The organism is Pseudomonas sp. NPDC089758 (assembly GCF_044748705.1).
In the GTDB taxonomy this organism is placed as follows: domain Bacteria; phylum Pseudomonadota; class Gammaproteobacteria; order Pseudomonadales; family Pseudomonadaceae; genus Aquipseudomonas; species Aquipseudomonas putida_X.
Genome location: NZ_JBIVGN010000009.1, coordinates 166,534 through 212,703, shown reverse-complemented (window position 1 = coordinate 212,703; position 46,170 = coordinate 166,534). Strand labels below are relative to the sequence as shown.

The following is a 46,170-nucleotide window of genomic DNA, read 5'->3' as shown; positions in this document are numbered from 1 at the left end:
GCTCACGGCCCATCCATGGGCCGAAGCGCTTGACGGGCATCCATGCCCGTCACCTCCCTCCGCAAGACCTGCGCTCGGCCTCCTGAAGTCGCAATCTGCGGTGCCTGAACTACCGCGCGCTGAAAAGCAAAAGCAAAAGCAAAGGCAAGGGCAAGGGCAAGGGCAAGGGCAAGGGCAAGGGCAAGGGCAAGGGCAAGGGCAAGGGCAAGGGCACAGGCACAGGCACAGGCACAGGCACAGGCACAGGCACAGGCGAGGTCGCGGCGAAGGCGAGGGACATTGCGCTTGCAGCGCAGGGGCGGGTGGGTATTGGTGCGTGCCGCGCTATGCGCCACAATAGCGATCATTTGCGGAGCCACCCATGACAGACTTCACCCCCGACGCCATCCTCGATGCCACTGGCCTGAACTGCCCAGAACCGGTGATGATGCTGCACACCCACGTACGCAATCTGGCCGCCGGCGGCCTGCTCAAGGTCATCGCCACCGATCCCTCCACCCGCCGCGACATCCCCAAGTTCTGCAACTTCCTCGGCCACGAACTGCTCCAGCAGCAGGAAGAAGCCGGTACCTACCTGTACTGGATTCGCAAGAAAGCCGACTGATCCACGCTGGATCGTGCCGGGCATAGCACCTACACTGCGTTCCCCAGACAGGAGAGCGCCATGCTGATAGTTGCCGACGAGAATATCCCGCTGCTCGATGCATTTTTCCAAGGTTTCGGCGAGATCCGCCGTTTCCCCGGCAGAAGCATGGACGCCGCCAGCGTCAAAGAAGCCGACGTGCTGCTGGTGCGCTCGGTGACCAAAGTCGACCGGCAACTGCTCGAAGGCAGCAAGGTGCGCTTCGTCGGCACCTGCACCATCGGCACCGACCACCTGGACCTGGACTACTTCGCCGAAGCGGGCATCCACTGGAGCAGCGCGCCGGGCTGCAATGCCCGCGGTGTGGTCGACTACGTGCTCGGCAGCCTGCTGACCCTCGCCGACCTGGACGGCGCGGCGCTGCCCCAGCGCACCTATGGCGTGGTTGGCGCAGGGGAGGTCGGTGGCCGGCTGGTGCGCGTGTTGCACGGCATGGGCTGGAAGGTGCTGGTCTGCGACCCGCTGCGCCAGGCGGCTGAAGGCGGCGATTTCGTCAGCCTGCAAACAGTGCTTGAACAATGCGATGTGATCAGCCTGCATACCCCCTTGCAGCGTGACGGCGAGCACCCCACCTGGCACCTGCTGGGCCAAGCGCAGCTCGCGCAACTGCGCCCTGGCGCATGGCTGATCAACGCCAGCCGTGGGCCGGTGGTCGACAACCTTGCCCTGCGAGAGCTGCTATTGGACCGCGAAGACGTGCACGCCGTGCTCGATGTATGGGAGGGCGAACCCCAAGTCGACCTGCAACTGGCCGACCTCTGCACCCTGGCCACGCCGCACATCGCCGGCTACAGCCTCGATGGCCGCCAGCGCGGCACGGCGCAGATCTACCAGGCATTGTGCCGCTTCCTGGGTGAAGACGAGCGCGTGCAGTTGCAGGATCTGCTGCCCAAACCGCCACTGGCGCAGATCGAGTTCGATGGCGAAGCGGACCTGGGCTGGGCCTTGGCGACCTTGTGCCGGGCGGTGTACGACCCGCGCCGCGACGATGCCGATTTCCGTCGCAGCCTGAGCGACGACGCGGCCGAACAACGCGCGGCCTTCGACCTCTTGCGCAAACAGTACCCGCCACGCCGTGAAATCGAAGGGTTGGCGGTGCGGTTGCCAGGCGAGGCTGCGCAGTTGGTGCAGATGGCCAATGCCTTGGGTGCAGTGGTCGTTTGATGAGCAGGCAGAACATCACGGGCAAATAAAAACCCGGCGCCAGCGCCGGGTTTCAATCAATTCTTCACTCAGCCCTTTTGTACCTTCTTCACCCGGCTGGCTTCCAGGTCCTTGCAGGCCTGCTGGATCATTTGCTCGGTAATCGGTACTTCACGCCCCTGGGCATCGATGATCGAACCACAGACCTTCTGTTGCGGGGTGTTCTGGGGCTTCTGGGTGTCGCTGCCATGCTGCAAGCTCATCTAACGTCTCCTCATCAGGTCCAATATCAAGGTAAACCTGTGCCGTGACTGGCCTGTGACAGCGGCGCTTGGAGGCCACGGCAGTTACAGTCCACCAGAAAGTGCGGTAAACCTCCAGCGATGGCTTAGAACGATGGGCTATAGCCACTGCCAGGCGGGATGAATGGTAGGCTGCTGTTTCACTGTCATTGTGGTCCATCGCCATGCCCGAACCGGTATCTTCACGTCAGCGTCGCGCCTTGTTTCTCTGCTGGCAATTCATGCGCCCATACCGTGGCCAAGCGCTGTTGGCGCTGCTGGCTCTGGTAGTGACCGCCGGCATAACACTGTCCATAGGGCAGGGTATCCGCCTATTGGTGGACCAGGGATTCATGACCCGTTCGGTGCACCAGCTCAATCAGACCATCGGCCTGTTCATGCTTTTGGTGTTGGCGCTGGCGGTCGGTACATTCAGCCGCTTCTACCTGGTTTCCTGGATCGGTGAGCGGTGCGTGGCCGATATTCGCCGCGCCGTCTTCGATCACCTCATAGGCCTGCACCCTGGCTTTTTCGAAGACAACCGCAGCTCGGAGATCCAGTCCCGGCTGACCGCAGATACCACCTTGCTGCAGGCGGTTATCGGCTCATCGCTGTCGATGTTCCTACGCAACGCCCTCATGGTGATCGGCGGTGTCGTGCTGCTTTTCATCACCAACCCCAAGCTCACCGGCATCGTCGTGGTGGCCCTGCCGTTGGTACTGGCACCGATCCTGCTGTTTGGCAGGCGCGTGCGCAGCCTGTCGCGGCAGAGCCAGGACCGGGTGGCGGATGTGGGCAGCTATGTGGCCGAGACGCTGGGGCAGATCAAGACCGTGCAGGCGTACAACCACCAGGCGCTCGATCGCCAGCTCTTCGCCGATACGGTAGAGGCGGCTTTCGCCGTGGCGCGTCAGCGCATCGCGCAGCGGGCCTGGTTGATCACCCTGGTGATCGTGCTGGTGCTGGGCGCGGTGGGGGTGATGTTATGGGTCGGCGGCACGGATGTGATCGCCGGGCGCATCTCCGCAGGCGAACTGGCAGCCTTCGTGTTTTACAGCCTGATCGTCGGCAGTGCCTTCGGAACGCTGAGCGAAGTCATCGGCGAACTGCAGCGCGCTGCCGGTGCGGCCGAGCGTATCGCCGAACTGCTGGCGGCGCGCAGCAGCATCATCGAGCCCGAGCAGCCGTTGGCGCTGCGTCGGCAGGGCACTGGCGGGCATATCGAGCTGAAGAACCTGGTATTCGCTTACCCTTCCAGGCCATCGGTCGCCGCCATCGACAACCTGAGCCTGGTCATCGAGCCAGGCCAGACCGTGGCGCTGGTGGGGCCATCCGGCGCCGGCAAATCGACCCTGTTCGACTTGCTGCTGCGTTTTTACGACCCTCAGCAGGGCGCCATCCTTGTGGATGGCCAGCCAATCACCAGCCTGGCGCTGGGCGATCTACGCCGCCAGTTCGCGCTGGTAGCGCAGAACCCTTCACTGTTCCGCGCTACGGTCGAGGCCAATATCCGCTATGGGCGCCCCGAGGCCAGCCTGGCCGAGGTAGAGGCAGCGGCGCGTGGCGCGCATGCCGACGAGTTCATCCGGCAATTGCCGCAGGGTTACCAGACACCACTGGGCGAGGGCGGTATTGGCCTGTCGGGCGGGCAGCGGCAACGCCTGGCGATTGCCCGAGCGTTGCTGGTGGATGCGCCGATCCTGCTGCTCGACGAAGCCACCAGCGCCCTCGATGCGCAGAGCGAACACTTGATCCAGCAGGCCCTGCCGAGCCTGATGGCGGGCCGCACCACGCTGGTCATCGCCCACCGCCTGGCCACGGTGCAGCATGCTGACCGCATCGCAGTCATCGACAAGGGGCGCCTGGTGGCAGTGGGTACTCACCGTGAACTGCTCGAAAAAAGCCCTTTGTACGCCAGGCTCGCCTCACTGCAGTTCAACAACGCTTGACGCGCCCAAGGCTTGTAACATTTTTGTAGCAATTGCTTGAGAGTATCCCTTCAACTGTTGCGTAAGTGCTCGACCTGGCTGCTATCGATCGATGGCAGCTTTTTTTTGGCCTGCGAACGAGGACATGGACGTCTGTGGCGGCGCTGCCAGCGGCGCGCTGTTTCCTCAATCCTTGTTCCCGAGATCTGCGATGTTGCGAAAATCCCTCAGAGTACAAATTCTTGCCCTGCTCGGCGGCAGCTTGGTGGCGATGCTGCTGATTGCCTTGGTGTGCTTCCAGTTTCTGTCCTCCAGTGTGCGCAGCTATGCCACGCTGGTCGATGGACCACTGAAGGCCTCGCAATCGATCGACGAAGCCAACCTGCAGTTCAAGATCCAGGTGCAGGAGTGGAAGAACGTGCTGCTGCGCGGCCGTCAGCCGGCCGAACTGGAGAAGTACTGGCAGCAGTTCCAGGCCCGTGAGCAGCAGGTCCAGCAATTGCTTGGGCAGCTGATCGACAGCAGTGATCAGAAACTCAAGGAGCCTTTGCAGCAGCTGCGTGACAGCCATCGGCAATTGGGCGCGGCCTACGCGCAGGGGCGCCAGGCTTTTCTGGCGGCAGGGGGTGACCCGGCCGCTGGCGATCTGGCGGTCAAAGGTGTCGACCGTGCTGCCAGCGAGCAGATGAGCGCGTTGGTCGAGCAGTTGCGCGCCGACGCCCGTGAGCGGGCCGTCAGCATCAATGCCAGTGCCGAGCGCACGGTATGGCTGGGTATGCTGGTGATGCTCGGTTCGGCGCTGTTGGTGGGTTTGCTCAGCCTGTGGCGGGTCAACCGCAGCCTGATCGAGCCCATCAGTCAGTTGATCGAATACGTTGCCCAACTGAGCCAAGGCCACTTTGGGGCGCGGGTCGAAAGCCGTCGGGAGGATGAGCTGGGACGCCTTGCGCGTGCCGCCAATACCTTGCGTGATTTCCTTGCCGACACCGTTGGCCGCCTCAAGGACAATGCTCAAGAGCTCGAAGGCGCCAGTGGCCAGCTGCGCAGCATCGCCGGCGACATGGCGCGCGGTACCCATGACCAGTTCCAGCGTACCGATCAGGTGGCGACGGCGATGCACGAGATGTCCGCCACTGCCCAAGAGGTTGCCCGTCACGCCGCCGAAGCCGCGCGGGCGGCCGATGAAGCCGACCACAGTGCCCAGGCCGGCGAGCAGGTCATGCAGCAGACCATCGACATCATTGGCGTGGTCAACCAGGAGATCGCAGGGACTGCGGCGGTAATCCGCGATCTTGAGAATGACAGTTCGCGCATCGGCAAGGTGCTGGAAGTGATCCGTGGGATCGCCGAGCAGACCAACCTGCTGGCGCTCAATGCGGCCATCGAAGCGGCCCGTGCGGGTGAGGCCGGGCGCGGCTTTGCGGTGGTCGCCGACGAGGTGCGTAGCCTGGCTCAGCGCACGGCGGCGTCGATCGCAGAAATCCATCAGATCATCGAGGCGGTTCAGTCTGGTGCCGTGGAGGCGGTCAAGGCCATCGAAAGCGGGCAGCAGCGCAGCGAGGAGGGGGCCGAGCAGGTGCAGCAGGCAGGGCAGATGCTGCAGCGCATCACCGTCGCGGTCGAAGCCATCCGTGACATGAACCGGCAGATCGCCACGGCAGCTGAGGAACAGACCAGTGTGGCCGAGGATATTTCGCGCAACCTGATCGAGATTACCCGCATTGCCACTGCCAACCAGGAGGCAGTGCAGCACACCGAGCAGGCTGGCCAGCGCCTGCATGGGCTGTCGGGGCAGTTGGGTGAAGTCACTTCGCGTCTTACCGCGTAGTACTGATCGCGCACAGCAAAAAGCCCGCACGATGGCGGGCTTTTTGAAGGATCTGGTCGGAGAGACAGGATTCGAACCTGCGGCCTTCTCGTCCCGAACGAGACGCGCTACCTGGCTGCGCTACACTCCGATGAACAAAATCCTACTGCATGGTTTTTTCGAACGCAAGCCCTTGTTGTTAAAAGGCCTTAGGCCCGAAACAGGGCGTTCGATCAGAGCTCTTTGACGGTACGAACCTGGTCTTTGTTCAGGCGTGTACGCTTGCCATCGAGTTGCTCGAACTCATAGAAGCCAGAGTCCTCGTCGAAGGACGGAGTGTCCACAGCCTGGATCTCGCGGCCGTCGTTCAGGGTGATAACGGTCGGCGAGGCGCAGCCAGCGAGGGCGCCCAGGCCCAGGGCGAGCATGAAGGCGGGAAGGGTCCGTTTAATCATCGTGTTTCTCCAGTGCGATGGTGCTAGATGACGTTAAGACGCAAGGCGTCTGCGCAAGTTCCTTGCACAGTGCAGCATAGCGCCAAACCCAGGGTATTGACCTGGGTCTGTCGGAGTTGTCGCAGGGCAGGCTGTGATATAAATGCGCCATCCCTTTCTCCTGCGATGGACACTCATGAAAGCCAAGGCAGATACCCCCTTCGTGGCCCTGAACATTGCCGTGCTGACCGTCAGCGACACCCGGACCTTTGAAACCGACACCTCCGGGCAGACCTTCGTCGACCGCCTGACTGCGGCGGGCCACCAGCTGGCTGAGCGCAAGCTGCTCAAGGACGATCTCTACAAGATCCGCGCCCAGGTCGCCACCTGGATCGCCGATGACGGCGTGCAGGTCGTGCTGATTACCGGCGGCACCGGCTTTACGGGGCGCGACAGTACGCCTGAGGCTGTGGCCTGCCTGCTGGACAAGCAGGTAGAAGGCTTCGGCGAACTGTTCCGGCAGATCTCCGTCGCCGATATCGGCACGTCCACCGTTCAGTCGCGCGCCTTGGCCGGCCTGGCCAACGGCACGCTGGTATGCTGCCTGCCGGGCTCGACCAATGCTGTGCGCACCGGTTGGGACGGCATCCTCGCCGAGCAACTCGATGCCCGCCATCGTCCGTGCAATTTCGTTGCGCACCTGAAGCAGGTTGCGGCCTGTGAAAGCCGTGGCTGAGGCATCTCCGGCCCGGCCACTGATGGCGGTGGAGGAGGCGCTGGAGCGCCTGCTGGCCTTGGCCGAGGCCGCGCCGATCAGGGACATCGAAACCGTCTCGCTGGCAGAGGCCGAGGGCCGGGTGCTGGCGACCGACCTGGTGGCCTCGCTCGACCTGCCGCCCTGGCCCAACAGTGCCATGGATGGCTACGCACTGCGTCTGGCCGATTACCAAGGCCTGCCATTACCCGTCAGCCAGCGCATTTTCGCCGGGCACGCGCCCGAGCCTTTGCAGCCCGGCACGTGCGCACGGATCTTCACCGGTGCCCCGCTGCCGGCCGGTGCCGACTGCGTCGAGATGCAGGAAAACACCGAGGTGCTGGAGGATGGCCGGGTACGTTTTCTCGAGCGGATGAGGCTTGAGCAGAATGTCCGCCCCCAGGGCCAGGAAACACGCCAGGGTGAACAGGTGATGGTCGCAGGTACGCGCCTGGGCCCGATCGAACTGGGGTTGGCCGCAACGTTGGGGCATGCTCGGCTGCAGGTGGTGCGCCGGGTACGGGTGGCCGTGTTGTCCACCGGTGACGAGTTGGTCGAGCCAGGGTTGCCACTGGGCCCAGGGCAGATCTACAACAGCAACCGGCGCCTGCTGGTTAGCTGGTTGCAACGCCTGGGCTGTGAAGTGCAGGACATGGGCATCCTCCCTGATGACCTGGTGCTCACTCGCCAATGCCTGGCCAGCTTGGGTGATGTCGACCTGATCCTGTCCACCGGGGGTGTCTCGGTGGGCGAGGCCGATTACCTGGGCGCGGCGCTGCGTGAGGCGGGCCAGCTGGCCTTGTGGAAGCTGGCGATCAAACCTGGCAAGCCGCTGACATTCGGGCACTATCAAGGCGTGCCGGTGATCGGCCTGCCCGGCAATCCTGCGTCGACACTGGTGACCTTCGGCCTGCTTACGCGCCCGTACTTGCTTCGCCGCCAAGGGGTGGCGCAGGTCACTCCGCTACGTTTCGACGTCCCTGCAGGTTTCGACTGGCCCAAGGCCGGAACCCGGCGCGAATACCTGCGGGCGCGGATCGATAACGGCCGGGTGCACATCTACAAGAACCAGAGCTCTGGTGTGCTGCGCAGCGCCGCCTGGGCTGACGGCTTGGTGGAGGTGCGCGAAGGCAGCACGCCGCAGCAGGGTGACAGCGTCACGTTCATCCCACTGAGCGAGCTACTTGGCTGAACGCCCAAGCCACGGGTCTGAAGGTTGCGGGGCGGTGGCAGGCGCTGACTGGGTCAGGCGCATGTGCACGGTCTCCAGTTGCTGCGCCGCCACGCTCCAGTCATGGCGCTGCCGGGCGAACTGGCGGCCGGCCTGGCTCAGTTGGCTCATGCGCCAGGGTTGGTTGAGTAACTGGGTAATCAGCAGTGCCAGCTGGTCACCGTCATCGCTGCCCAGGTAATGCTCGCCGCTGTTCACGGCAAGGCCTGAAACGCCCTTGCTGGTGGTGATCACCGGCAGCCCGGCAGCCATGGCTTCGAGAATCTTGACCTTGGAGCCGCCGGCGTAGCGCAGGGGGGCGAAGAACAGCGCCGAGCGCCGCTGCAGTTCGCGAAGGTCAGGGCGATAACCTAACCACTCGATGCGGGGATCGTTCCAGTGCAACTTCCATGAGGCCGGCATGGCATGCCCGGCTATGGCCAGGCGCACAGCAGGGTTGCTCATCCATACCTGAGGCAGGATTTCTTCCAGCGCCCATTCGATGGCCTCAAGGTTCGCGCCGTATTCGAAGTTGCCAACGAACAGCAGGCGCTGGCTGTGCAGCGCGGGGCATACCTGTTGGTAATACGCGCAATCTACACCGTTGACCACGACGTTCACTGGGCGCCCGCTGATCTGGCTGATCAGGTCGACGTCATGGGCGCTCACCGCCACCACTTCGGTGGGTTGGCAGAGTACGCGTTGCTCCCAGCGACGATAGCGCCAGCGATCGAACGCGTTGAGTGGGCGTAGCCAAAGGGGCAAGCGGTCATGGCAGGCGGCGCCCATTACCGATTCGAGTGTGTGTTCGCTGAGCATGTAGGGCAGGCCGCGGGCCTGCAGGGCTTTTTCGAAGGGTTGGAAGGCATAGCTGTGTTCGATCTGGATGACGTCCCAGGGCTCGTCCAGCAATTGCTCGAAGCGGTGGCGCAGGCGAGGTGCCAAGCCATTGATGATTGCCCGCATGGGGTAGTCGATGATCGGTGAGGCCAGCAGATTGAGCGGGCTGTGCAAGGCTCGGCGGGGGAGTACGATCAGCCGTTCGACCAATGGCTCCAGCGCTGCGCGGGTGGCATCGTTGAGCGGGATTTTCGACTGCACCAGCAAGGTGATCCGATGCCCGTGCTGCGCCAGGGCGCGTAGCAGGTGGTATTGCCGGGTCTTGCTGCCACTGGTGGTGGGCCAAGGCAGGTAGGGCAGCGTCCAGAGTATGCGCATGAACCACAATCCTCGCTAAAGGCTGCAGACAAAAAACGCGCCCATTGGCAGTCAGCGGATGGCTGCAACCGGCACGCGTCCATACATTTCAGTAAAGCCCACGCTATCGTCTTCGCCGAGGTAGTCGATGTGGTCGATCCTGCAGGGGGTCAGAACGCTCATTTCACACTCTCGACTTGGCGCTGCACCTAGGGCTGATGGGTCGCTCTGCCAGGGTTCTGGCGTTAAAAAAGTCAAAAAAACGACTCTTTTGTCGCTAAATACCGGCATTGGCCAAATATTTGTCGATCATGCGCCTGATGGCCGAAGCTTTCAATCGGTTGATGCGCGGCGGACGATTTTTGTGCAAATACATGCGGGTCTTAGTGCTAGGTCAGCTCCTGCATGCAGCAATCTGCCGCCGCCTGTGGTCGAGATCTGCAATGGGCTGTCCCTTGGGAGAAGCGTAATGGGTAAGGCAATGGTGATCCTGCACGGCAAGCAGGCGATGAACGAAGATGTGCGCACGGCCGTCCTCGCCCAGCGTGAGCGGGGCTGGACGCTGGATGTGCGGGTGACCTGGGAGGCGGGTGATGCCCAGCGGCTGGTGGCCGAGGCGCTGGCCGCCGGCTACACCCATGTGGTCGCAGGGGGTGGCGACGGTACTTTGCGTGATGTTGCCGAAGCCATGGGGCAGGCGAACACGCAGGCCAGCCTGGCACTGCTGCCGTTGGGCACCGCCAACGACTTCGCTAAAGCCGCGGGCGTGTCATTGCAGCCGGCTGAGGCATTGGCGCTGCTGGACATGCCGGCTCGGCCAATCGATTTGGGCAAGGTTGGCGACCAGATGTTTCTGAACATGGCCACCGGCGGGTTCGGCAGTCAGGTCACTGCCAACACCTCCGAGGACCTGAAGAAGGTACTGGGCGCAGCGGCTTACTTGTTTACCGGGCTGTCGCGCTTCAGTGAGTTGCAGGCCGCGTCTGTGGAGCTGACAGGCCCGGACTTCCACTGGCAGGGTGACTTGCTGGCGCTGGGCATCGGCAATGGCCGCCAGGCAGGTGGTGGCCAGGTTTTGTGTGGCGATGCCCTGGTGGATGACGGCCAGCTCGACATCGCTATCCTGCCGGCACCGCAAGAAGTGGTAGGGGCACTGCGTGAGCTGCTGGCCGGCGAAGGGCTGTTCGTTCGGGCTCGCTTGCCCTGGGTCGAAATCAAAAGCTCCCAAGGCCTGGACATCAACCTCGACGGTGAGCCGTTACAGGCTGACAGCCTGCGCTTCGAGGCCCTGCCTGCGGCGCTGCGTTTGCACCTGCCGCCAAATTCGCCGCTGCTCAGTCATCCAGGCTGATGATTTTCTCGCGTACGGCGAACAGTACCAGCCCCGCAACGTCGTAGATCTGCAGGCGTTTCATGATCTGCGAGCGATGGGTTTCCACCGTTTTGATCGACAAGGCAAGGCCGGCAGCGATCTCGCGGGTGGATTTGCCCCGTACGATCAGGCGCAGGATTTCCAGCTGCCGCGCAGTGAGGTTATGGCGGTCGATGTTCGGCTGCTTGCCCTGCTGGGCACGCATGAGTGCCTGGTTGATCACCGTGTGGGCGATGGCCGGGCTGAGGTAGCGCTCGCCACTGCGCAGTGCTGCCAGTGCCTGCTCCAGCTCCATTGCGGTGGCATCTTTGAGCAGGTAGCCGTGGGCGCCGCTTTCCAGGGCGCGCATGATCAGGTCCGGATCGGTGTGCATGGACAGGATCAGCACTTTGCAAGGGTTGCCTGAGGCGCGCAGCAAGGTGAGCGCATCGAGGCCGCTGGTCATGCGCATGGAAATGTCGAGCAATACGATGTCGGGCGCCAGTTGCTGAGCTTGCTCGAGCAGTTGGCCGCCATCGTCGGCTTCGCCGACCACGGTGTAGCCGGGGATGTCAGACACCAAGGCACGTACCCCGGCTCGAATCAGCGAATGGTCATCGACCAGCAGCAGTCTACAGGTCATTGGATAGCAGGTGTCCTGGCGCGTTCATCGGTGCGGGGTGTCCATGGGAACAAGACCTCGATGCGGGTGCCCAGGCCCAGCTGGCTGGTGATTTTCAGCGTGCCCTGCAGTGCTGTGGCACGCTCCTGCATGCCCGCCATGCCGCGCTGGCCTGCCTCGGCGGGATTGGCGGCGGGGATGAAGCCCTGGCCATCGTCCTCTATCGACAAGCTCAGGCCGGCGGGGCTGCGCTGCAGGCGGATGGTCAGGTTGCGCGCCTTGGCATGGCGCAATATGTTGGTGACCGCCTCTTGCGCGATGCGAAAAGCAGCCATGCTCACCTCCTCGCAAATGCCACCCAGCCTTTGATGGCACTCCAGGCTCCAATGCATGTCGGTGCTTGCGAGCGTGCGCACCAGATGTGCACGCAGGCTGGCTTCCAGGCCAAGGCTTGCCAGCTGCCGTGGGTTGAGGATTGCAGAGACGTCGCGCACTTTGCTCAGCGTGTCATCGAGTGTGCTGCGCAGGGTGCCGCATTGGGCCTGCAGATCGCTTGGCAGCCGCCGCTGCAACCACTCCAGCTGTAATTTGGCAGCGGTCAGCAGCTGGCCAATGTCGTCATGCAGTTCGCGGCTCAGGTGCTGGCGTTCGCTTTCCTGGACTTTGAGCATACGATCGGCCAGCTCTGCCGGGCGCAAGCTGATAGACCTGGCCCCTAGGCCCAAGTGCCAGCCGACCCCGCACATTGCTATCAGCTGTAACAGCATCAGGCTCGCCGGTATGGCATGCCCGGCGGTGAACAGCAGCAGGTTGGCAAATAGTGACGCCACGCACAGCAATGCGGTGGCCCAGCGCAGTGCAGCGGAGAGGGAGCGGCAACGCAGGGCATTTTTCAAGCGTGGGAGCATAGATGGGAAGCCACTGAAACCTTGCTGATGGAGGCCTTGCGCATGTCTTGCCGGAGGCTTTGGCGTGCTGCTTTCAATAAATGCCAAGTGCGCGTTGAGGCGATCCATATACGGGTGACCGGTACTTGTTAGTGGGCATGGTATCACTTCAGGACTGTTTGGTCGCGAGTGGGGTATTGCTTTGAAACCTCAAGGTTTGCGGGGCCATCAGGGGGCTGCGAAGGCCTGATTCGAGCAGCAGATAGCCATCATCGATTGCCCTGGATGGCCCGCCCAGTTCAACTTGCGCGAATACCGGTAAACAGGCTGTAGGAACTTTCGGCCCTTCACTAGTTGGACCCGGATTCGGTCTTTCAGCGCCGCCTTAGTTGCAGGTCGTCAATGACTGCTAGTGCGTTTTTCTGCGCAAGTTGAGCGGCTGTCCATGGGGCCAGCCTGGGGCGTGTCAGCACGTTCGCTGTGCGTTTCCTGGCAAGGCGCACACGTTTGCGGCAATGGTTGGTCCAATGCGTTTGCCAGCTCAGCCAGCAAGGCGGTCTGTTCGCTGGTATCGAGGGCAAGCCGGCCGGTGTGCGTATCCACAAGCTCAAGTTGCCAGGCCAGGAGGGTCAGGCATTCCGCCAGTGCAGGCAAGGCTTGATTGTGCAGGTGCAACTGGCTGCAGGCCGGGGCGAGCAGTTGCTGCAAGGCGCAGGCGTAGTGGGCGACTTCAAGCAGGCCCAGGCCGCTGGCGCGCCGGGCAAGAGTATCGAGGGTGTTGATCAGGCAATGGCAGGCGTCAGGGTCATTGGCGATCAGTTCCAGGTGGTGCAGGCACTCCTGGGACTGGGTCAGCAACACTTGCGCATCCAGCAGAAAATCCTGCAGAGCGCTGCTGTCGAAAGCTGAACTGCCCATCATGTGGTCCCGGCCCGTAACGAGGGAGCGGGGGACGGCCAAGCCGTGTCGTTCGCTAGCAAAAGCCTGACTCCATTCATGCAGTGAGAATGGCGTCACATTAATGGCTAAAGGATAGCGCGAACATCAGGTTGCACCCGGTTGACGCTAGGGGTTTCCCTGATGGTGATCTAGGGGTGGAGAGCTACTCAAGGCCAATGTGTCCCAGGCCGGGCAACTGCAGTAAAGCATGATGTTAATATGATATCAATTGGCTCGCGAAGCATTTTCGTTCAAGGGTCAAGCTGCGCATGCAGCAGCCGATACAGGGTGGATGAACTCACTTTATTCCGAATTGAGCCTGGGGGTTTTCCAATGGCTGGCATTCTCGACACGGTAGACCAACGAACGCAACTGGTGGGTGAGAACCGCCTGGAAATCCTGATGTTCCGCCTGGCCGGGCGCCAGTTATTCGCCATCAATGTGTTCAAGGTGCAAGAAGTGCTGCAGCTGCCCAAGTTGACATTGATGCCACAGCGCCACGCGTTCGTCTGTGGCGTGGTCAACCTGCGAGGGCAGACCTTGCCGGTGATCGACCTGTCCCAGGCAATCGGCATGCGCCCGCTGCAGCCGGGGCCGGACAGCACCATCATCGTTACCGAGTACAACCGCTCGGTGCAGGCGTTCCTGGTGGGTGGGGTCGATCGCATCGTCAACATGAACTGGGAAGCCATCATGCCTCCGCCTTCCAGCGCGGGCCGCCAGCATTACCTGACGGCGATCACCAAGGTGGACGAAAACCTGGTGGAGGTCATCGACGTCGAGAAAGTGCTGGCCGAGATCGTGCCTTACAACGCGAAGGTCTCCAACGACAAGCTCGCTGACCCGATACTGGCGCGCGCCCGTGGCCGTGAAGTGCTGCTGGTGGACGACTCCAGCGTGGCGCTGGCGCAGCTGCGTGACACCCTGTCGCAACTGGGGATGAAACTGCATGTTGCCAGCGATGGCCTGAAGGCTTTGCGCATGCTCAAGGGCTGGGCCGATGCCGGCGAGGACATGAGCGAAAAACTGCTGATGGTGTTCACTGACGCAGAAATGCCGGAAATGGACGGTTATCGGCTGACCACGGAAATCCGCAGCGATGCCCGCCTGCGCAAGCTGTACGTGGTGTTGCACACCTCGCTGTCAGGCAGTTTCAACGAGTCCATGGTCAAGAAAGTCGGCTGCGACAATTTCCTTTCCAAGTTCCAGCCTGATCGCCTGGTCGACGTGGTCAAGCAGCGGTTGCTGCTGGATTCGACCACTGCGTGATCCGTGCGGTAGCCGGGTATAATCTGGCATTTGGCACGGCACGAGGCAGGCAGGGATGTTTCTGAGTGAGCTGTATCGGTATCCGGTGAAGTCGGCGCAGGCGCAGCGCCTGCAGGCTTCACTGGTGGACAATCTGGGGTTGGCGGGTGACCGACGCTGGCTCGTGGTCGAGCAAGACAACGGGCGCTTTCTCACCCAGCGCGCCTGGCCGCAGCTCAGCCAGCTCAAGGCTGGCGAAGGGGAGGCGGGTACGCTGCTGCTGGAGGCCCCGGGGCTGCCCGCTCTGCATGTGAAGGTGCCGCCTGCAGATGATGGCCTGCGCGGCGTGACCATCTGGCGTGACACGTTGCGTGTGCCGGATGCCGGCGATGAGGCGGCGGCCTGGTTATCGCAATTGCTCGGCAAGCCAGTGCGGTTGGTCCACTGCCCGGAACATCGGGCGCGCTACCTGCCCAGCGGTTATGGCTTGAACAGCGACAGGGCGGCCTTCCCCGATGGTTTCCCGTTATTGCTGATTGGCGAGGGTTCGCTGCAAGAGCTGAACCGGCGCATTGGCCGGCCCATGGAGATGCTGCGTTTTCGACCCAATCTGGTGGTGCAGGGCGCAGAACCGTTTGCCGAAGATGGCTGGAAGCGCATTCGCATTGGCGGGCTGGAGTTTCGCCTGCTCAAGCCGAGCGTGCGGTGCATCTTCACCACGCTGGACCCTGAAACCGGAGCGCGCAGCCCGGACCGGGAGCCGTTGACCACCCTCAAGACCTTTCGCGAGCGCGAGGGTGACATCCTGTTCGGGCAGAACCTGGCGGTGGATGGCTGTGGGCGGCTTGAGGTAGGGATGAAGGTCGAAGTGCTGGAGTAGCGGTAGCAAGCAGGTGCCTCTTCGCGAGTTGGCCCGCGAAGAGGCGGCGTTGCTTCACATGTCGTCGAAATACCGCTCGTGCCAGTCCACCAATGGCTGTGGTGCGTTGAGCTTCTGCCCGTAGATCACCGAGTAAGACAGCACGTTCTGCACATACTGACGCGTCTCGTCGAACGGAATCGATTCCACCCACACATCGAAGCTCAGGTGCTTGGCGCCCTTGAGCCATTGGCGCACGCGCCCGGGGCCGGCGTTGTAGGCAGCGGACGCCAACACCCGGTTGCCGTTGAACTGGCCGTGCACCTGGCTCAGATAAGCTGCGCCCAGCTGAATGTTGGTGTCCGGGTTGAGCACCTGGCGCGGCGACGCCAGCGGAATGCTGAACTTGCGCGCGGTTTCCTTGGCTGTGGCCGGCATCAACTGCATGAGGCCACTGGCACCTACACTGGAGCGCGCATCCTCCATGAAGGCACTTTCCTGGCGGGTGATTGCGAACACCCAGCTTGAGTGCAACCCACGCACCTTGGCTTCGCGTACCAGCGTGTCGCGGTGGGCCATCGGGAAGCGGATGTCCAGGTCATCCCAGTACTTGGCCTGGCTGATGGTGCGAATGGCCGGGAAGTACCAGCGCAGGTCATAGGCCAGGCGCGCCTGTGCAACCATCTCGTCGCGGCTGAAGTGGCGGCTGACGTGATACCACTCGCGGCGGCCGTCGACGATCTGGCCACGGGCATGGAATTCCAAGGCGCGCTGGATGCCCGGCGTATTGCGTACCTTACGCACCAGTTGCGGGCTCAGCACCAGTGGCTTGTTGTTGAGCTGGTAAGGGGTTTGCGCCCGGTCGGCCGCGAGGAATCCGTAGAAGTCCCGTTCGCGCGCCACGTTCTTGTACAGCAGCAGGCTTTGCGGGTTGTTTGGCTGGGCCAGTTCCAGGCTGCGCGCTTGCCAGTACTGCCAGCGGCTGCTGCTGGCCAGGTCTTGCGGCAGGCGCTTGGTCAGTTCGTAGGCGTCTTCCCAGCGGCCCAGGCGCAACAGCAGGCGCAGACGCCACTCGGTGACGGTGTTGTCCCGCAGCTCTGGGTCATAGCGGGTCATCAGGTCAAGGGCACGCGGGTCATAGCGGCGTGCCAGGGTCAGGCCGATTTCACGGGCGATGGCCACTTTCTCGTCGCTGGAGAAATGCATGCGCTGGGCGTAGTCGTCGAGCAGGGCCATGGCCCGCTCAGGGTTCTGGCGAGCCAGGCGGCGCAAGCCCAGGCTCACTACATCGGACATCGCCTCGTTGACCGGTGTGAAGCGCGATGGCTGGTTGAGCAATTCGGGTTTTTGCGCGACATCGACCAGCAGGCGGCCTTGCGGGCCGAGCGTGGTCAGGGATTTGACCAGGCTGTTGGCCAGGGCATAGTTGCGCGCCTGGGCTGCCAGTTTGGCGCGGTTCCAGCGCTTGGCCTCGGTCAACTGACCTTCGGCGGCCCACATGCCGAACAGGGCGTCGCAGGCGGCCGGTTGCGACTTGCCTACGTTCCACAGTTTCTCGGCGCTGGCATAACCCTCGGCGCGCAGGCCATGGCTGAGTTGGTACTGGCCGTTGAGGCAGTCCAGTTCGGTGAAGTTGAGCTTGGGGTCGTAGTACTTGACGAAGGTGTCCCACTCGCCGCGTTCGGCCAGCCAGCGCAACCAGCGAAGTTTCATCCAGTTGGCCTGAGGAAGGTCGCCATGTTTGGCCAGAAACGCTTCGATTTCCTGGTTGCTGGCGCTTTTCAGCCGAGCGGTCAGTTCGTCGTAGGCCAGGTAGGGCGTCAGCGGGTAGTCGCGCAGGGCCTGGGCATAGCGCAGGTACGGGCCTTTGTCGCCCTTGGCCAAGGCACGCTTGGCCTCGTCGTAGTACTGACGTTGCTGAGAGAGGTCGATGGCCTGCGCCGCGCTGGCGGTGGCGGCGGTAAGCAGCAGGCAGGAAGCAATCTGTAACAGGCGGCTGCGCATGATACGTCCGGGCAGTTGAACCATGGGAAAGTGACGGCGGAGCCAACACTGTTGGAAGCTATTGTTCTAGCTTAGCTGTTTGCCGGCAGCGGGTGAAAGCACTGTGCTTGTATCAAGGCGTTAAGACCGACCGGATGTCGCAATGCCCTGGCAGCGCGGGCAACTTAATGCTGGAACGGGCCAACTCAGGTAGAATGCGCGCCCGCTTTCTGGAGACGAACATGACCCTGCTCAAATTCAGCGATGTGTCCCTCGCATTCGGCGCGATGCCGCTGCTGGACAAAGTGTCCTGGCAGATCGCCCGTGGCGAGCGGGTGTGCATCATCGGCCGCAACGGCACCGGCAAGTCGAGCATGCTGCGCCTGGTCAAGGGCGAGCAGAAGGGCGACGACGGTGAAATCTGGCGCGCCCCTGGCCTGAAGATCGGCGAGCTGCCGCAAGAACTGCCAGTGGCTGACGAGCGGACTGTGTTCGACGTGGTGGCCGCTGGCCTGGACGGCGTTGGTGAACTGCTTGCCCAATTCCACCACCTCAGCCAGAACATCCAGGGCGACGATGACCTGGAAAAACTCATGCATGTTCAGCACGAGCTCGAAGCCCGTGACGGCTGGCGCCTGCAGCAGGTGGTGGAAAGCACCCTGAGCCGCCTGCAGCTGCCTGCCGACAAAACCCTGGCCGAGCTGTCCGGTGGCTGGCGTCGACGGGTGCTGCTGGCGCAGGCGCTGGTGTCCGAACCCGACCTGCTGCTGCTCGACGAGCCGACCAACCACCTGGACATCGGCGCCATCGCCTGGCTCGAAGAGGCCCTGCGTGGTTTTAACGGGGCGGTGCTGTTCATTACTCACGACCGTTCATTCCTGCAGAACCTGGCAACCCGCATCCTCGAACTGGATCGTGGTGGGCTGATCGACTGGAACGGTGACTACGCCAGCTTCCTGGTGCACAAGGAAGCTGCGCTGGCCGCCGAAGAGACCGCCAACGCACTGTTTGACAAGCGTCTTGCCCAGGAAGAGGTGTGGATCCGCCAGGGCATCAAGGCCCGCCGCACCCGCAACGAAGGCCGGGTGCGCGCACTCAAGGCCTTGCGTGTCGAGCGTAGCGAGCGGCGTGACCGTCAGGGCAAGGCGAACATCCAGATCGAGGCCGCAGAGAAATCCGGCAAGCAGGTGATGGTGCTGGAGAATGTCAGCTTCCACCACGCTGGGGGGCCAATGCTGGTCAAGGACTTCTCCATGGTCCTGCAGCGTCAGGACCGCATTGGCCTGCTGGGCGCCAACGGTACCGGCAAGACCACGCTGCTCAAGCTGATGCTCGGTGGCCTGGAGCCTACTTCGGGCAAGGTCGAGCGCGGCACCAAACTGGAAGTCGCCTACTTCGATCAGATGCGCCACCAGCTCGATCTGGAAAAAACCGTGATCGATAACCTGGCCGAGGGCCGCGATTTCATTGAAATCGACGGCCAGAACCGGCATGTGCTCAGCTACCTGGGCGATTTCCTGTTCAGCCCCCAGCGTGCTCGCACACCGGTCAAGGCGCTGTCGGGCGGTGAGCGGGCGCGTCTGCTGCTGGCCAAACTGTTCAGCAAGCCGGCCAACCTGCTGGTACTGGACGAACCGACCAACGACCTGGATGTGGAAACCCTCGAGCTTCTTGAAGAGGTGCTGTGCAATTACAAGGGCACCGTGCTGATGGTCAGCCACGACCGGGCCTTCCTCGACAACGTCGTCACCAGCACGCTGGTGTTCGAAGGCGAGGGCAAGGTGCGTGAATATGTGGGTGGCTATGAGGACTGGATCCGCCAGGGCGGTTCGCCAAAGCTGTTGGGCGTGACCGAGAGCAAGGGTGGCAAGTCCGAGCTCAACAGTGCCGTGGTCCAGAAACAGGACGAGCAGGTGGCGCCGGCGCCAGCCCCGGTGGCAGCGGATGCTTCGAAGAAGAAGCTCAGCTACAAGCTGCAGCGGGAACTGGAGATGCTGCCTGGGCAAATTGATGCGATCGAGCAGCGAATGGCAGTGGCCCAGGAGGAAGTCAACGCCCCAGGCTTTTATCAGCGGCCGATCGAGGAAACCTCAGCGGTGCTGGCCAAGCTGGAGCAGATGCAGGGCGAACTGGATGCCTTGGTAGAGCGCTGGGCCGAGCTGGAAGGTTAAGCCAGTCCCGGCCTCATCGCCGGCAAGCCGGCCCCCACAGGGTAGCCACTGTTCTTGCGAACGGTGGAGATCCCGTGGGAGCCGGCTTGCCGGCGATGAGGCCAGCCAGGCTGGGTCATTCCTTCTTCTGCAACCGCACCGCCAGTACATCGCACGGCGCCCCATGCAGTACGTCGTTGGCCGTTGAGCCCAGCAACAACGCCAGGCCATGGCGGCCGTGGCTGCCCACCACGATCAGGTCGCAGTTCTGCTCCTTGGCGAGCTGGTGGATCTCTTGGCGCGGTTGGCCATAGGTCAGGTGAGAATCACCGCGATTGATCTCGGGGTACTTGTTGAACAGGCGGTCCATACGCTCCTTGGCCTGATCGAACTGTTGCTGCTGCAACTGCGACAGGTCCATTGGCACGTCACCGCCAAAGGCCATGGCCATGGGTTCGACGATATGTACCAGCGAGACCTTGGCGCCTGTGGGCTCGGCGAGCTTCATGGCACGTTTGATCACCGGGTCGCACTCTTCGGTGAGGTCGACGGCGACCAGAAGATGTTCGTAGGGCATGAGCTGTACTCCTGACAATCGCGATACTAGAAGTATGGTCGCTTCGGGCGGGTCTTGCGTGAAACTGAGTAACCCGCTCATTTGCAACGCTTTATGGGATCTACAGATATGACGGTATTGCTGGTGGTGTCAATCCTTGCGCTGATTCTCAGCCCGTTCGCCTGGCTGCGTCAGTCGCGCAAGCAAGGTGAGCAGATGAGCCTGCGCCTGGAGGCGCGGCGCATGGGGCTGGCCATGCAACTGGCGCCGCAGCAGTGGCCGCACTGGCTGGAAAAAGAGCCGCCCAGCCCTTGCCCGCAGTACCATCGGGCGCGCAGGCGTGGGCATGAAGACAGCTGGTGCTACTGGCAAGTCAGCCCGGGTGTGTGGTGCAACCAGTGGCGTGAAGTGTGTGAGGTAGCGCGCCTGAATGAGGTTTTCTCGCGGCTGCCGGGCACCGTCTACAAGGTCGAGGCCGACAAGCGCATGCTCGCGCTTTACTGGAGCGAGCGAGGTGACAAATCTGTGTTGCAGGATATTGCCTACGCGTTTGAAACCCTCGCCTGACATCCCTTGAACGACAAAGCGGCAACCTGGCACCCGCCCGCAAGGGGTGAATGCCAGGTTGCCGCTTTGTCGTTTCTGCTGCGCAGAAAAAGGCCAGGCAGGCCGGGAATTTCTTCAAGCAAGTGGCAGTGTAGCCATCCTGCGGCGCTGTGTAGCCAAAAAAAATGCAATGGCCTCCTTTTTGTGGTCAATCGCTGACATGAATGATCAGTGATCACTGTCACCATGATTTACACCCACACCCTACAAAATGACCGGAAAGTCGCATTTTCACGGTGCCTGTAAGCATTTGACAACGCCGACCTTTTCGGAGAATGTGTGCATACCCAAATCAAACGGGCGTATGAATTGAGCGTTTGTATGTCACATCGCTCATCCAGAATCCCGACTAGCGCGCTGACGGGTGTGCCTGGGCAGAAGCAGCGAAGCGCTGCTTTTCCACCAGCGATCGGCGTGTACAGTTCAGCTTCCATATCGTGGAGATCAGTTGATGATTTACGAAGGTAAAGCCATCACGGTTAAGGCTCTTGAAAGCGGCATCGTCGAACTGAAGTTCGACCTCAAGGGTGAGTCCGTCAACAAGTTCAATCGCCTGACCCTGGACGAGCTGCGCCAAGCCGTCGAAGCCATAAAGGCCGACGCCTCGGTGAAGGGCGTGATCGTCACCAGCGGCAAGGACGTGTTCATCGTCGGCGCCGACATCACCGAGTTCGTCGATAACTTCAAGCTGCCCGAGGCCGAACTGGTTGCCGGCAATCTGGAAGCCAACCGCATCTTCAACGCGTTCGAAGACCTCGAAGTGCCGACCGTTGCCGCCATCAACGGCATCGCCCTGGGCGGTGGCCTGGAAATGTGCCTGGCGGCCGACTATCGGGTCATGTCCACCTCCGCGAAGATCGGCCTGCCGGAAGTCAAGCTGGGCATCTACCCAGGCTTCGGCGGTACTGTGCGCCTGCCGCGCCTGATCGGTTCGGACAACGCCATCGAGTGGATTGCCGCCGGCAAGGAAAACCGTGCTGAAGACGCCCTGAAGGTCGGTGCCGTCGATGCTGTGGTTGCCCCTGAACTGCTGCAGGCGGGTGCCCTGGACCTGGTCAAGCGCGCAATCAGTGGCGAGTTGGATTACAAGGCCAAGCGCCAGCCCAAGCTGGAAAAGCTCAAGCTCAATGCCATCGAGCAGATGATGGCCTTCGAGACTGCCAAGGGCTTCGTGGCTGGCCAGGCCGGCCCGAACTACCCAGCGCCCGTCGAAGCCATCAAGTCGATCCAGAAGGCTGCCAACTTCGGTCGCGACAAGGCGCTGGAAGTCGAGGCAGCAGGCTTTGCCAAGCTGGCCAAGACTTCGGTTGCCCAAAGCCTGGTCGGCCTGTTCCTGAACGATCAGGAACTCAAGCGCAAAGCCAAGGCTCACGACGAAATCGCTCACGATGTCAAACAGGCTGCCGTGCTCGGCGCTGGCATCATGGGTGGCGGCATTGCTTACCAGTCGGCGGTCAAGGGTACCCCGATCCTGATGAAGGACATCCGCGAGGAAGCCATCCAGCTGGGCCTCAGCGAGGCGTCCAAGCTGCTCGGCAACCGCGTCGAAAAAGGCCGCCTGACCCCGGCGAAAATGGCCGAGGCACTCAACGCCATTCGCCCGACACTGTCCTACGGTGATTTCGCCAACGTCGACATCGTCGTCGAGGCCGTGGTCGAGAACCCCAAGGTCAAGCAGGCAGTGCTCGCTGAAGTGGAAGGCCAGGTGAAAGAGGATGCGATCCTTGCGTCCAACACCTCGACCATCTCCATCAACCTGCTGGCCAAGGCGCTCAAGCGCCCCGAGAACTTCGTCGGCATGCACTTCTTCAACCCGGTGCACATGATGCCGCTGGTCGAAGTCATCCGTGGCGAAAAGTCCAGTGAAGTGGCGGTTGCCACCACCGTGGCCTACGCCAAGAAGATGGGCAAGAACCCGATCGTGGTCAACGATTGCCCGGGCTTTTTGGTCAACCGCGTGCTGTTCCCGTACTTCGGTGGCTTTGCCAAGCTGGTCAGCGCCGGTGTCGACTTCGTGCGCATCGACAAGGTCATGGAGAAGTTCGGCTGGCCGATGGGCCCGGCCTACCTGATGGACGTGGTCGGCATCGACACCGGCCACCACGGCCGCGATGTGATGGCCGAAGGCTTCCCGGACCGCATGAAGGACGAGCGCCGCTCGGCTGTCGATGCCCTGTATGAGGCCAATCGTCTGGGCCAGAAGAACGGCAAGGGTTTCTACGCCTACGAAACCGACAAGCGTGGCAAGCCGAAGAAGGTGTTCGACGCCACCGTGCTCGATGTGCTCAAGCCGATCGTCTTCGAGCAGCGTGAAGTCACTGACGAAGACATCATCAACTGGATGATGGTCCCGCTGTGCCTGGAGACCGTGCGCTGCCTGGAAGACGGCATCGTCGAAACCGCTGCCGAAGCGGACATGGGCCTGGTATACGGCATTGGTTTCCCTCCGTTCCGTGGTGGTGCGCTGCGTTACATCGATTCGATCGGTGTGGCCGAATTCGTTGCCCTGGCCGACCAGTACGCCGATCTGGGGCCGCTGTACCACCCGACCGCGAAGTTGCGTGAAATGGCCAAGAACGGCCAGCGCTTCTTCAGCTGAGCAGCCAACGCCTTTGAGAGAGTAGAGCGAGATTATTGATATGAGCCTCAATCCAAGAGACGTGGTGATTGTCGACTTCGGTCGCACCCCGATGGGCCGCTCCAAGGGTGGCATGCACCGCAACACCCGTGCTGAAGACATGTCTGCGCACCTGATCAGCAAGCTGCTGGAGCGCAACGGCAAGGTCGATCCGAAAGAAGTCGAGGACGTGATCTGGGGTTGCGTCAACCAGACCCTGGAACAGGGCTGGAACATCGCCCGCATGGCGTCGTTGATGACCCAGATCCCGCACACCTCGGCCGCCCAGACCGTCAGCCGCCTGTGCGGCTCGTCGATGAGCGCGCTGCACACCGCCGCCCAGGCGATCATGACCGGCAACGGCGACGTGTTCGTGGTCGGTGGTGTCGAGCACATGGGGCACGTCAGCATGATGCATGGCGTGGACCCCAACCCGCACCTGTCCTTGCACGCTGCCAAGGCTTCCGGGATGATGGGCCTGACTGCCGAGATGCTCGGCAAGATGCATGGCATCACCCGTGAACAGCAGGACCTGTTCGGCCTGCGTTCGCACCAGCTCGCCCACAAAGCGACTGTGGAAGGCAAGTTCAAGGACGAGATCATCCCGATGCAGGGCTATGACGAGAACGGTTTCCTGAAAGTCTTCGACTTCGACGAGACCATTCGCCCGGAAACCACCCTTGAAGGCCTGGCATCGCTCAAGCCTGCGTTCAACCCCAAAGGTGGTACGGTCACAGCCGGTACTTCGTCGCAGATCACCGATGGCGCTTCGTGCATGATCGTCATGTCCGGCCAGCGTGCGATGGACCTCGGTATCCAGCCATTGGCGGTGATCCGCTCCATGGCAGTCGCTGGCGTTGACCCGGCGATCATGGGCTACGGCCCTGTGCCGTCGACCCAGAAAGCCCTCAAGCGCGCAGGGCTGACCATGGCCGATATCGACTTCATCGAGCTCAATGAAGCCTTTGCTGCACAGGCCCTGCCCGTGCTCAAAGATCTGAAAGTGCTCGACAAGATGGATGAGAAGGTTAACCTGCACGGCGGCGCAATTGCCTTGGGTCACCCGTTCGGTTGCTCCGGGGCACGCATTTCCGGCACCCTGCTCAACGTCATGAAGCAAAATGGCGGTACGTTGGGCGTGGCCACCATGTGCGTCGGCCTCGGTCAGGGCATCACCACTGTCTTCGAACGCGTCTGATCGCGTAGCGGGACAGCAGCCGGGGCCTTGTGCCCCGGCTTTTGTTTTTTACAGAATTTGTTTCAAGAGGGAAGGCGACATGCAGATACAACCAGGCGTATACCGGCATTACAAAGGGCCTGAGTACCGTGTCTTCAGTGTCGCACGGCACTCCGAAAGCGAAGAGTGGATGGTTTTCTACCAATGCCTGTATGGTGACTACAGCTTCTGGGTACGACCACTTTCGATGTTCCAGGAGTCAGTCGAGGTTGACGGCGAGCAGGTGCCACGCTTTGCTTTGGTCAAGGCCGAAGAAGGGTTGCCTGAGCTGCTTGGCAAGGCGCGCGAGTGAACGACCGCGCTTGACCTCACTCTATTGCCACTATATATAGCGGTGCCGCGTCCGGCACCTGACGCGTTCTTCATCTTCAGATTCAGGAATACTCCGATCCATGGGCAAATCGCTGGTCATTGTGGAATCCCCGGCCAAGGCCAAGACCATCAACAAGTACCTGGGCAACCAGTACGTGGTGAAGTCGAGTATCGGCCACATCCGTGACCTCCCCACCAGCGGTTCGGCCAGCGCCAGCAAAGAGCCGGCCGCCAAGCGTGGTAAGGCTGCGGGTGAGGCTCCGGCCCTGTCGCCCAAAGAAAAGGCCCGTCGCCAGCTGGTGGCGCGCATGGGCGTCGACCCCGAGCACGGCTGGAAGGCCAAGTACGAGATCCTGCCTGGCAAGGAAAAGGTGATCGACGAGTTGCGCCGGCTGGCCAAGGATGCTGACACCATCTATCTCGCAACCGACTTGGACCGCGAAGGGGAGGCCATCGCCTGGCACCTGCGCGAGGCCATCGGTGGAGACGACACCCGCTACAAGCGTGTGGTGTTCAACGAAATCACCAAAAAGGCCATCCAGGATGCGTTCTCGCAGCCTGGCGAGCTCGATATTGATCGCGTCAATGCCCAGCAGGCGCGCCGCTTCCTGGACCGCGTGGTGGGCTACATGGTCTCGCCGCTGCTGTGGGCCAAGATCGCCCGTGGCCTCTCGGCCGGTCGTGTCCAGTCGGTGGCCGTGAAGCTGGTGGTCGAGCGTGAGCGCGAGATCCGCGCCTTCATTCCGGAAGAGTACTGGGAAGTGCACGCCGACCTTGGCACCGCCAAGCAAGCCAAGGTGCGTTTCGAGGTGACCCGCGAGAAGGGCGAGGCATTCAAGCCGCTGAACGAAGCCCAGGCCATGGCTGCGCTGAGCAAACTCAAGGCGTCCAGCTACAGCGTGGTCAAGCGTGAAGACCGCCCGACGAGCAGCAAGCCGTCGGCACCGTTCATCACCTCCACCCTGCAACAGGCTGCGAGCAACCGCCTGGGCTTCGGTGTGAAGAAGACCATGATGATGGCTCAGCGGCTTTACGAAGCGGGCTACATCACCTACATGCGTACCGACTCGACCAACCTGTCGGTCGACGCGCTGGACATGGCGCGCAGTTACATCGAGCGCGAGTTCGGCAAGCAGTACCTGCCCGAGGCACCGCTGGTGTACGGCAGCAAGGAAGGCGCTCAGGAGGCCCACGAAGCGATTCGTCCTTCCGACGTCAACACGCACCCAACCAAGCTCAGCGGCATGGAACGTGACGCCGAGCGCCTCTACGAACTGATCTGGCGGCAATTCCTCGCCTGCCAGATGCCGCCTGCCCAGTACCTGTCCACCAGCGTGACCGTGGCTGCCGGTGATTTCGAGCTGCGTGCCAAAGGCCGCATCCTCAAGTTCGACGGTTACACCCGTGTGTTGCCGCAGCAGAGCAAGCCGGGCGAAGATGACGTGTTGCCGGAAATGGTCCAGGGTGAGGCGCTCAAGCTGATCCAGATCGACCCCAGCCAGCACTTCACCAAGCCACCTGCGCGCTTCACCGAAGCAAGCCTGGTCAAGGAAATGGAAAAGCGCGGCATCGGTCGCCCTTCGACGTATGCGGCCATCATTTCCACCATCCAGGACCGCGGCTACGTCACGCTGCACAACCGCCGCTTCTACTCCGAGAAGATGGGCGACATCGTTACCGAGCGCCTGTCGGAAAGCTTCGCCAACCTGATGGACTACGGCTTCACCGCGGACATGGAGGAGAACCTCGATGACGTGGCCCAGGGCGAGCGCGACTGGAAAAACGTGCTGGACGAGTTCTACGGCGACTTCAGCAAGAAGCTGCTGACGGCCGAGTCCGCCGAGCACGGCATGCGTGCCAACCAGCCGACCATGACCAACATTCCGTGCAAGGAATGTGGGCGTCCGATGATGATCCGCACTGCCTCCACCGGCGTGTTCCTGGGTTGCTCGGGTTACAGCCTGCCGCCCAAAGAGCGCTGCAAGGCCACCGTCAACCTGGTGCCGGGCGATGAAATCGCTGCGGATGACGAAGGTGAGTCGGAGTCGCGCGTGCTGTTGGGCAAGCACCGCTGCCCGATCTGCTCCACAGCCATGGATGCTTACCTGCTCGACGAGAAGCACAAGCTGCATATCTGCGGTAACAACCCTGATTGCGTCGGCTACGAGATCGAAGAGGGCAGTTACCGCATCAAGGGTTACGAAGGGCCGAGCCTGGAGTGTGACAAGTGCGGCAGCGAGATGCAGCTCAAGACCGGCCGCTTCGGCAAGTTCTTCGGTTGCACCAACCCGGCGTGCAAGAACACCCGCAAGCTGCTCAAGAGCGGCGAGGCGGCTCCACCCAAGATGGACAAGGTGGACATGCCAGAGCTCAAGTGCGAGAAGGTCGACGACACCTATGTGCTGCGTGATGGTGCTTCTGGGTTGTTCCTGGCAGCCAGCCAGTTCCCCAAGAATCGCGAGACCCGTGCACCGCTGGTCATGGAGATCGTGCCGCACAAGCACGAGATTGACCCCAAGTACCACTTCCTGTGCGATGCGCCGCAGAAAGATCCGGAGGGTCGCCCGGCAGTGATCCGCTACAGCCGCAAGACCAAGGAGCAATACGTGCAGTCCGAGGTCGATGGCAAGCCTACCGGCTGGAAGGCGTTCTACGACGGCAATGCCTGGAAGGTCGAAGACAAGCGCTGATTGTTTCAGCGACGAGATTGGGGCCGCTTAGCGGCCCCATTTCATGGGTGACAAGTACATCCCGATCCCTGAAACTGCAGGTATTCGCCTTGCAGCCTTAGGGAGGTCACTCGAGATGGCCCAGGAACTCTACACCCGCACCAACCAGAAGCTTTTCTTCGCCGGCCTCGCCCTCGAGTCCATGGCCAAGGCTGCCGACAGCCAGGCCATGAATGCACAAGGCCTTGTGCAGGCCGAGCGTGAGGCTGCTCTATTCCACCTGTATGGTGCGTTATTGGGCTTGTGTCACGAGATTGGTGGCTTCTACCGCCTGCCAGCGGCGTCCAGCGTCGAGCAACTGCTTGCCGATGATGCCCTGAATGACATTGCCATCCCCGAGGTGGCTGAGTTGCTGGAGCTGTCCAGGCAGCGGGAGACCTGGCTGGCGCAACTGCTCAGCGCTTATGCCGATTTGTTCCGACCAGCGGTCGCGAAAAAAACCGCAAAAACCGATGTCACCCAGCCACTCATTCTGGCCGTCAACCTCGACGAACCCGAGCCGGCTGCGCTGTCGCGTGACGATCTGGAAAGCTGGCGCAACAACCTGAAAGGCTTGGTGAGACGATTCCGTGACGCGTTGAGTGAGTGCTGATCTTCGCCCTGGCTGGTACAATGCCCGCCTTTCGCGGAGAACAGCCCTTTATGTCTACGTCTTTTCTGGAAATTGTCGAGTTGCCTGATGGCCGAATCGAACTGCGTCGTGCCGAGGATGAAGGCTCCCTGGTAACCCTGGATTTCTCGGAAGACGCCAAGGTATTCCTGCAGGGGCAACACGTTGAAGTTGCCAAGGCCATGCTGAGTGTGGGCGTGCAGATGGCGGGGCGCCTCGTGGATGGCGAACTCGACCGTGACGAAGGGCCGCGCGTACTTCACTGATACCCAGGTTGTTTCGGGTCACAGGCAAAGCCTGAACATCAGCCGAGGCGGATGTTCAGGCTTTGTGCGTTTCCGGCACTGGCTGCACGCACCAGCTGCTGCCGCGCAGTGGCATTAACGCTGCCAAGCCAGCTGACCACGGTATGGCTGCGGCCAAGGCGCAGGGCGTCACAGGCCAATTGCAGTGGGCTCTGATTGCCGCGCGGCTGCAGCAGCAGGATGCGCTCGCGGTTGAGCCCGGCATCGCGCAACCAGGCCTGGGTCAGGCTGCCCGGTGGTGCAATAAGCGTCAGCCAGCGGGCCTCCTGCTCTTCGCTCAGTTCGCGCAGTACCGGTGCCAGCAAGGTGTGGCAATGGTCGGGGGCGCCACGCAGGGACAGTTCACTGAACAGGCCCGGTTCGCTGTTCTTGCGCGCCTGTTCGCTGGCCTTCAGGCCTGGCAGGACCGGTTGGGCGAGGAAGGCTTCGAACAGTGGAAGCTGTACCTGTTGTTGTGCTTGGACGAACTGTTGCATGACGCCTCCTGGTTCAGCGGCGAATAACGCCGACACTCAAGCCTTCGATCACCATTTCCTGCTCTTTCAGGTCGACTTCGATAGGGGCGAAATCGGGGTTTTCGGCGATCAGCCAGACCTTGCTGCCTTCGCGTTTGAAACGCTTGACGGTCACTTCATCGCCGATGCGGGCGACGACGATCTGCCCGTTACGGGCCTCACGGCAGGTGTGCACAGCCAGCAGGTCGCCGTCGAAGATGCCGACGTCCTTCATGCTCATGCCGTGTACGCGCAGCAGGTAGTCGGCGCGCGGGTGGAAGAAGGATGGATTGATGTTGCAAGATTGTTCGATGTGCTGCTCGGCAAGGATAGGTGCACCGGCTGCGACCCGGCCGATGATCGGTAGGCCGTTTTCTTCGGCCTTGGCCTCAAAGCCGGGGATGCGGATGCCGCGGGATGCGCCTGGGGTCATCTCGATCGCGCCTTTGCGCGCGAGGGCCTTGAGGTGCTCCTCGGCGGCATTGGGCGACTTGAAGCCCAGCTCCTGAGCGATCTCTGCGCGCGTCGGCGGAAAGCCGTTGTCTTCAAGGCAACGTTTGATGAAGGCCAGGATTTCGGCTTGGCGGGGCGTCAGTTTCAACATGGCGGGCGCTCTGTCTTTTTATACAGTGACTGGGATTATATACAGTACTGGATACGCTGCAAGCGCAATGCGACAAGAAAAAGCCGCAGGTCATCCCTCATAGCGCTTGCAGCTTGCAGCCCGGCGCTTTCTAATGGCGCCGCACAGTCACCTAGCCTTGACATCAGCAGGCCTGAAACGTATGTTTCAAACACCTGTTTGTCTGTCTGGCGGAGTAGTCATGGCCCAATCGGAAACCGTTGAACGCATTCTCGATGCTGCCGAGCAGCTGTTCGCGGAAAGGGGGTTCGCAGAAACCTCGTTGCGGCTGATTACCAGCAAGGCCGGGGTCAACCTGGCGGCGGTCAATTACCATTTCGGTTCAAAGAAGGCGCTGATCCAGGCGGTCTTCTCCCGTTTCCTCGGGCCTTTCTGCGCCAGCCTCGAGCGTGAACTGGAGCGTCGTCAAGGCAAGCCTGAGCAAAAGCCCAGCCTCGAGGAACTGCTGGAAATGCTCGTGGAGCAGGCGCTGGTGGTGCAGCCGCGCAGCAACAACGACCTGTCGATCTTCATGCGCCTGCTGGGCCTTGCGTTCAGCCAGAGCCAGGGGCACCTGCGGCGCTACCTGGAAGACATGTATGGCAAGGTGTTCCGCCGCTACATGTTGCTGGTCAATGAAGCCGCGCCGCGCATTCCGCCGCTCGAGCTGTTCTGGCGGGTGCACTTCATGCTCGGTGCTGCGGCGTTCAGCATGTCCGGCATCAAGGCATTGCGCGCCATTGCCGAAACCGACTTTGGTATCAACACCTCCATAGAGCAGGTCATGCGCCTGATGGTACCGTTCCTGGCCGCGGGCATGCGCGCCGACAGCGGTGTCACCGACGAGGCGATGGCCACAGCGCAGCTGCGCCCGCGCAGTAAAACCGGCAGCACCACCGCCAAGGCCTGAAGGCTGGGCGGGGCAGGGCGCTTGGGCTAAGCTAGCGCCCATGCCTGACCTCGATCTGCTGCACATCTCCCTCGCTGACCAGTGCCTCTATGGCTTTGCCAAGGGGCAGTTGTGCCTGCGCCTGGCAGTGTCGACCGCACGCAATGGGGCCGGTGAGGGTAATGGCTCGGGCTGCACGCCGCGCGGCCTGCACCAGGTGCGCGCGAAGATCGGGGCGGGCTTGCCGCTCAATGCCGTGCTGCGCGGGCGGCGCTGGACCGGTGAGGTCTGGTCGCCGGCGTTGCACGCACAGTACCCCGGGCGTGACTGGGTCCTTACCCGCATTCTCTGGCTCAGCGGTTGCGAGGCCGGCGTCAATCGTCTGGGCGCGGTGGATACGTTCCGCCGCTCTATCTATCTGCATGGCACGCCCGACACGGAACCCTTGGGCATACCGCTGTCCCATGGCTGCATTCGGCTGCGCAACACCGATCTGCTTGGCCTGTTCGAACGCGTACCGGTGCATTGCCCGGTGCGTATCGATGAGGCCGCATGCCCCCAGTGGGCTTCTTTAAGTCTGTAATGAAGGATTGCCTATGACCGTCAGCCTGCAAGGCTCCCTGATGGTGGATATCGCCGGTAAATGGCTGACCGCCGAAGACCGCCAACTCCTGCGCCAGCCGGAAGTGGCTGGCCTGATCATCTTTGCCCGCAACATCGACAGCCCGCGCCAGGTGCGTGAGCTGTGCGCGTCCATCCGCGCCATTCGCCCCGATCTGATTCTGGCCGTCGACCAGGAGGGCGGCCGTGTGCAGCGTTTGCGTCAGGGCTTCGTGCGCCTGCCAGCCATGCGCGCGATCGCCGATAACGCCAACGCCGAATACCTCGCCGAGCAGTGCGGTTGGTTGATGGCCACTGAAGTGCTGGCGGTTGGCCTGGACCTGAGCTTCGCCCCCGTGCTCGACCTGGACCACCAGCGTAGCGCCGTGGTCGGTAGCCGCGCGTTCGAGGGCGACCCGCAACGTGCCACGCAGCTGGCTGGTGCCTTCATCCGTGGGATGAATGCAGCGGGTATGGCTGCCTGTGGCAAGCATTTCCCGGGGCATGGCTGGGCGGAGGCGGACTCCCACGTGGCCATTCCTACGGACGAGCGCAGCCTCGAGCAACTGCGCCAGGCCGATCTGGTGCCGTTCAGCCGCCTCAGCGGGCAGCTGGCGGCAGTCATGCCGGCGCATGTCATCTATCCGCAGGTAGACAATCAGCCGGCCGGGTTCTCGCGTCGTTGGTTGCAGGACATTCTGCGCGGCGAGCTGGGCTTTGACGGGGTGATCTTCAGTGACGACCTGTCGATGGCGGGTGCGCATGTGGTTGGCGATGCGGCCAACCGGATCGAGGCGGCGCTGAGTGCCGGTTGTGACATGGGCCTGGTGTGCAACGACCGGGCGGCGGCAGAGCTGGCGTTGAGCGCGGCGCAGCGGCTCAAGGTCAAGCCGTCGCCGCGCATTGCACGTATGCGCGGGCAGGGCTTCGCGCGCACCGACTACCGCCAGCAGCCGCGTTGGCTGGAGGCGCTGGGGGCGTTGCGCGAGGCGCAATTGGTCGATTGACTGTGCCGGCCCCACAGGTATCCCGCTGCTGTTCACAGCAGTGAAAGTCCTGTGGGGCTTGTCCGCGCAGCCGCCAGGGCTGGCTGCTAGCGCCCGCGCTTTGCAGGCAGCGGGGCAAACAGCGCCTCGATTTCTTCATCCCCCAGGCGCCACTGCCCAGCCTCTGCACCATCGAGCAAGCTTGTCGCCAAGGCTGCTTTTTCCTGCTGCAGGTGCTGTATCTTCTCTTCAACCGTGCCGCGCGTGATCAGCTTGAACACGAACACCGGCTTGTCCTGGCCGATGCGGTAGGCGCGGTCGGTCGCCTGGTTCTCGCTGGCCGGGTTCCACCACGGGTCGAAGTGAATCACGGTGTCGGCAGCGGTCAGATTCAGCCCCACGCCACCGGCCTTGAGGCTGATCAGGAACACTTCGCTGTCGCCCTGCTGGAACTGCTGCACTGGTGTGCGCCGGTCACGGGTGTCGCCGGTGAGCAGGCTGTAGCGGATCTTGCGCTTGTGCAGCTCTTGTTCGATCAATGCCAGCATCGAGGTGAACTGAGAGAACAGCAGCACCCGGCGGCCTTCGCTGAGCAGTTCTTCGAGCATGTCCAGCAGCGCGCCGAGCTTGCCCTTGTCAGCCTGATTGCCCTTGGTCTCGACCCCTTTGACCAGGCGCAAATCGCAACACACCTGGCGTAGCTTGAGCAGGGCATCGAGGATCACGATCTGGCTGCGTGCCGCGCCATTGCGGGCGATTTCGTCGCGCACTTTCTTGTCCATCGCCACGCGCACGGCCTCGTAGGTATCACGCTGGGCGTCGCTGAGTTCGACCCAATGGACCATTTCGGTCTTGGGAGGCAATTCGGTCGCTACCTGCTCCTTGGTGCGGCGCAGCAGGAACGGGCGGATGCGGGTGACCAGATGCGCCAGCCGTTCGGTGTCGCCGTGGCGTTCGATAGGCGTTCGGTAATCCTGGTTGAAGCGCTTGAGCTCGCCCAGCCAGCCGGGCATGAGGAAGTGGAAGATCGACCACAGCTCGCCCAGGTTGTTTTCCATTGGCGTGCCGGTCAGGCACACACGCTGGTTGGCCTGCAGCTCGCAGACGGCCTGGGCGGCCTTGCTGGTGCTGCTTTTGATGTTCTGCGCCTCGTCCAGCACCAGCACGCTCCACTGCTGCGCGCGCAGGTGCTCCAGGTCGCGCGGCACCAGGGCGTAGGTGGTCAGTACCAGGTCGTATTCGTGCAGCTTGGCGAAATGCTTGCTGCGCCCGGGGCCGTGCAAGGCCAGGACGCGCAGGCCGGGCGCGAAGCGTTGGGCTTCGTCGAGCCAGTTGGGCACCAGGCTGGTCGGCATCACTGCCAGGGCAGGGTCGGCGAGACGCCCGTTCTGCTTTTCCAGCAGCAGGTGGGCCAGAGCCTGCAAGGTCTTGCCCAGGCCCATGTCGTCGCCAAGGATGCCGCCGGTGCCCATTTCGCGCAGGGCCTGCAACCAGTTCAGGCCCTGTTGCTGATAGGGGCGCAAGGTGGCGTTGAGCGCTGCGGGCGGCGTGATCTGCAGGTCGCGGGCATCGCGCAGGCGCCGGCCCAGGTCGCGCACATGGGCGCCACCTTCCCAGTGCAGGGGCAAGTGGTCGATGTCGTTCAGGCGTGCCGCGTCGGCGCGGTCCAGGCGCAAGGTGGTGCCGACGTTGTCCTCGTGCAGGTACAGTTCACCGAGGGTGCCCATGACCGACTTGATTCGCCCGTAGGGTAGGGCGACGCGCAGCGCTGGGGCGTCCAGCCGGCCGCGATTGAGGTCGATGAGTAGGTGCTCGTCGTCGCTGCGTCGGGCCAGCTCGCTGGGCCGTAGCAGCTCGGGGTTGCTGCGCAGCAGCTGCAGCACGATCGGCAGCAGGCTGTGGCGCTCGCCTTCGACGACGATGCCCAGCTCCAGGTCGAACCATTCGTGGCCGGGCGCTTCGTCGATGCTGGCGTACCAGTCATCCACTTCATGCAGGTTGAAGGCGAAGTCGCGGTGGATATCGACCTCCCAGCCCGCCTCGCGCAGGCGCGGCAGGCCGTCGCGGGCGAAGCGCAGCCAGGCTTCGTCGTCGGGCAACTGCAGCATTTCGCCCGCGCTGTCGGGCAGCGCTTTGCTCTGGCGGGTGGCGGGCTTGAAGCCCAGCTCGCGCAGCACCTTGCGCAGCGCCTGCTCGGCCGCGGGCTGGCGGCGGATGCGCTGGCTGGTGGCATCCACCAGTCGGGTCAATGGCTTGTCGTCGCTGCCACTGGCGCGCAGCCCATCGTAGTCGAACGCGAGGGCGGCGCGGTGTTGCATCTGGCGCTGCATGCGCCCGGTCTTGGGCATGTAGGCGCTGAATTCAAGGCTGCCCAGGGTCAGCCGGCCCTTGGGCTGAATGTTGTCGATCTGTTCGGTGGTCACGGCGGTGGGGGTGGGGACCTGCCGGTTCAGGGCGTTCAATCGATGACTCAAAGGTACTACCAGGTGTTCAGGTACGGTCGGCGCGCGTGCGAGCTGGCTGGCGATGAAAGGGTCCAGGTCATGCTGCAGTTCGCCGGTCTGATGCGAATGTGGGTCGATGTAATGCAATGGCTCGATGGGCAGTACCTGCAGCGGCAGCTGCTGGTCATGGTGCCAGGCGCCCCTGTAGCTACCGTTGTCCAATCTGACCCAGCGGAACTCGGCACGCCGTTGTGGCCCGGCATGCAACGGCGTGGGGTCGTCTTCAAACAACAGGCGCCCGGTGGCCAAGGCGTAGCTGAAAAGCTCCGCACCTTGCTTGCCTTCCAGTTGCGCCACGGGCGTGATCGTTTTGCTGCGGGCATCGATCAGGCGTAACAGCCGGGCGTCGTCCTGGGTGACGTAACGGGGGGTGTAGTAGATCATCTCTGGCATCGAGGTGATGCGGCCGACTTTCAGCGTACCGTCGGTTTGCGGCGTGCCCTTTATTGGCTCGAGCTGAAAATGTTCGCGGTCCCTGTGAATGCGGTAGTAGATCGCCGGGCCTTTGCGTGCAGGCTCGCTGGCGGCTGCAGCCTGGGAAGGCGATTCGAGCCCCTGCACCCACAGGTTCAGGTCGGGCGGCAGCGACAGCGCAGCGTGTTCTGCACTGGCGGCTCCGTCGAGCGCTCTGCCTTCGAGCTCCAGTTGCAGCAGCGCGGCGACGCAGTGCTTGCAATCTGACCCTACCGGGCAGGAGCAGCCCCCGAAGACGCGCAGCTCACCGCGACTCAGCGCCAGCTTGATGTCCTGATGGTAAACCTGGCCTGCCGAGCCTTTGCACATTGCCTCGATGCTATGGCCCTTCACCGAAAGGATGCGCGTGCGTTCCTGCGCTGCATATTTACGGCCTCGGGACAATGCGCCAGCGTCGAAGCAATCGACCCAGTCCGGGTAGTCTCTGAGCAGTTGCCGTGCGTCGCCATCACTCACATCACTGCTCCATCAGCTCCGGGTCCATCACCGGCATCTTCCGAGTGCCTGGCGGGGTGATCTTCAGCAGCACCGCCAGGTGGCCGCCATCGAGGAAGGTCAGCTGGCCACCCTTGATGGTGCTGTTGCTCTGTTTGAACTGCTCGCTCTTGAGCACATTGCCATTGCTGTCGAGCTGGTTGACCCAGAAGTTGGCCTCCACGGCGATGAAGCGCCCTTCGGTGATGCTCAGGTTGCCTTCGATCGGGAAATGGCCGAACTGCTCCTGGCCATCAGCCAGGGCGATGCGGCTTGGCGCGTTGCCGACCTGCTGCTGCCAGGCCTTGTGCAGCAGCACGGTGTAGTCGGCCGTGGCTTGCAGGCGGGTGGCTTCATCTTCCAGCGCCAGTGGGCGTTCGGCGCTCTTTTCCAGGGGCTGAGCGCCGGCGCTCCAGTCCTCGGGCGCGTAAGGGCTGGTGAAGGCCGGCACGCTGTTCTGCCGCACAAGCATCATTTCCACCTGATAAAGGCCTTCAGCGAAGGCAGCCGGCGCGAACAGCGCAAGCAACAAGGTCAGGCAACGGATGGCACGCATGGATCTTCCTTAGGCTGTCTGTGGTGTCAGGCGCTCGAACAGCGCCTCCAGAGTGTTGAAACGTTCGTCGGGCCGCTCCATCGGTACCAGGAAGCGGAACTGGGTTGCACCTTCGAACTTGTAGCGTTTGGGCTGGCCCTGGATCAGCTTGATCAGGGTCAGCGGGTCGACCGGGGTTTCGGCCTCGAACTCGAGCTTGCCGCCGTTCGGGCCGGCATCGACTTTCTTGATGCCGAGCTTTTCCGCCTGCAGCTTGAGCTGGGTCAGGCGCATCAGGTTCTTGGTCGGCTCGGGCAGCAGGCCGAAGCGGTCGATCATCTCCACTTGCAGGTCCTTGAGGCCCTCTTCGTCAGCCGCCGAGGCGATGCGCTTGTAGAGGATCAGCCGCGCATGCACGTCGGGCAGGTAGTCCTCGGGGATCAGTGCCGGCAGGCGCAGGTTGATTTCCGGGCCGCCGCCCAGCGGCTGCTCCAGGTTCGGCTGAGTGCCCTTGCGAATGGCCTTGACCGCTCGTTCGAGCATTTCCATGTAAAGGGTGAAGCCCACCGCCTGGATCTGCCCGCTCTGGCCTTCGCCCAGCAGCTCGCCGGCGCCGCGGATTTCCAGGTCGTTGGTGGCCAGCACGAAACCGGCGCCCAGGTCCTGGGTGTTGGCAATGGCTTCCAGGCGTTTCTCGGCGTCGGCGCTCACTTTCTGGCGCGCCGGTGTCAGCAGGTAGGCGTAGGCCTGGTGGTGGCTGCGGCCGACCCGGCCACGCAACTGGTGAAGCTGGGCCAGGCCGAACTTGTCGGCACGCTCGATGACGATGGTGTTGGCGCTGGGCACGTCGATGCCGGTCTCGATGATGGTCGAGGCGATCAGCACGTTGAAGCGCTTGTGATAGAAGTCGCTCATCACCTGTTCCAGCTCGCGCTCGCGCATCTGCCCGTGGCCGATGCCGATGCGCGCTTCGGGCACCAGTTCGGCAAGGTCGGCGGCGCATTTTTCGATGGTTTTCACATCGTTGTGCAGGTAGTACACCTGGCCGCCGCGCAGCAGTTCACGCAGCAGGGCTTCTTTGACCGTGCTGTTATTCTGCTCCATGACGAAGGTGCGCACCGACAGGCGCCGTGCCGGCGGCGTGGCGATGATGGACAGGTCGCGCATGCCGGCCACGGCCATGTTCAGCGTTCGCGGGATTGGTGTGGCGGTCAGGGTGAGGATGTCCACCTCGCTGCGCAGGGCCTTGAGCTGCTCCTTCTGGCGTACGCCAAAGCGGTGCTCTTCGTCGATCACCACCAGGCCAAGGTCCTTGAAGCGCACGTCGTCCTGCAGCAGCTTGTGCGTGCCGATCAGGATGTCGATCTTGCCTTCGGCCAGGTCCGCTGCAGCACTGGCCACTTCCTTGGCCGACTTGAAGCGGCTCATCACCTCGACCGTCACCGGCCAGTCGGCGAAGCGGTCGCGGAAGCTGTTGTAGTGCTGCTGGGCAAGCAGGGTGGTAGGCACCAGCACCGCGACCTGACGGCCGCTGTGCACGGCGATGAAGGCCGCGCGCATCGCCACCTCGGTCTTGCCGAAGCCGACGTCGCCGCACACCAGGCGGTCCATTGGCTTGGCGGCAAGCATGTCGGCGCGCACGGCTTCGATGGCGTTCTGTTGGTCGGGGGTTTCCTCGAAGGGGAAGCCGGCGCTGAAAGTGGCATAGTCGGCAGCCGGGTCGGCGAAGGCGTAGCCCTTGCGAGCGGCGCGGCGGGCGTAGATGTCGAGGAGCTCGGCGGCCACGTCGCGGACCTGTTCGGCGGCTTTGCGCTTGGCTTTCTGCCAGGCTTCAGAGCCCAGCCGGTGCAGCGGTGCCAGGGCATCATCGCTGCCGGTGTAGCGGGCGATCAAGTGCAGGTTGGCCACCGGCACATAGAGCTTGGCGCCCTCGGCGTATTCCAGGGTTAGGAACTCCGCGGCCTGGCCGTCGATTTCCAGGGTGGCCAGGCCCAGGTAGCGGCCCACGCCATGGTCGATGTGCACCACCGGCGCGCCTTCGCGCAGCTCGGTCAGGTTTTTGATCACCGCATCATTGGCGGCCTCGCCGCGCTTGTCGCGGCGCCGGCGCTGCATCACGCGCTGGCCGAACAGCGGGCTTTCGGCCACCAGGGCGACGGCCGGGTCTTCGAGCAGCAGGCCGTCATCCAGTGGCGCGATGGTGATCGCCAGGCGCTGGCTGCCGGTGATGAAGTCGGCCCAGCCCTCGACTGTCTGCGGCCTCAGCTTGAGGCGCTCGAGCAGCTCCAGCAACACCTCGCGACGGCCCGCCGATTCGGCGGTGAACAGCACCCGGCCGTTGAACTGGTCGAGGAAGTCGGACAACGCCGCCAGCGGCTGGTTGGCTTTGGCTTCGATGGCCAGGTTGGGCAGGGTGCGAGCGGGGAAGCGCTCGCGGCCGACGCCAGGCTCGAGATCCTCGGCACTGACCACCACGCGCGGCCATTGCTTGAGCTGGGCGAAGCAGTCCTCCACCGGCAGGAACAGCTCAGAAGGCGGCAGCAGTGGACGGCTCAGGTCGCCGCGGCGGTCTTCGTAACGGCCGCGCACGTCGTTCCAGAAGTGCTCGGCAGCCTGCTCCACGCCCGGCAGCGAGAACACCTGGGTGTCGCTTGGCAGGTAGTCGAACAGGGTCGAGGTTTCTTCGAAGAACAGCGGCAGGTAGTACTCGATGCCGGCGGGAATGATGCCGCTGGCCAGGTCCTGGAAGATCGCGCTGCGGCGGAAGTCGACATCGAAACGCTCACGGAAGCGCGCCTTGAAGCGTGTCACTTCCTCTTTCTGCATGGGGAATTCGCGTGCTGGCAGCAGGCGGATCGAGTCGACCTTGTCGATCGAGCGCTGGGTCTCCGGGTCGAAGGTGCGCAGGGTCTCGATCTCATCGTCGAACAGGTCGATGCGATAGGGCAGCTTGCTGCCCATCGGGAACAGGTCGATCAGCGCGCCGCGCACGGCGAACTCGCCATGCTCGTAGACCGTGTCGACGCAGCGATAGCCCGTGGCCTCCAGGCGCGAGCGCATCTGCTCTACGTCGATGGTCTGGCCGACGTCCAGCACCAGGCTGCTGCCGAGCAAAAAGCGCGTTGGGGCCAGGCGGTGCAGGGCCGTGGTGATCGGCACCACGAGGATGCCGTGGCTCAGCTCCGGCAGCCGGTAGAGGCTGGAGATGCGTTGGGAAATGATGTCCTGATGCGGTGAGAACAGGTCGTAGGGCAGGGTTTCCCAATCCGGGAACGGCAGTACCGGAAGGCCGGGGGCGAAGAAGCGCAGCTCCTGCTCCAGACGGTCGGCAGCCTGGCTGTCGGCCGTCAGCAGCAGGGTGAAGCGGCCAGCGCTGCTGGCGGCTTCGGCGATGGCAAGGCTGAGGGCGGCACCGGGCAGGTTGCCCCAGGTTTGTTTGCCGGCCGTAGCCGACATTTGCGGTAGGCGCAGAACTGACACGGGAGATTGCACTCCAAGCGTTGCGGCAAAGAGACCGATTGTACCGGTGCCGGTGCGTGCTGTCAGGCTCGGAAAGGGCATGAGCACGGGCTTTGGCTGCCACGACAGGCGCTCATTGCCGGTTACGCGTTGGGGCGTCATAATGTAGCCCCTTTTTTCTCCCCCTACATGTGGAAGGTTCCCGTGACTCAGAAGCCCGACCAGTGTCTTGGTGAGTGGATCGATCGTGAAGCTCTGGCTGAAGCGATGATCCCGCTTATCGGTCAGCTCTACCGCAACAACAACGTGGTGAGCTCGATCTATGGCCGCAGCCTGATCAACCGTTCGGTTATCTCGATCCTCAAGGCCCACCGCTTTGCGCGTCACCGTCAGACCGACGAAACCGAACTGTCCGTCCACGAGACATTCCCCCTGCTCAAAGCCATGAGCGAGCTGAAACTGGGCGCCGCTTCGGTCGACCTGGGCAAGCTGGCCAACAAGTTCAAACAGCAAGGCAATGGCAAGACCGCCGAGCAGTTCGTGCGTGAAGAACTGGCCGAGGTCGTGGGCCAGCAGAATGCATCCGCGCGCAAGGGCACCGACGTTGTCCTGTACGGTTTCGGCCGCATCGGCCGCCTGCTGGCGCGCATCCTGATCGAGAAGACCGGTGGTGGCGACGGCCTGCGCCTGCGTGCCATCGTTGTGCGCAAGGGTGCCGAAAACGACCTGGTCAAGCGCGCCAGCCTGCTGCGCCGTGACTCGGTGCACGGCCCGTTCGATGGCACCATCACCATCGACGAAGCCAACAACACCATCACTGCCAACGGCAACCTGATCCAGATCATCTACGCCAAGAACCCGAGCGAAGTCGATTACACCCAGTACGGCATCGAAAACGCCCTGATCGTCGACAACACCGGCGTATGGCGTGATGCCGACGGCCTCGGTCAGCACCTGGCCTGCCCGGGCGCTGCCCGCGTGATCCTCACCGCACCTGGCAAGGGCGCGCTGAAGAACATCGTGCACGGCATCAACCACGGTGACATCACCGCCGAGGACAAGATCATCTCGGCAGCTTCGTGCACCACCAACGCCATCGTGCCGGTGCTCAAGGCCATCAACGACCAGTACGGCATCGTCAATGGTCACGTCGAAACCGTTCACTCGTTCACCAACGACCAGAACCTGATCGACAACTTCCACAAGGGCAGCCGTCGTGGCCGCGCCGCGCCGCTGAACATGGTCATCACCGAAACCGGTGCTGCCACCGCTGCCGCCAAGGCGCTGCCAGTGCTCAAGGGCAAGCTGACCGGCAACGCCATTCGCGTACCGACACCGAACGTGTCGATGGCCATCCTGAATCTGAACCTGGAAAAGGCCACCAACCGCGACGAAATCAACGAGTACCTGCGCCAGACCGCCATGCACTCGGAGCTGCACAAGCAGATCGATTACGTCAGCTCGCAGGAAGTGGTTTCCACCGACTTCGTAGGCTCGCGCCACGCGGGTGTGGTTGACGCTGAAGCGACCATCGCCAACGATAACCGCGTTGTCCTGTACGTCTGGTACGACAACGAATTCGGTTACAGCTGCCAGGTGGTTCGCGTGATGGAAGACATGGCTGGTGTGAACCCGCCTGCGTTTCCACGCTAATTCGCTTGTAAGGCAATGAAAAAACGGGAACCTTCGGGTTCCCGTTTTTTTTTGGCCTGCTGAACCGAACCGGCCTCTACTGTGTCTGTAATGGCCCCATCCCTGGCAAGCTCCACGGCTGGAGCACTGGCGCCCAATCCATTGGTAAGCCTTTTACGGGCCATGAAGCCGGTGCAGGCAACCGAGAACCCGACTTTTGCGCATAGCCCTGCTGTTCATCCTGATGCTGCTGACCGCCTGTAACCAAGGCCCCACCCTGGAGCGCCTCGGCGGCCCTGCCATGGGCAGCAGCTACAGCATCCAGTACGTCCGCGAGGCAGGCGGGCCCGCACCTGTCCAGGTACAGGCGGCGGTGGAAACGATCCTGCAGGACATAGATCAACACTACTCGACCTACCGCGGCGACTCTGCGGTGAGCCAGTTCAATCAGCTCCCCGCCAACCGGTGCCTGGCCTTGCCCTCAGACATGCTCGAGCTGGTCGCCTTCGGCCAGCACCTGGCCGAACAAACCGATGGCGCTTTCGACCTCACTGTCGAACCGCTGCTCGACCTCTGGGGTTTTGGCCCTCAGGCCCGCCATGAACAGGTGCCAGAAGCGCAGGCATTGGCCACTGCCCGCCTGCGTGTGGGCTACCAGCACTTGCGCGTCGAAGGCCAGATGCTGTGCAAAGATGCCCCGGTGCAGCTGGACTTCAACAGCATCGCTGCTGGCCACGCCGTGGACCTGATTGCCGCGCGCCTGCGTGCCATGGGTATCGCCAGCTTCATCGCCGAAGTGACCGGCGAGCTCAAGGCGGTGGGCCGCAAGCCAGACGGCAGCCTCTGGCGCATCGCCCTGGAATTGCCCCGCGAGGACCGCCAGATCGCCCGCCAGGTGATACCGGTCGATGGCCTGGGTGTATCGACCTCGGGTGACTATCGGCACTATTTCGAGCAGAATGGCCGGCGCTATTCGCACACCTTCGATGCTCGTCTCGGGCGCCCGGTCGCTCATGACCTGGCTGCCGTCACCGTGCTCGATGCCTCGGCGCTGCAGGCCGACGGCTATTCGACCCTGTTGCTGATCCTCGGGCCGGAGCGCGGCTGGGATTTCGCCATCGCTCATGACCTGGCGGCGGTATTGGTGACTCGGGCAGAGGGTGGCTTCGTCTCCCGAGCTACGCCCGCTTACGAGCGTGCGCTCAAAGGCAGGTGAAAGCGCAAGCAGGGAAGGTAGCTGCCAGGGAATCGGTGTATGCACATGTAGTGCAGGCAAAATTGGCCTACGACGCGACCAAGGGTTAATGTGCGCGGCGTTCACGCTTGATTAGACTGCACCCGAATTTTCTCATGGCGCCCCGGCGGCATGATCGAGTCCCGCGGCGACCATGGCCAGCGGGCCAGTTCTGAAGGAGTACGCATGGCTGTCTACAACTACGACGTAGTGGTGTTGGGTTCCGGCCCGGCCGGAGAAGGTGCGGCAATGAACGCCGCCAAAGCAGGGCGCAAGGTGGCGATGGTCGACAGCCGTCGCCTGGTCGGTGGCAACTGCACCCACCTGGGCACCATCCCGTCCAAGGCACTGCGTCACTCGGTGCGGCAGATCATGCAGTTCAACACCAACCCGATGTTCCGTGCCATCGGCGAGCCACGTTGGTTCTCTTTCCCGGACGTGCTCAAAAGCGCCGAGAAAGTGATCGCCAAGCAGGTCGCTTCGCGTACCGGCTACTACGCCCGTAACCGCGTCGACCTGTTCTTCGGCACCGGCAGCTTCGCCGACGAGCAGACCGTCGAAGTGGTCTGCCCCAATGGCGTGGTGGAAAAGCTCAACGCCAAGCACATCATCATCGCCACCGGCTCGCGTCCGTACCGCCCGGCCGACATCGACTTCCACCACCCGCGAGTCTATGACAGCGACACCATCCTGAGCCTCAGCCACACCCCGCGCAAACTGATCGTTTATGGCGCCGGTGTGATTGGCTGCGAATACGCCTCGATCTTCAGTGGCCTGGGGGTACTGGTCGAGCTGGTCGACAACCGCGGCCAACTGCTGAGCTTCCTGGATTCGGAAATTTCCCAGGCGCTGAGCTACCACTTCAGCAACAACAACATCACCGTGCGCCACAACGAAGACTACGAGCGGGTCGAGGGCCTGGACAACGGTGTCATCCTGCACCTGAAGTCTGGCAAGAAGATCAAGGCCGACGCCTTGCTGTGGTGTAACGGCCGTACCGGCAACACCGACAAGCTGGGCCTCGAGAACATCGGCATCAAGGTCAACAGCCGTGGCCAGATCGAAGTCGACGAGGCCTACCGCACCAGCGTGCCGAACATCTACGGTGCCGGTGACGTGATCGGCTGGCCGAGCCTGGCCAGTGCCGCCCATGACCAGGGCCGCTCGGCAGCAGGCAGCATCGTCGACAACGGCAGCTGGCGTTTCGTCAACGACGTACCGACGGGCATCTACACCATTCCGGAGATCAGCTCGATTGGCAAGAACGAGCAGGAGCTGACCCAGGCCAAAGTGCCATACGAAGTGGGCAAGGCTTTCTTCAAGAGCATGGCGCGTGCACAGATCGCCGGCGAGCCGCAAGGCATGCTGAAAATCCTGTTCCACCGCGAGACCCTGGAAATCCTCGGCGTGCACTGCTTCGGCTACCAGGCTTCGGAAATCGTCCACATCGGCCAGGCGGTGATGAACCAGCCGGGCGAGCTGAACAACCTGAAGTACTTCGTCAACACCACGTTCAACTACCCGACCATGGCCGAAGCCTATCGGGTAGCTGCCTATGACGGCCTGAACCGGCTTTTTTGAGCGGCTCCGGCCGGTGGCCTGAGCCGGTCGGGGAGACCGATTTCAGCCCTACCCGAGGGTGGTCTTGGCCAAACCGGGAAAGTCTGTAATCAGGCTGTCCACGCCAAAATCAGCGAGCCGGCGCATCAGTGCCGGCTCGTTGACCGTCCACACCGATACATGCAAACCCTGGCCCTGTGCTTTGAGCAGGCGCTCGGGCGTGCACAGTGTCCAGTTCAATGCCAGCAGATCGCAGCCATAGTTCTGCGCGACCTTCAGCGGGTCGAGCCAGGCGTACTCGGCGACCAGGCCGCGCTTCACGTCAGGCACCAGTTCCAGCGCAGCGCCCAGTACTTCCCGCGAGCTCGAGGTGATGGTCACCTTGTCCAGCAGGCCGTACTGCTGTGCCAGTTCCCGAATCGCCAGCACCGTGGTGGCGGCCCGGGTCCGCGAGGCGCTCTTGACCTCCAGTTGCCAGTGCTCGAAGGGGCATTTTTCGAACAGTTCTTCCAGCCGTGGGATAGGGCAGGGCTGCACATGGCCCGGGCCGCCCCTGCGCGCATCGTAGGTGACCAGATCGGCTGCCGGGTGTTCGACGACCTTGCCGCGCCGCCCAGTGGTGCGCTTGAGGGTAGGGTCGTGGATGACCATCAGCTCATTGTCGGCCGACAGGTGCAGGTCAAGCTCGCAGCGGGTGACGCCGTGGGACAGGCACTGACGGAAACTGTGCAGGGTGTTCTCGGGCGCTTCGCCCTTGGCGCCGCGGTGGCCATAAATGAGGGTCACGTTCGTTCCTTCAGGTCAAAAATGAAAAGGCTCAGGAGGCAGGGTCGCCCTGTTCCAGCTGCTGGCGCCGTTGTTGCTGTTGGCGCTGCAGGATGTAGCGTGCCAGCAACTGACGCTGGGCATCGGTCATGTCGGTGAATTCGGTGCCAAGTTCGAAGCTGCCATCGGCGCGCGGGTCGCAGTGGGTGACCTTGCCGCGCAGCAGCAGGCCGTGGGCGCGGGGCATCAACACCATCTTCACTTTGACCCGGGTGCCAGGGGCGATCTGCTGGGCTTGGGCGAACTCGACGCCACCTTCGGAGATGATCACCCGCTGGGGCTGGCCGATCTCGCCGATCAGGGTTTGCGCGACCACCGCGCTGAGCAAGTCCAGGCGCTTGTTCTGCGCCCGCAGGAACGCCGCCAGGGTGCGGTCCTTGTCGCTCAACTGACGCAGCAGGTGCTGGGACTCGAAGTCGGACAGGTGCAGCTCGCTGAGCAGGTTGAACAGTGGTGAATCATCCTGCAACAGTTCTGGCTCAAGGGCTTCGGCCGCGCTCAGGGGGCTGATTTCCAGTGCGATCCGATCTTCGATGCGGTAGTATTCGCGGCGATCTTCTTCGTCTAATGTCGTCATGGCGAACCCATGGTAGCGGCGGTGGTCCGAGTGTAAAGCCGCCGCAGGCGCCTCGCCACAAGGACGTTCCCTTTCATCCGAACAAGCCCCGACATGTTCAGACCTCTTTTCGCATTCATTGGTACGCGCTACACCCGTGCCAAGCGCCGTAATCACTTCGTCTCGTTCATTTCCCTGACCTCGATGATCGGCCTCGCCCTGGGCGTGGTGGTGATGATCGTGGTGCTCTCGGTCATGAACGGTTTCGACCACGAGATGCGTACCCGCGTGCTGGGCATGGTCCCTCACGCCACGCTTGAGAGCGGCCAGCCGATCAACGACTGGCCTGCCCTTGCCCAACAAGTAAAGCAGAATCCGCAGGTGCTGGCGGTTGCGCCCTATACCCAGATGCAGGGCCTGCTGACCCACGATGGCAAGGTGCAGAAGGTGCTGCTCAACGGTATCGACCCAGCCCGCGAGCGTGAGGTGTCGATCATCGACAACTTCATCCAGCAAGGCCGCCTCGACCAGCTGGCGCCGGGCGAGTGGGGCATCATGATCGGCGACAAGGCGGCCGCCAAGCTGGGCGTGGCCATCGGCGACAAGCTGACCTTCGTCGCCCCGGAGGTCAGCGTGACCCCAGCCGGCATGTTCCCACGCATGAAGCGCTTCACCGTGGTCGGCACCTTCCACGTCGGTGCTGGCGAGATCGACGGTTACCTGGGCCTGACCAACATTGCCGACCTGTCCCGCCTGCACCGCTGGAAGCCGGACCAGGTACAGGGCCTGCGCCTGAAATTCGACGACCTGTTCCAGGCCCCGCGTGTGGCCTGGAGCATCGCCCAGCAGTTGGGTGAGCAGGAGTACTACAGCCGCGACTGGACCCGCACCCACGGCAACCTGTACCAGGCGATCCGC

General features: G+C 62.7%; 39 protein-coding genes, 1 tRNA gene and 1 pseudogene (1 of these 41 only partly in view). 25 read left to right on the top strand and 16 right to left on the bottom strand.

The features are described from left to right. The first annotated feature begins 361 nt into the window (after nucleotides 1-361). Nucleotides 362-604, top strand: coding sequence for a sulfurtransferase TusA (gene tusA, locus ACIPZH_RS14875; protein WP_012313540.1), 243 nt, complete (start codon nucleotides 362-364; stop codon nucleotides 602-604). Between the two features lie 60 nt (nucleotides 605-664). Next, nucleotides 665-1,807, top strand: a complete 1,143-nt coding sequence (gene pdxB / locus ACIPZH_RS14870; RefSeq protein ID WP_241803146.1) for a 4-phosphoerythronate dehydrogenase PdxB — start codon at nucleotides 665-667, stop codon at nucleotides 1,805-1,807. A gap of 68 nt (nucleotides 1,808-1,875) precedes the next feature. Here the strand turns inward: pdxB and ACIPZH_RS14865 are convergent, their stop codons facing one another. Continuing rightward, nucleotides 1,876-2,049 (bottom strand): PA1571 family protein, encoded by a 174-nt coding sequence (locus tag ACIPZH_RS14865; RefSeq protein ID WP_241803147.1) that lies wholly within the window; start codon nucleotides 2,047-2,049, stop codon nucleotides 1,876-1,878. Nucleotides 2,050-2,252: 203 nt separating this feature from the next. Here ACIPZH_RS14865 and ACIPZH_RS14860 point away from each other — a divergent pair, with 203 nt between their 5' ends. The 3 genes and pseudogenes from ACIPZH_RS14860 (at nucleotide 2,253) to ACIPZH_RS14850 (ending at nucleotide 5,823) form a co-directional block, all read left to right on the top strand. Further along, nucleotides 2,253-4,016, top strand: a complete 1,764-nt coding sequence (locus ACIPZH_RS14860; protein ID WP_400636687.1) for an ABC transporter transmembrane domain-containing protein — start codon at nucleotides 2,253-2,255, stop codon at nucleotides 4,014-4,016. 91 nt (nucleotides 4,017-4,107) lie between these two features. Then, a pseudogene (locus ACIPZH_RS14855) lies at nucleotides 4,108-4,938 on the top strand (methyl-accepting chemotaxis protein); the annotation flags it as partial. 117 nt (nucleotides 4,939-5,055) lie between these two features. Continuing rightward, a complete protein-coding gene (locus tag ACIPZH_RS14850) occupies nucleotides 5,056-5,823 on the top strand; it encodes a methyl-accepting chemotaxis protein (RefSeq protein ID WP_400636696.1) in 768 nt (255 codons plus the stop codon). 53 nt (nucleotides 5,824-5,876) lie between these two features. Here the strand turns inward: ACIPZH_RS14850 and ACIPZH_RS14845 are convergent. After that, nucleotides 5,877-5,953, bottom strand: a tRNA-Pro gene (locus ACIPZH_RS14845). Nucleotides 5,954-6,035: 82 nt separating this feature from the next. Next, nucleotides 6,036-6,257, bottom strand: a complete 222-nt coding sequence (locus tag ACIPZH_RS14840) for a YgdI/YgdR family lipoprotein (RefSeq protein WP_012313545.1) — start codon at nucleotides 6,255-6,257, stop codon at nucleotides 6,036-6,038. 175 nt (nucleotides 6,258-6,432) lie between these two features. Here ACIPZH_RS14840 and moaB point away from each other — a divergent pair, with 175 nt between their 5' ends. After that, complete coding sequence (gene moaB, locus ACIPZH_RS14835; RefSeq protein ID WP_400627062.1) at nucleotides 6,433-6,972, top strand: molybdenum cofactor biosynthesis protein B; 540 nt, start codon at nucleotides 6,433-6,435, stop codon at nucleotides 6,970-6,972. Then, on the top strand, nucleotides 6,956-8,182 hold the full coding sequence (gene glp / locus ACIPZH_RS14830; protein ID WP_400636686.1) for a gephyrin-like molybdotransferase Glp: 1,227 nt from the start codon (nucleotides 6,956-6,958) through the stop codon (nucleotides 8,180-8,182). The genes moaB and glp overlap by 17 nt, the downstream gene beginning before the upstream one ends. On the opposite strand, the gene ACIPZH_RS14825 is transcribed toward glp, so the two are convergent. After that, nucleotides 8,171-9,418: a glycosyltransferase family 4 protein gene (locus ACIPZH_RS14825; RefSeq protein ID WP_400636685.1), complete on the bottom strand. Its 1,248-nt coding sequence runs from the start codon at nucleotides 9,416-9,418 to the stop codon at nucleotides 8,171-8,173. The genes glp and ACIPZH_RS14825 overlap by 12 nt on opposite strands. A 448-nt stretch (nucleotides 9,419-9,866) precedes the next feature. Between ACIPZH_RS14825 and yegS the strand changes: the two genes are divergently transcribed. Then, nucleotides 9,867-10,748, top strand: coding sequence for a lipid kinase YegS (yegS, locus tag ACIPZH_RS14820; protein WP_241803153.1), 882 nt, complete (start codon nucleotides 9,867-9,869; stop codon nucleotides 10,746-10,748). On the opposite strand, the gene ACIPZH_RS14815 is transcribed toward yegS, so the two are convergent. The 3 genes from ACIPZH_RS14815 to ACIPZH_RS14805 form a co-directional block, all read right to left on the bottom strand. Next, the gene (locus ACIPZH_RS14815; RefSeq protein ID WP_241803154.1) at nucleotides 10,732-11,391 is read right to left on the bottom strand and encodes a response regulator transcription factor; all 660 of its coding nucleotides are present in this window, start codon (nucleotides 11,389-11,391) and stop codon (nucleotides 10,732-10,734) included. The two genes, yegS and ACIPZH_RS14815, sit on opposite strands and share 17 nt — an antisense overlap. Further along, nucleotides 11,388-12,278, bottom strand: a complete 891-nt coding sequence (locus tag ACIPZH_RS14810) for a sensor histidine kinase (RefSeq protein ID WP_400636683.1) — start codon at nucleotides 12,276-12,278, stop codon at nucleotides 11,388-11,390. The genes ACIPZH_RS14815 and ACIPZH_RS14810 overlap by 4 nt, the downstream gene beginning before the upstream one ends. A 378-nt stretch (nucleotides 12,279-12,656) precedes the next feature. Continuing rightward, nucleotides 12,657-13,178, bottom strand: coding sequence for a histidine kinase (locus tag ACIPZH_RS14805; RefSeq protein ID WP_400636682.1), 522 nt, complete (start codon nucleotides 13,176-13,178; stop codon nucleotides 12,657-12,659). Between the two features lie 351 nt (nucleotides 13,179-13,529). On the opposite strand from ACIPZH_RS14805, the gene ACIPZH_RS14800 reads away from it, so the two are divergent. Together ACIPZH_RS14800 and ACIPZH_RS14795 are read left to right on the top strand one after the other, a co-directional pair. Continuing rightward, nucleotides 13,530-14,465, top strand: coding sequence for a chemotaxis protein CheV (locus ACIPZH_RS14800; protein WP_241803157.1), 936 nt, complete (start codon nucleotides 13,530-13,532; stop codon nucleotides 14,463-14,465). Between the two features lie 55 nt (nucleotides 14,466-14,520). Continuing rightward, a complete protein-coding gene (locus ACIPZH_RS14795) occupies nucleotides 14,521-15,324 on the top strand; it encodes an MOSC domain-containing protein (protein ID WP_400636680.1) in 804 nt (267 codons plus the stop codon). Nucleotides 15,325-15,378: 54 nt separating this feature from the next. Here ACIPZH_RS14795 and ACIPZH_RS14790 read toward each other — a convergent pair whose 3' ends face one another. Further along, entirely contained in the window at nucleotides 15,379-17,307 is a 1,929-nt protein-coding gene (locus tag ACIPZH_RS14790; protein WP_241803159.1) for a transglycosylase SLT domain-containing protein, read from the bottom strand. A 221-nt stretch (nucleotides 17,308-17,528) separates the two neighbouring features. Between ACIPZH_RS14790 and ACIPZH_RS14785 the strand changes: the two genes are divergently transcribed. After that, on the top strand, nucleotides 17,529-19,457 hold the full coding sequence (locus ACIPZH_RS14785; RefSeq protein WP_349974581.1) for an ATP-binding cassette domain-containing protein: 1,929 nt from the start codon (nucleotides 17,529-17,531) through the stop codon (nucleotides 19,455-19,457). A 115-nt stretch (nucleotides 19,458-19,572) separates the two neighbouring features. Here ACIPZH_RS14785 and ACIPZH_RS14780 read toward each other — a convergent pair whose 3' ends face one another. After that, nucleotides 19,573-20,013, bottom strand: a complete 441-nt coding sequence (locus ACIPZH_RS14780; protein WP_267822272.1) for a universal stress protein — start codon at nucleotides 20,011-20,013, stop codon at nucleotides 19,573-19,575. A gap of 108 nt (nucleotides 20,014-20,121) precedes the next feature. Between ACIPZH_RS14780 and ACIPZH_RS14775 the strand changes: the two genes are divergently transcribed. The 7 genes from ACIPZH_RS14775 (at nucleotide 20,122) to ACIPZH_RS14745 (ending at nucleotide 28,369) form a co-directional block, all read left to right on the top strand. Next, the gene (locus ACIPZH_RS14775) at nucleotides 20,122-20,559 is read left to right on the top strand and encodes a hypothetical protein (RefSeq protein ID WP_267822274.1); all 438 of its coding nucleotides are present in this window, start codon (nucleotides 20,122-20,124) and stop codon (nucleotides 20,557-20,559) included. A gap of 490 nt (nucleotides 20,560-21,049) precedes the next feature. Then, a complete protein-coding gene (gene fadB, locus ACIPZH_RS14770; RefSeq protein ID WP_400636679.1) occupies nucleotides 21,050-23,197 on the top strand; it encodes a fatty acid oxidation complex subunit alpha FadB in 2,148 nt (715 codons plus the stop codon). A 40-nt stretch (nucleotides 23,198-23,237) separates the two neighbouring features. After that, entirely contained in the window at nucleotides 23,238-24,413 is a 1,176-nt protein-coding gene (fadA, locus tag ACIPZH_RS14765) for an acetyl-CoA C-acyltransferase FadA (RefSeq protein ID WP_003248768.1), read from the top strand. Nucleotides 24,414-24,492: 79 nt separating this feature from the next. Next, the gene (locus ACIPZH_RS14760; protein WP_241803164.1) at nucleotides 24,493-24,744 is read left to right on the top strand and encodes a DUF1653 domain-containing protein; all 252 of its coding nucleotides are present in this window, start codon (nucleotides 24,493-24,495) and stop codon (nucleotides 24,742-24,744) included. Between the two features lie 100 nt (nucleotides 24,745-24,844). Next, nucleotides 24,845-27,454: a type I DNA topoisomerase gene (topA, locus tag ACIPZH_RS14755; protein ID WP_241803165.1), complete on the top strand. Its 2,610-nt coding sequence runs from the start codon at nucleotides 24,845-24,847 to the stop codon at nucleotides 27,452-27,454. Between the two features lie 115 nt (nucleotides 27,455-27,569). Then, entirely contained in the window at nucleotides 27,570-28,085 is a 516-nt protein-coding gene (locus ACIPZH_RS14750) for a DUF6586 family protein (protein ID WP_400636676.1), read from the top strand. Between the two features lie 50 nt (nucleotides 28,086-28,135). Further along, a complete protein-coding gene (locus ACIPZH_RS14745; protein ID WP_241803167.1) occupies nucleotides 28,136-28,369 on the top strand; it encodes a hypothetical protein in 234 nt (77 codons plus the stop codon). 38 nt (nucleotides 28,370-28,407) lie between these two features. Here the strand turns inward: ACIPZH_RS14745 and sulA are convergent, their stop codons facing one another. Together sulA and lexA are read right to left on the bottom strand one after the other, a co-directional pair. Next, entirely contained in the window at nucleotides 28,408-28,884 is a 477-nt protein-coding gene (gene sulA / locus ACIPZH_RS14740; RefSeq protein ID WP_267822284.1) for an SOS-induced cell division inhibitor SulA, read from the bottom strand. Nucleotides 28,885-28,897: 13 nt separating this feature from the next. Next, the gene (lexA, locus tag ACIPZH_RS14735) at nucleotides 28,898-29,506 is read right to left on the bottom strand and encodes a transcriptional repressor LexA (protein ID WP_012313564.1); all 609 of its coding nucleotides are present in this window, start codon (nucleotides 29,504-29,506) and stop codon (nucleotides 28,898-28,900) included. A gap of 220 nt (nucleotides 29,507-29,726) precedes the next feature. Between lexA and ACIPZH_RS14730 the strand changes: the two genes are divergently transcribed. Genes ACIPZH_RS14730 through nagZ form a run of 3 tightly spaced genes read left to right on the top strand, consistent with a single transcriptional unit; the run spans nucleotide 29,727 to nucleotide 32,020 of the window. Further along, on the top strand, nucleotides 29,727-30,434 hold the full coding sequence (locus ACIPZH_RS14730; protein WP_039601793.1) for a TetR/AcrR family transcriptional regulator: 708 nt from the start codon (nucleotides 29,727-29,729) through the stop codon (nucleotides 30,432-30,434). A 40-nt stretch (nucleotides 30,435-30,474) separates the two neighbouring features. Further along, nucleotides 30,475-30,996, top strand: a complete 522-nt coding sequence (locus ACIPZH_RS14725) for a L,D-transpeptidase (protein ID WP_349974580.1) — start codon at nucleotides 30,475-30,477, stop codon at nucleotides 30,994-30,996. A gap of 25 nt (nucleotides 30,997-31,021) precedes the next feature. Then, nucleotides 31,022-32,020 carry a beta-N-acetylhexosaminidase gene (gene nagZ / locus ACIPZH_RS14720; RefSeq protein ID WP_172655271.1) on the top strand — a complete coding sequence of 333 codons (999 nt, stop codon included), beginning with the start codon at nucleotides 31,022-31,024 and terminating at the stop codon, nucleotides 32,018-32,020. Nucleotides 32,021-32,106: 86 nt separating this feature from the next. Here nagZ and ACIPZH_RS14715 read toward each other — a convergent pair whose 3' ends face one another. The 3 genes from ACIPZH_RS14715 to mfd are packed head-to-tail and all read right to left on the bottom strand — an operon-like array spanning nucleotide 32,107 to nucleotide 39,466. After that, the gene (locus ACIPZH_RS14715) at nucleotides 32,107-35,433 is read right to left on the bottom strand and encodes an SNF2-related protein (protein ID WP_400636674.1); all 3,327 of its coding nucleotides are present in this window, start codon (nucleotides 35,431-35,433) and stop codon (nucleotides 32,107-32,109) included. Nucleotide 35,434: 1 nt separating this feature from the next. Continuing rightward, nucleotides 35,435-36,007: a CsiV family protein gene (locus tag ACIPZH_RS14710; protein WP_241803171.1), complete on the bottom strand. Its 573-nt coding sequence runs from the start codon at nucleotides 36,005-36,007 to the stop codon at nucleotides 35,435-35,437. 9 nt (nucleotides 36,008-36,016) lie between these two features. Beyond that, nucleotides 36,017-39,466 (bottom strand): transcription-repair coupling factor, encoded by a 3,450-nt coding sequence (mfd, locus tag ACIPZH_RS14705; RefSeq protein WP_267822292.1) that lies wholly within the window; start codon nucleotides 39,464-39,466, stop codon nucleotides 36,017-36,019. A 168-nt stretch (nucleotides 39,467-39,634) separates the two neighbouring features. Here mfd and ACIPZH_RS14700 point away from each other — a divergent pair, with 168 nt between their 5' ends. The 3 genes from ACIPZH_RS14700 (at nucleotide 39,635) to sthA (ending at nucleotide 43,892) form a co-directional block, all read left to right on the top strand. Beyond that, on the top strand, nucleotides 39,635-41,098 hold the full coding sequence (locus ACIPZH_RS14700) for a glyceraldehyde-3-phosphate dehydrogenase (protein WP_241803173.1): 1,464 nt from the start codon (nucleotides 39,635-39,637) through the stop codon (nucleotides 41,096-41,098). A gap of 196 nt (nucleotides 41,099-41,294) precedes the next feature. Continuing rightward, complete coding sequence (locus ACIPZH_RS14695; RefSeq protein WP_400636672.1) at nucleotides 41,295-42,293, top strand: FAD:protein FMN transferase; 999 nt, start codon at nucleotides 41,295-41,297, stop codon at nucleotides 42,291-42,293. Nucleotides 42,294-42,497: 204 nt separating this feature from the next. After that, nucleotides 42,498-43,892: a Si-specific NAD(P)(+) transhydrogenase gene (gene sthA / locus ACIPZH_RS14690; protein WP_241803175.1), complete on the top strand. Its 1,395-nt coding sequence runs from the start codon at nucleotides 42,498-42,500 to the stop codon at nucleotides 43,890-43,892. Between the two features lie 48 nt (nucleotides 43,893-43,940). Here sthA and ACIPZH_RS14685 read toward each other — a convergent pair whose 3' ends face one another. Beyond that, nucleotides 43,941-44,657 (bottom strand): glycerophosphodiester phosphodiesterase, encoded by a 717-nt coding sequence (locus ACIPZH_RS14685; RefSeq protein WP_039602806.1) that lies wholly within the window; start codon nucleotides 44,655-44,657, stop codon nucleotides 43,941-43,943. A gap of 31 nt (nucleotides 44,658-44,688) precedes the next feature. Then, complete coding sequence (locus tag ACIPZH_RS14680) at nucleotides 44,689-45,273, bottom strand: PilZ domain-containing protein (RefSeq protein WP_400636670.1); 585 nt, start codon at nucleotides 45,271-45,273, stop codon at nucleotides 44,689-44,691. A gap of 93 nt (nucleotides 45,274-45,366) precedes the next feature. Between ACIPZH_RS14680 and ACIPZH_RS14675 the strand changes: the two genes are divergently transcribed. After that, nucleotides 45,367-46,170, top strand: partial view of a lipoprotein-releasing ABC transporter permease subunit gene (locus ACIPZH_RS14675; protein ID WP_241803177.1) — the 5' portion only. 447 nt of this gene lie beyond the right edge of the window; only the first 804 of its 1,251 coding nucleotides appear in the window; it begins with the start codon at nucleotides 45,367-45,369; its stop codon lies off the right edge, out of view.

Bases quoted from the DNA above. Each gene is read 5' to 3' on its own strand.
- tusA (WP_012313540.1), top strand. From the start codon at position 362: ATGACAGACTTCACCCCCGACGCCATCCTCGATGCCACTGGCCTGAAC.
- pdxB (WP_241803146.1), top strand. From the start codon at position 665: ATGCTGATAGTTGCCGACGAGAATATCCCGCTGCTCGATGCATTTTTC.
- ACIPZH_RS14865 (WP_241803147.1), bottom strand. From the start codon at position 2,049: ATGAGCTTGCAGCATGGCAGCGACACCCAGAAGCCCCAGAACACCCCG.
- ACIPZH_RS14860 (WP_400636687.1), top strand. From the start codon at position 2,253: ATGCCCGAACCGGTATCTTCACGTCAGCGTCGCGCCTTGTTTCTCTGC.
- ACIPZH_RS14850 (WP_400636696.1), top strand. From the start codon at position 5,056: ATGGCGCGCGGTACCCATGACCAGTTCCAGCGTACCGATCAGGTGGCG.
- ACIPZH_RS14840 (WP_012313545.1), bottom strand. From the start codon at position 6,257: ATGATTAAACGGACCCTTCCCGCCTTCATGCTCGCCCTGGGCCTGGGC.
- moaB (WP_400627062.1), top strand. From the start codon at position 6,433: ATGAAAGCCAAGGCAGATACCCCCTTCGTGGCCCTGAACATTGCCGTG.
- ACIPZH_RS14825 (WP_400636685.1), bottom strand. From the start codon at position 9,418: ATGCGCATACTCTGGACGCTGCCCTACCTGCCTTGGCCCACCACCAGT.
- yegS (WP_241803153.1), top strand. From the start codon at position 9,867: ATGGGTAAGGCAATGGTGATCCTGCACGGCAAGCAGGCGATGAACGAA.
- ACIPZH_RS14815 (WP_241803154.1), bottom strand. From the start codon at position 11,391: ATGACCTGTAGACTGCTGCTGGTCGATGACCATTCGCTGATTCGAGCC.
- ACIPZH_RS14810 (WP_400636683.1), bottom strand. From the start codon at position 12,278: ATGCTCCCACGCTTGAAAAATGCCCTGCGTTGCCGCTCCCTCTCCGCT.
- ACIPZH_RS14805 (WP_400636682.1), bottom strand. From the start codon at position 13,178: ATGATGGGCAGTTCAGCTTTCGACAGCAGCGCTCTGCAGGATTTTCTG.
- ACIPZH_RS14800 (WP_241803157.1), top strand. From the start codon at position 13,530: ATGGCTGGCATTCTCGACACGGTAGACCAACGAACGCAACTGGTGGGT.
- ACIPZH_RS14795 (WP_400636680.1), top strand. From the start codon at position 14,521: ATGTTTCTGAGTGAGCTGTATCGGTATCCGGTGAAGTCGGCGCAGGCG.
- ACIPZH_RS14790 (WP_241803159.1), bottom strand. From the start codon at position 17,307: ATGCGCAGCCGCCTGTTACAGATTGCTTCCTGCCTGCTGCTTACCGCC.
- ACIPZH_RS14785 (WP_349974581.1), top strand. From the start codon at position 17,529: ATGACCCTGCTCAAATTCAGCGATGTGTCCCTCGCATTCGGCGCGATG.
- ACIPZH_RS14780 (WP_267822272.1), bottom strand. From the start codon at position 20,013: ATGCCCTACGAACATCTTCTGGTCGCCGTCGACCTCACCGAAGAGTGC.
- ACIPZH_RS14775 (WP_267822274.1), top strand. From the start codon at position 20,122: ATGACGGTATTGCTGGTGGTGTCAATCCTTGCGCTGATTCTCAGCCCG.
- fadB (WP_400636679.1), top strand. From the start codon at position 21,050: ATGATTTACGAAGGTAAAGCCATCACGGTTAAGGCTCTTGAAAGCGGC.
- fadA (WP_003248768.1), top strand. From the start codon at position 23,238: ATGAGCCTCAATCCAAGAGACGTGGTGATTGTCGACTTCGGTCGCACC.
- ACIPZH_RS14760 (WP_241803164.1), top strand. From the start codon at position 24,493: ATGCAGATACAACCAGGCGTATACCGGCATTACAAAGGGCCTGAGTAC.
- topA (WP_241803165.1), top strand. From the start codon at position 24,845: ATGGGCAAATCGCTGGTCATTGTGGAATCCCCGGCCAAGGCCAAGACC.
- ACIPZH_RS14750 (WP_400636676.1), top strand. From the start codon at position 27,570: ATGGCCCAGGAACTCTACACCCGCACCAACCAGAAGCTTTTCTTCGCC.
- ACIPZH_RS14745 (WP_241803167.1), top strand. From the start codon at position 28,136: ATGTCTACGTCTTTTCTGGAAATTGTCGAGTTGCCTGATGGCCGAATC.
- sulA (WP_267822284.1), bottom strand. From the start codon at position 28,884: ATGCAACAGTTCGTCCAAGCACAACAACAGGTACAGCTTCCACTGTTC.
- lexA (WP_012313564.1), bottom strand. From the start codon at position 29,506: ATGTTGAAACTGACGCCCCGCCAAGCCGAAATCCTGGCCTTCATCAAA.
- ACIPZH_RS14730 (WP_039601793.1), top strand. From the start codon at position 29,727: ATGGCCCAATCGGAAACCGTTGAACGCATTCTCGATGCTGCCGAGCAG.
- ACIPZH_RS14725 (WP_349974580.1), top strand. From the start codon at position 30,475: ATGCCTGACCTCGATCTGCTGCACATCTCCCTCGCTGACCAGTGCCTC.
- ACIPZH_RS14710 (WP_241803171.1), bottom strand. From the start codon at position 36,007: ATGCGTGCCATCCGTTGCCTGACCTTGTTGCTTGCGCTGTTCGCGCCG.
- ACIPZH_RS14700 (WP_241803173.1), top strand. From the start codon at position 39,635: ATGTGGAAGGTTCCCGTGACTCAGAAGCCCGACCAGTGTCTTGGTGAG.
- sthA (WP_241803175.1), top strand. From the start codon at position 42,498: ATGGCTGTCTACAACTACGACGTAGTGGTGTTGGGTTCCGGCCCGGCC.
- ACIPZH_RS14680 (WP_400636670.1), bottom strand. From the start codon at position 45,273: ATGACGACATTAGACGAAGAAGATCGCCGCGAATACTACCGCATCGAA.